The sequence below is a fragment of the Marinobacter sp. MBR-105 genome, from assembly GCF_053628895.1.
On sequence record NZ_JBRJHG010000012.1, the window covers coordinates 112,124 to 161,192 of the forward strand.

The 49,069-nt window shown below is 56.9% G+C and carries 47 protein-coding genes and 1 rRNA gene (1 of these 48 only partly in view); 38 read left to right on the top strand and 10 right to left on the bottom strand.

Going from position 1 to position 49,069, the window contains the following annotated elements; genetic code table 11:
• From glyA to ACSSVV_RS14625, 8 genes are all read left to right on the top strand, one after another.
• Positions 1-551: the 3' portion of a serine hydroxymethyltransferase gene (gene glyA, locus ACSSVV_RS14590; protein ID WP_023011677.1), read on the top strand. It extends 703 nt beyond the left edge of the window; only the last 551 of its 1,254 coding nucleotides appear in the window; its start codon lies off the left edge, out of view; its stop codon occupies positions 549-551.
• 72 nt (positions 552-623) lie between these two features.
• Positions 624-1,142 (top strand): transcriptional regulator NrdR, encoded by a 519-nt coding sequence (gene nrdR, locus ACSSVV_RS14595; protein WP_023011678.1) that lies wholly within the window; start codon positions 624-626, stop codon positions 1,140-1,142.
• Entirely contained in the window at positions 1,139-2,254 is a 1,116-nt protein-coding gene (gene ribD, locus ACSSVV_RS14600; RefSeq protein ID WP_023011679.1) for a bifunctional diaminohydroxyphosphoribosylaminopyrimidine deaminase/5-amino-6-(5-phosphoribosylamino)uracil reductase RibD, read from the top strand. Before nrdR ends, ribD begins: the two co-directional genes overlap by 4 nt.
• Before the next feature lie 64 nt (positions 2,255-2,318).
• Positions 2,319-3,434 carry a bifunctional 3,4-dihydroxy-2-butanone-4-phosphate synthase/GTP cyclohydrolase II gene (ribBA, locus tag ACSSVV_RS14605; protein WP_011784362.1) on the top strand — a complete coding sequence of 372 codons (1,116 nt, stop codon included), beginning with the start codon at positions 2,319-2,321 and terminating at the stop codon, positions 3,432-3,434.
• A gap of 48 nt (positions 3,435-3,482) precedes the next feature.
• Positions 3,483-3,959 carry a 6,7-dimethyl-8-ribityllumazine synthase gene (ribH, locus tag ACSSVV_RS14610; protein WP_011784363.1) on the top strand — a complete coding sequence of 159 codons (477 nt, stop codon included), beginning with the start codon at positions 3,483-3,485 and terminating at the stop codon, positions 3,957-3,959.
• Positions 3,959-4,435 carry a transcription antitermination factor NusB gene (nusB, locus tag ACSSVV_RS14615; RefSeq protein WP_014420583.1) on the top strand — a complete coding sequence of 159 codons (477 nt, stop codon included), beginning with the start codon at positions 3,959-3,961 and terminating at the stop codon, positions 4,433-4,435. The genes ribH and nusB overlap by 1 nt, the downstream gene beginning before the upstream one ends.
• A gap of 3 nt (positions 4,436-4,438) precedes the next feature.
• Positions 4,439-5,386, top strand: a complete 948-nt coding sequence (gene thiL / locus ACSSVV_RS14620) for a thiamine-phosphate kinase (RefSeq protein WP_023011680.1) — start codon at positions 4,439-4,441, stop codon at positions 5,384-5,386.
• Positions 5,383-5,907 carry a phosphatidylglycerophosphatase A family protein gene (locus ACSSVV_RS14625; protein ID WP_023011681.1) on the top strand — a complete coding sequence of 175 codons (525 nt, stop codon included), beginning with the start codon at positions 5,383-5,385 and terminating at the stop codon, positions 5,905-5,907. The genes thiL and ACSSVV_RS14625 overlap by 4 nt, the downstream gene beginning before the upstream one ends.
• Positions 5,908-5,939: 32 nt before the next feature.
• Here the strand turns inward: ACSSVV_RS14625 and ACSSVV_RS14630 are convergent, their stop codons facing one another.
• Positions 5,940-6,143: a DUF6316 family protein gene (locus ACSSVV_RS14630; RefSeq protein ID WP_011784367.1), complete on the bottom strand. Its 204-nt coding sequence runs from the start codon at positions 6,141-6,143 to the stop codon at positions 5,940-5,942.
• Positions 6,144-6,412: 269 nt separating this feature from the next.
• Between ACSSVV_RS14630 and ACSSVV_RS14635 the strand changes: the two genes are divergently transcribed.
• Complete coding sequence (locus ACSSVV_RS14635; protein WP_454106451.1) at positions 6,413-7,060, top strand: DUF2057 family protein; 648 nt, start codon at positions 6,413-6,415, stop codon at positions 7,058-7,060.
• A 25-nt stretch (positions 7,061-7,085) separates the two neighbouring features.
• Here the strand turns inward: ACSSVV_RS14635 and ACSSVV_RS14640 are convergent, their stop codons facing one another.
• Both ACSSVV_RS14640 and ACSSVV_RS14645 read right to left on the bottom strand, forming a co-directional pair.
• Positions 7,086-8,612 carry a WS/DGAT/MGAT family O-acyltransferase gene (locus ACSSVV_RS14640; RefSeq protein WP_113880387.1) on the bottom strand — a complete coding sequence of 509 codons (1,527 nt, stop codon included), beginning with the start codon at positions 8,610-8,612 and terminating at the stop codon, positions 7,086-7,088.
• 82 nt (positions 8,613-8,694) lie between these two features.
• Positions 8,695-9,615 (bottom strand): LysR substrate-binding domain-containing protein, encoded by a 921-nt coding sequence (locus tag ACSSVV_RS14645; protein ID WP_454106452.1) that lies wholly within the window; start codon positions 9,613-9,615, stop codon positions 8,695-8,697.
• A gap of 152 nt (positions 9,616-9,767) precedes the next feature.
• Here ACSSVV_RS14645 and ACSSVV_RS14650 point away from each other — a divergent pair, with 152 nt between their 5' ends.
• Positions 9,768-10,754 (top strand): glutathione S-transferase family protein, encoded by a 987-nt coding sequence (locus tag ACSSVV_RS14650; protein WP_454106453.1) that lies wholly within the window; start codon positions 9,768-9,770, stop codon positions 10,752-10,754.
• A gap of 14 nt (positions 10,755-10,768) precedes the next feature.
• On the opposite strand, the gene ispB is transcribed toward ACSSVV_RS14650, so the two are convergent.
• Entirely contained in the window at positions 10,769-11,737 is a 969-nt protein-coding gene (gene ispB / locus ACSSVV_RS14655) for an octaprenyl diphosphate synthase (RefSeq protein ID WP_114434779.1), read from the bottom strand.
• 241 nt (positions 11,738-11,978) lie between these two features.
• Here ispB and rplU point away from each other — a divergent pair, with 241 nt between their 5' ends.
• The 4 genes from rplU to proB all read left to right on the top strand — a co-directional run bounded on the left by rplU (position 11,979) and on the right by proB (position 15,071).
• On the top strand, positions 11,979-12,290 hold the full coding sequence (gene rplU / locus ACSSVV_RS14660) for a 50S ribosomal protein L21 (protein ID WP_011784373.1): 312 nt from the start codon (positions 11,979-11,981) through the stop codon (positions 12,288-12,290).
• 35 nt (positions 12,291-12,325) lie between these two features.
• On the top strand, positions 12,326-12,586 hold the full coding sequence (rpmA, locus tag ACSSVV_RS14665) for a 50S ribosomal protein L27 (protein WP_011784374.1): 261 nt from the start codon (positions 12,326-12,328) through the stop codon (positions 12,584-12,586).
• Between the two features lie 136 nt (positions 12,587-12,722).
• Positions 12,723-13,916, top strand: coding sequence for an Obg family GTPase CgtA (gene cgtA, locus ACSSVV_RS14670; protein ID WP_011784375.1), 1,194 nt, complete (start codon positions 12,723-12,725; stop codon positions 13,914-13,916).
• Positions 13,917-13,946: 30 nt separating this feature from the next.
• A complete protein-coding gene (gene proB / locus ACSSVV_RS14675) occupies positions 13,947-15,071 on the top strand; it encodes a glutamate 5-kinase (RefSeq protein WP_222534806.1) in 1,125 nt (374 codons plus the stop codon).
• Positions 15,072-15,138: 67 nt separating this feature from the next.
• Here proB and rpsT read toward each other — a convergent pair whose 3' ends face one another.
• Positions 15,139-15,408, bottom strand: a complete 270-nt coding sequence (gene rpsT, locus ACSSVV_RS14680; protein ID WP_011784377.1) for a 30S ribosomal protein S20 — start codon at positions 15,406-15,408, stop codon at positions 15,139-15,141.
• A gap of 266 nt (positions 15,409-15,674) precedes the next feature.
• On the opposite strand from rpsT, the gene murJ reads away from it, so the two are divergent.
• The 13 genes from murJ (at position 15,675) to ACSSVV_RS14745 (ending at position 30,228) form a co-directional block, all read left to right on the top strand.
• Complete coding sequence (murJ, locus tag ACSSVV_RS14685; RefSeq protein WP_454106454.1) at positions 15,675-17,261, top strand: murein biosynthesis integral membrane protein MurJ; 1,587 nt, start codon at positions 15,675-15,677, stop codon at positions 17,259-17,261.
• Between the two features lie 118 nt (positions 17,262-17,379).
• Complete coding sequence (gene ribF / locus ACSSVV_RS14690; protein WP_011784379.1) at positions 17,380-18,348, top strand: bifunctional riboflavin kinase/FAD synthetase; 969 nt, start codon at positions 17,380-17,382, stop codon at positions 18,346-18,348.
• 33 nt (positions 18,349-18,381) lie between these two features.
• Complete coding sequence (ileS, locus tag ACSSVV_RS14695) at positions 18,382-21,201, top strand: isoleucine--tRNA ligase (protein WP_454106455.1); 2,820 nt, start codon at positions 18,382-18,384, stop codon at positions 21,199-21,201.
• Positions 21,201-21,722, top strand: coding sequence for a signal peptidase II (gene lspA, locus ACSSVV_RS14700; protein ID WP_278350803.1), 522 nt, complete (start codon positions 21,201-21,203; stop codon positions 21,720-21,722). The genes ileS and lspA overlap by 1 nt, the downstream gene beginning before the upstream one ends.
• Positions 21,723-21,727: 5 nt before the next feature.
• Positions 21,728-22,180 (top strand): FKBP-type peptidyl-prolyl cis-trans isomerase, encoded by a 453-nt coding sequence (gene fkpB, locus ACSSVV_RS14705; protein WP_445481990.1) that lies wholly within the window; start codon positions 21,728-21,730, stop codon positions 22,178-22,180.
• Positions 22,181-22,182: 2 nt separating this feature from the next.
• Positions 22,183-23,133: a 4-hydroxy-3-methylbut-2-enyl diphosphate reductase gene (gene ispH, locus ACSSVV_RS14710; RefSeq protein WP_454106456.1), complete on the top strand. Its 951-nt coding sequence runs from the start codon at positions 22,183-22,185 to the stop codon at positions 23,131-23,133.
• 128 nt (positions 23,134-23,261) lie between these two features.
• Positions 23,262-23,846, top strand: a complete 585-nt coding sequence (locus tag ACSSVV_RS14715) for a GspH/FimT family pseudopilin (protein ID WP_454106457.1) — start codon at positions 23,262-23,264, stop codon at positions 23,844-23,846.
• Positions 23,803-24,402, top strand: coding sequence for a type IV pilus modification protein PilV (pilV, locus tag ACSSVV_RS14720; RefSeq protein WP_454106458.1), 600 nt, complete (start codon positions 23,803-23,805; stop codon positions 24,400-24,402). Before ACSSVV_RS14715 ends, pilV begins: the two co-directional genes overlap by 44 nt.
• Positions 24,399-25,688 (top strand): PilW family protein, encoded by a 1,290-nt coding sequence (locus ACSSVV_RS14725; RefSeq protein ID WP_454106459.1) that lies wholly within the window; start codon positions 24,399-24,401, stop codon positions 25,686-25,688. Before pilV ends, ACSSVV_RS14725 begins: the two co-directional genes overlap by 4 nt.
• Positions 25,679-26,212 (top strand): pilus assembly PilX family protein, encoded by a 534-nt coding sequence (locus ACSSVV_RS14730; protein ID WP_454106460.1) that lies wholly within the window; start codon positions 25,679-25,681, stop codon positions 26,210-26,212. Before ACSSVV_RS14725 ends, ACSSVV_RS14730 begins: the two co-directional genes overlap by 10 nt.
• Positions 26,213-26,240: 28 nt before the next feature.
• Positions 26,241-26,615 carry a hypothetical protein gene (locus ACSSVV_RS14735; RefSeq protein ID WP_106763318.1) on the top strand — a complete coding sequence of 125 codons (375 nt, stop codon included), beginning with the start codon at positions 26,241-26,243 and terminating at the stop codon, positions 26,613-26,615.
• Positions 26,612-29,773, top strand: coding sequence for a pilus assembly protein (locus ACSSVV_RS14740; RefSeq protein WP_454106461.1), 3,162 nt, complete (start codon positions 26,612-26,614; stop codon positions 29,771-29,773). The genes ACSSVV_RS14735 and ACSSVV_RS14740 overlap by 4 nt, the downstream gene beginning before the upstream one ends.
• Positions 29,770-30,228: a type IV pilin protein gene (locus tag ACSSVV_RS14745; RefSeq protein WP_011784390.1), complete on the top strand. Its 459-nt coding sequence runs from the start codon at positions 29,770-29,772 to the stop codon at positions 30,226-30,228. The genes ACSSVV_RS14740 and ACSSVV_RS14745 overlap by 4 nt, the downstream gene beginning before the upstream one ends.
• A gap of 12 nt (positions 30,229-30,240) precedes the next feature.
• Here the strand turns inward: ACSSVV_RS14745 and ACSSVV_RS14750 are convergent, their stop codons facing one another.
• Genes ACSSVV_RS14750 through ACSSVV_RS14760 form a run of 3 tightly spaced genes read right to left on the bottom strand, consistent with a single transcriptional unit; the run spans position 30,241 to position 33,937 of the window.
• The gene (locus tag ACSSVV_RS14750) at positions 30,241-30,795 is read right to left on the bottom strand and encodes a GspH/FimT family pseudopilin (RefSeq protein WP_454106462.1); all 555 of its coding nucleotides are present in this window, start codon (positions 30,793-30,795) and stop codon (positions 30,241-30,243) included.
• Positions 30,796-30,849: 54 nt separating this feature from the next.
• On the bottom strand, positions 30,850-32,241 hold the full coding sequence (locus tag ACSSVV_RS14755; protein WP_454106463.1) for a sigma-54-dependent transcriptional regulator: 1,392 nt from the start codon (positions 32,239-32,241) through the stop codon (positions 30,850-30,852).
• Positions 32,242-32,290: 49 nt separating this feature from the next.
• Positions 32,291-33,937 (bottom strand): sensor histidine kinase, encoded by a 1,647-nt coding sequence (locus ACSSVV_RS14760; protein ID WP_454106464.1) that lies wholly within the window; start codon positions 33,935-33,937, stop codon positions 32,291-32,293.
• A gap of 92 nt (positions 33,938-34,029) precedes the next feature.
• On the opposite strand from ACSSVV_RS14760, the gene ACSSVV_RS14765 reads away from it, so the two are divergent.
• Positions 34,030-35,694, top strand: a complete 1,665-nt coding sequence (locus tag ACSSVV_RS14765; RefSeq protein ID WP_454106465.1) for an NAD+ synthase — start codon at positions 34,030-34,032, stop codon at positions 35,692-35,694.
• A gap of 8 nt (positions 35,695-35,702) precedes the next feature.
• Here the strand turns inward: ACSSVV_RS14765 and ACSSVV_RS14770 are convergent, their stop codons facing one another.
• Positions 35,703-36,536, bottom strand: a complete 834-nt coding sequence (locus tag ACSSVV_RS14770; protein ID WP_011784395.1) for an outer membrane protein assembly factor BamD — start codon at positions 36,534-36,536, stop codon at positions 35,703-35,705.
• Between the two features lie 172 nt (positions 36,537-36,708).
• On the opposite strand from ACSSVV_RS14770, the gene rluD reads away from it, so the two are divergent.
• From rluD to clpB, 3 genes are all read left to right on the top strand, one after another.
• A complete protein-coding gene (rluD, locus tag ACSSVV_RS14775) occupies positions 36,709-37,686 on the top strand; it encodes a 23S rRNA pseudouridine(1911/1915/1917) synthase RluD (RefSeq protein ID WP_014420609.1) in 978 nt (325 codons plus the stop codon).
• 49 nt (positions 37,687-37,735) lie between these two features.
• The gene (gene pgeF / locus ACSSVV_RS14780; protein ID WP_454106466.1) at positions 37,736-38,434 is read left to right on the top strand and encodes a peptidoglycan editing factor PgeF; all 699 of its coding nucleotides are present in this window, start codon (positions 37,736-37,738) and stop codon (positions 38,432-38,434) included.
• 174 nt (positions 38,435-38,608) lie between these two features.
• Positions 38,609-41,188 carry an ATP-dependent chaperone ClpB gene (gene clpB / locus ACSSVV_RS14785; protein ID WP_022992226.1) on the top strand — a complete coding sequence of 860 codons (2,580 nt, stop codon included), beginning with the start codon at positions 38,609-38,611 and terminating at the stop codon, positions 41,186-41,188.
• Positions 41,189-41,269: 81 nt separating this feature from the next.
• On the opposite strand, the gene ACSSVV_RS14790 is transcribed toward clpB, so the two are convergent.
• The gene (locus ACSSVV_RS14790) at positions 41,270-41,746 is read right to left on the bottom strand and encodes a DUF4124 domain-containing protein (RefSeq protein WP_141067872.1); all 477 of its coding nucleotides are present in this window, start codon (positions 41,744-41,746) and stop codon (positions 41,270-41,272) included.
• Between the two features lie 470 nt (positions 41,747-42,216).
• Here ACSSVV_RS14790 and ACSSVV_RS14795 point away from each other — a divergent pair, with 470 nt between their 5' ends.
• From ACSSVV_RS14795 to ACSSVV_RS14825, 7 genes are all read left to right on the top strand, one after another.
• Entirely contained in the window at positions 42,217-43,935 is a 1,719-nt protein-coding gene (locus ACSSVV_RS14795) for an acetolactate synthase 3 large subunit (RefSeq protein ID WP_011784400.1), read from the top strand.
• Positions 43,936-43,937: 2 nt separating this feature from the next.
• Positions 43,938-44,429, top strand: a complete 492-nt coding sequence (gene ilvN, locus ACSSVV_RS14800) for an acetolactate synthase small subunit (protein ID WP_011784401.1) — start codon at positions 43,938-43,940, stop codon at positions 44,427-44,429.
• Positions 44,430-44,493: 64 nt separating this feature from the next.
• Positions 44,494-45,510 carry a ketol-acid reductoisomerase gene (gene ilvC, locus ACSSVV_RS14805; protein WP_011784402.1) on the top strand — a complete coding sequence of 339 codons (1,017 nt, stop codon included), beginning with the start codon at positions 44,494-44,496 and terminating at the stop codon, positions 45,508-45,510.
• Positions 45,511-45,600: 90 nt separating this feature from the next.
• Positions 45,601-46,416, top strand: a complete 816-nt coding sequence (gene pssA / locus ACSSVV_RS14810) for a CDP-diacylglycerol--serine O-phosphatidyltransferase (protein ID WP_114434757.1) — start codon at positions 45,601-45,603, stop codon at positions 46,414-46,416.
• Positions 46,417-46,503: 87 nt separating this feature from the next.
• Positions 46,504-47,478: a protein-methionine-sulfoxide reductase catalytic subunit MsrP gene (gene msrP, locus ACSSVV_RS14815; RefSeq protein WP_454106467.1), complete on the top strand. Its 975-nt coding sequence runs from the start codon at positions 46,504-46,506 to the stop codon at positions 47,476-47,478.
• Positions 47,478-48,095 carry a protein-methionine-sulfoxide reductase heme-binding subunit MsrQ gene (locus ACSSVV_RS14820; RefSeq protein ID WP_022992231.1) on the top strand — a complete coding sequence of 206 codons (618 nt, stop codon included), beginning with the start codon at positions 47,478-47,480 and terminating at the stop codon, positions 48,093-48,095. Before msrP ends, ACSSVV_RS14820 begins: the two co-directional genes overlap by 1 nt.
• A 418-nt stretch (positions 48,096-48,513) precedes the next feature.
• A 16S ribosomal RNA gene (locus ACSSVV_RS14825) occupies positions 48,514-49,069 on the top strand; the annotation flags it as partial.

Below are 49,069 nucleotides of genomic sequence, written 5' to 3' on the forward strand. Positions count from 1 at the left end.
CCCGTGGCGGTCTGATCCTGGCCTGTGACGACGAAGATCTGCAGAAGAAGCTGAACTCTGCTGTGTTCCCGGGCGGTCAGGGCGGCCCGTTGATGCACGTGATTGCGGCCAAGGCCGTGTGCTTCAAGGAAGCCATGAGCGACGAGTTCAAGGCCTACCAGCAGCAGGTCGTGAAGAACGCCGCCGCCATGGCAGAGGTGTTCATCGAGCGCGGCTTTGACGTGGTTTCCGGTGGTACCAAGAACCACCTGTTCCTGGTGAGCCTGATCAAACAGGACATTACCGGTAAAGACGCGGATGCCGCACTGGGCAAAGCGCACATTACCGTGAACAAGAACGCCGTGCCGAACGATCCTCGTTCACCGTTCGTAACGTCCGGACTGCGCATTGGTACTCCGGCGGTGACCACACGCGGCTTCAAGGAAGCCGAGTGTCGGAATCTGGCGGGCTGGATGTGTGACATCCTTGATAACCTTGAAGACGAAGCGGTTAATAGCCGTGTGCGGGAGCAGGTGGAAGCTGTCTGCGCGCGGTTCCCGGTCTACGGCTAACAGGCTTAGAGACAGGTCAGCCCGGGCGCTCCGGTGAGTGCCCGGGTTCTTTCTTTCCGGAGCAGGTGATTTATGCATTGTCCTTTCTGTGGTGAAGCCGATACCAAGGTGATTGATTCGCGCCTGGTGGCCGAGGGTGACCAGGTTCGCCGCCGCAGGGAGTGTCTGTCCTGCCGTGAGCGATTTACCACCTTTGAAACTGCCGAGTTGGTGATGCCCCGGGTCGTTAAGCAGGACGGTACCCGGCAGCCATTTGATGAAGAAAAGCTGCGGGCCGGCATCATGAAAGCTCTGGAAAAACGTCCGGTCAGCATTGAGGAAATCGATGCCGCCCTGAACCGTATCAAGTATCGTCTCCGCTCCACTGGTGAGCGCGAGGTCAAGTCGATGCAGTTGGGTGAGGAGGTAATGACCGAGCTGCGCCAACTGGACAAGGTTGCCTACGTGCGTTTTGCGTCGGTTTACCGCAGTTTTCAGGACATCAACGAGTTCAAGGAAGAGATCGAGCGGCTGTCCCAGGGCAATGGTGATGCCGCGGTGGATGTTGCCAGGGCATTGGTGGATAACGGTACAGACAAAGGCAAGGCATGATTTCGGACCGTGATCGGGCAATGATGGCCCGGGCCGTTCAACTGGCCTGGCGCGGTCGCTATTCCACCCATCCCAATCCCCGTGTTGGTTGTGTTATTGCCAAAGGCGATCTGATTGTGGGCGAGGGCTGGCACGAGCGTGCCGGTGAAGCCCATGCGGAAGTGCGTGCTTTGAGCCAGGCAGGCCATGAGGCTCGGGGAGCCACCGCCTACGTTACGCTGGAGCCGTGCAGCCACTACGGGCGCACGCCGCCCTGCGCACGGGCACTGATAGATGCCGGTGTGGCCCATGTGTTTGCCGCCACCAAAGACCCCAATCCGTCTGTGTCCGGTCGGGGGCTGGATATGCTCAGGGAGGCTGGCATACGGGTGACCGAAGGCGTGATGGCCGATGAGGCTGCGCGTCTGAATCCTGGCTTCATGAAGCGTATGAATACCGGCCGCCCCTGGGTTCGGCTGAAGATGGCGGCCAGTCTCGATGGCCGGACCGCCATGGCCAGTGGTGAAAGCCAGTGGATAACCGGCCCGGAGGCGCGCGCGGATGTGCAGCGTTTGCGGGCGATCAGCGACGCCATCCTCACCGGGGTAGGTACGGTACTGGCGGATGACCCCTCGTTGACCGTTCGGCGGGACGAGATGGGCGATATCGGCGATGCCACGGATCCGTCCCGGCAGCCGTTGCGGGTGATCGCCGACCGGGATGCCCGTACGCCGGCCACCGCCAGGATTCTTCAGGGTGGTAATGTGCAGGTATTCTGCGCCAGTTCGACACTGGCCTCCGGCCCGGCCCAGGATCTGGCTGCGCTGGGCGTCAGCCTGACCGGGGTTGCCTGGAAAGATAACGGTGTTGATGTCGCCGAGTTGCTGGACGCGCTGGGAGAGCTTGGTATTAACGAGTTGCTGGTTGAAGCCGGCCCTACGCTGGCCGGTACGTTCATCGGTGAAAATCTTGTGGACGAGCTCTGGCTCTACCAGGCCCCGGTTTTCCTGGGTAGTACCGGCAGGCCGACAGCGCATTTGCCGCTGGAGACCATGGCCGACAAAGTGCAATGGAAGGTGCTGGATCGTCGTCAGGTGGGTGAGGATCAGCGTCTGATCCTGGCTCGCCACTAATCATTCAATCCATTCCCCGTGAACCGGCTAGACTGTCGGGAGGGGTGAAAGGGTGCAGAACCGTATGGCACTGAACAGCATTGAAGAAATCATTGAAGACATTCGCCAGGGCAAAATGGTCATCCTGATGGATGATGAGGATCGCGAGAATGAGGGCGACCTGGTGATGGCGGCGGAGCACTGCACGGCAGAGGCCATCAACTTCATGGCACGCTTTGGCCGCGGACTCATCTGTATGCCCATGACCCGTGATCGCTGCGAACAGCTGGGTCTGCCGTTGATGGTTCAGCAGAATGCTTCTGGCTTCGGAACCAAATTTACCCTGTCTATCGAAGCCCGTGAGGGTGTTACCACGGGAATTTCTGCAGCGGACCGGGCTCGTACCGTGCAGGCAGCGGTTGCCCGGGATGCCAAGGCTTCTGACCTCGTTCAACCGGGACATATTTTCCCGTTGATGTCCGATCCTGGTGGCGTTCTCAGCCGTGCCGGTCACACCGAAGCGTCGTGCGATCTGGCGGCCCTGGCTGGCTGTGAGCCTGCCGGTGTGATCTGTGAAATCATGAATGATGACGGCTCCATGGCACGGCGCCCGGATTTGGAGAAGTTCGCAGAAGAGCATGATCTGAAGATCGGCACCATCGCAGACCTGATTCATTACCGCACTATGAACGAGCGCACGGTGGAGTGCGTGGAACAGAACGAACTGGATACCGAGTACGGCCTGTTCAAACTGCACACCTACCGGGACAATATCCAGGGTGCTACCCATCTGGCTATGGTAATGGGCGATATCCAGCCGGAGGAGCCGGTGTTTGTGCGTGTGCACATTACCGATACCCTGCGCGATCTGCTGGGTGCACGCCGCAAAGATTCCCGGAGCTGGCCGCTGCATCACGCACTGGAGAAGGTTGCGGAAGAAGGCAAAGGCGTGGTGGTGCTGCTTAACAGTGCTGAAGACAGCTACAACCTGGAAGACCGGATTCAGGAGTTCTTTGACAAAGGGCAGGGATCCTCAGGCAAGGGCAGTTCCGGCGTGTATTTCACCGTCGGTACCGGTTCCCAGATTCTCCGGGATCTTGGAGTCGGTAAAATGCGCTTGCTCAGTCCGCCGGTTAAATTCTCCGCCATCTCCGGTTTCGACCTGGAAGTGGTGGAATACGTACCTTACGCCCCCGAATGATAAACCCGGTTATCGCCAATAAGGCGATGACCCGTGAAGGAGCCCGAGATGGCAGATATCAAAGTAATTGAAGGTGATTTTACCCAGTGCAGCGGCCGCTATGCGCTGGTGGTTGGCCGGTTTAACGGCTTTGTGGTGGAAAGTCTGGTGGAAGGTGCAGTGGATACCTTGCGTCGTCACGGCATTTCCAATGATGACATTGCCATTATCCGTGTGCCGGGTGCCTATGAAATGCCACTGGCGGTCAAGCGTGTTGCCGAAACCTCGGACTACGACGCCATTATCGCCCTTGGCGCGGTAATTCGTGGTGGTACTCCGCACTTTGAATACGTGGCGGGCGAGGCCTCCAGCGGCCTGGGCGCTGTCAGCCTGGAAACCGATGTCCCGGTTACCTTCGGCGTATTGACCGTAGATTCCATTGAGCAGGCCATCGAACGCTCCGGCACGAAGGCCGGCAACAAGGGCGCGGAAGCCGCCATTACTGCCCTGGAAATGGTCAGTCTGTTCAAAAAGTTGGGTGAGTAATGAGCGAAGCGGGTGACACTTCTCCCCAGCCGGGGAAAACCGGCCAGCCCAAGGCAGGCGATCGCCGCCGGGCACGGGCGCTGGCCATGCAGGGTTTGTATCAGCGGCACTTCAGCAAAACGCCGATTTCTGATATCGAAGCCGAGTTCATGGTCGACAACGACATGAGCAAGGTCGATATCATGTATTTTCGGGATCTTCTGCGTGGCGTTTACCGCGAGCAGGCAGAGCTCGACAAACTGCTGGAGCCGTTTCTGGATCGTCCCCTCAAGGAGGTCGACCCGGTTGAACTGGCGATCGTTCGCCTGGGCGCCTATGAGCTGAAACACCGCATCGATGTGCCCTATAAAGTGGTCATCAACGAGGGTATTGAAATGGCCAAGCGCTTTGGTGGCACCGAAGGGCACAAGTTCGTGAACAGCATTCTGGACAAACTCAGCCGCCGGCTTCGCCTGGCCGAGACCCGCCCGCGTTGATTCATGGGTGAATTTGAGCTGATCCGGAAGTATTTCCAGCCGCTGGCCGATGGTGCCGGGCAGGATCAGCTCCTTCTCGGTCCCGGCGACGACTGTGCGATCCAGCGGGTATCGCCGGGGCTGGATCTGGTGTTTTCTGTGGACACCCTGGTAGAGGGCGTTCATTTTCCTTCCGATTATTCGCCAGATTATCTCGGATGGCGAGCTCTGTCGGTTGCGGTAAGTGATTTGGCCGCGATGGGCGCAAGCCCGGTCTGTTTTACTCTGGCTTTAACCTTGCCAGACGCCAATCAGGGCTGGCTGAAGCCGTTTTCAGAGGGGCTGGCCCGGGCCAGCAAAGCCTTTGGTATCGCCCTGGCGGGCGGAGATACTACCCGTGGCCCCCTGACAATCAGCATCCAGGTGCACGGAACTGTTGAGAGTGGGCGTGCGCTGTATCGATCCGGCGCGAAGCCCGGCGACCTGATATGTGTCAGCGGCACGCTCGGGGCGGCCGGTGCCGCTCTTGATTACCTTGCTGCCCCCGCGCCCTCACCGGCCCAGCTCGCCTTGTTGTCACGTTATCATTTCCCGCAGCCTCGTCTGTCACTGGGTCAGCAGCTGGCGGGCTGCGCCTCCTCTGCCATAGATATTTCTGACGGGCTCCTGGCGGATCTCGGCCATATCCTTGATGCCTCGGGGGCCGGAGCGCGAATCGACACGGAACGTATACCGATGATGGCAGAGTTGGTTGCATTAAAGGGTGAGAACGCCCGGGATCTGGCGTTGGGAGCAGGAGATGACTATGAGCTTTGCATCACCATCCCGCCAGAAACCTTCGGCACTCTTGACGACTCTGTGGCCCGTGAGCTGACGGTCATTGGAGAGATTACTTCGGAGCCTGGCCTTCAGCTGAGCGGGCCGGTCTCTGGCGTCATTCAAGGATATGAGCACTTTGGGAGACCCGCATGAGTGATGAGCTGATGCCTGAACCGGACGCCGCCCAGGTCATCTTGCCCCCTGGCTTTCTGAAAAACCCGGTCCACCTGTTGGCCTTCGGTTTTGGCAGCGGTGCAGCGCCCAGAGCGCCGGGAACCTGGGGTAGCCTCGCCGCTATTCCGGTTTGGTATGCCTTTTCCTGGATGCCTCCGTTGGCCTACTGGCTCGTGGTTCTGGCGGCGTTTCTGGTGGGTATCTGGTTGTGTGGCAAAACCGCGACAGACCTGAAAGTGCATGATCACGGCGGTATTGTATGGGATGAATTTGTGGGGATGTGGATTGCCCTGGGCCTGTTTCCGGATCAGCTTTACGGGGTGCTCATGGCGTTCATGCTGTTCCGGCTGTTTGACGTGTGGAAGCCCTGGCCCATTAACTGGCTGGATGAGCGCTTGCCCGGCGGGCTCGGGATTATGGTGGACGATGTCGTCGCCGGGGCCATGGCGCTGGGTTGCCTTTGGGCGATTGACGTCTGGGTGATGCCCTATATTATCTAGCTGGGCATCACCCATTCGGTCTGTCGGGTAGGTTAGTGCACCTGCTGCTCTTCTGGCAGCATGCGAACAACATGCAGAAAGCGTTTAAGGCCGACTTCTGCCCGCTCTCTTGAGGCAAAAGGCCCGCTATCGAAGCCCTCGCGGGTTGTAAAGTACCATTTGCTCCCTACGCAGAAAAAACGACTGCTGCGAAACGGGACGGGGCCTTGCTCTCCTGTCCTGCGCTGAGTGTCCATGGTTTCTCCTGAGCCCACTTGTTCTTTTCTTCTCGGGCTGTGCGTTGTGTAAGCCGACTTGTTTAAAATTAATCCAATTGCAGCCGAATTCAACAATTTTTTACATTCTTACGTTGGGCGTCACATTCCGGACCTTCCTGCAGTGAAAGTGAATTCCGTTGCGTGCCTTGCTCTGATCCGCCCGGATGGTCAGAATGCTTGGCAGAGTTGTCCTCAACATTGCAGGCCGTGCCAACGGCCATCCCTATGGATAAGGAGATGAAGTGAGTATGTGTCACGTTCCAAGGCTTTTCAAGTTGCTGGCTGTTCTGGCGAGCGTTGTCATGGCGGGCTGTGCATCGAGTGTGGCCAGAGTGGATACCTGGGAAGGCCAGTTGCCGGCGACGACAAAACCGGCTGTGCTGCAGGCGCCCGGTGAGATACAGGTGATCAGTGTGAATGGTCGGAACATGACCAACTTCCTGATTGAGGATCTGGCACTGGACTACGGTTTGTTGCCGGGAGAGAACGAGGTGGTGTTCCGCTACAAAACCATCTGGGCGAAGAGTGGTGTGGTACGCAACGGCGAATCCAAAGTGCATGTTATCGAGAGCAGCACTCAGGTGGCGCGTTTCACGGCGAGCCCGGACGCAGTCTATGGTTTCGAGTTTGATAAGCCGGCAAGTCGCCAGGAAGCCGAAACCATGATGGAGAGCTTTTCAGCAAAGATCGTGGCCGGCAATGGCACTGTCGTGGCGGTATCTGAGGAGTGGGACGGACAGTCCCGGCTGACGGACAACCGCACTCCGGTTCCGGCTTCCGGGGGCGAGAGCACCAGCCGGCCCCAGGAAGGCAGCACTCTGGAGCAGCTCAAAGCCATTTGGGCCGATGCTTCTGATGAAGACAAGAAAGCCTTTTTGCGTTGGGCATTCGAATAACCCGGCGCCGGGCCTGCGGGCCCGGCTATCTTCTGAATCTGCCCAGCCCGCCTTTCAGCAGTTTTTCCACGTAGGCAAGGACATCGTCGGTCAGGTTGTGTTGTGGTTCCGGAAACTGCTCATGGCCCTGATCGGGGCCCAGCTCCGCTGCAGCTTTCTCTATCGCTTCCAGACTGTCGTGTACCAGTTCCGGTAGCTGGTCGCTGTCGGCGACCACGTCCGGGCAAAGAGTAAAGTTCAGGGTGAGCTGGCCCTGGTAGCTGACCGCAACAATCACCAACCCAAGGCTGTCGAATAATGGGGCACTGTTGTACTGGCGCACCAGTCGGGCACCTTGCAGGTACAGCGGTACCTGCGGGCCCGGTACGTTGGTAATCGGCACGTTGAACAGTGGCTGGTAGCGCTGTGCGACCTGCAGCTCGGAATACAGGCGGGCGGACAGTGCCAGCAGCGTTGACGGAAGTAGCTCGGTCAGCCGGTCTGCGGCTATGGCTTCACGGTAGGGCTCGGATTCAACCGCATTGCGGTGAATTCGCCGGATCCGGGCTGCCGGGTTGGGTTCTGCGGTGGCCAGGTCCAGCAACATGGCTGACATCTGATTGCCGGTGGCCTTGCGAAGACTGCTGGAACGAACCGAGATCGGCGTCATAGCGACCAGCGAGGATTTCGTTTCTATGTTCTGGTTGGCGAGGTATCGGGCCAGGGATTCGGCACACAGGCCGAGGACCACATCATTCAGGGTGACGTCGACCAATGAGCCCTTGATGGCTTTGAGCCGGGACAAGTCCACGCTGGTTGAGACAATTCGCCGGTTGGCGGTAATCTGCCGGTTGAAGGGGCTGTGGGGCGCGGTGAACAAGGGCAGTGGCAATGGCAGCTTGTGTAATTGCTTCTGGATCAGCCCACGGGTGGTGGCTTCGGCGGCGTTATAGGCCAGAGAGGCCAGCTGCATCGGCGTTTTCAGCATGTTGGCGCCGGCCTGCAGGAAAACCCGCTCTTCTGAAGGTTCCTGCCTTGGCAGCCAGGGACGTGGTGGCGTGATGGTTCTCGGGCTGGGTGTGTACTCCAGTAGCTTGCCCATGATTTCCTCACCGCTAAACGCGTCAATGGCGGCATGGTGCAGCTTCACGATCAGTGCAAACCCTTCTTTTTCACCCTCCGGATCGTCGATCCGGAAACCATCGACAAAGGTGATGTGCCAGAGTGGTCGGTCCCGTTTCAGCGGCTCTTCAAGAATCTTCGAGGCCAGGGATATCAGGCTGGCCTGCTTGCCGTGTTCGCCAAGGTTTACGTAGGCCAGGTGCCGCTCGATGCTGAAATCGGCGTCGTCCACCCAATAGGGGCGGCCAAGCCGGAGAGGGATTTCTTTCAGCTTCTGGCGGAACAGAGGTACCACGTGGAGCCGGCTGCGCAGATAGGCGACGAAGGTGCTGAATGCCAGTGGGTTGGACAGCCCGCTGGCATCGAACAGATAAATGCCGCCGATGTGCATCGGTGTGGTGTCCGATTCCAGATACAGGAACGAGGCATCCAGTTCCGACAGCTGACGCATGGAACGCACTCCTTGTGTTTCTCGTTGTATTCGGCTGGTCAGTATACTTCAGGTCGTGAATTCGCCGGTTGGCCCCTTTGCCTCAGGAATCGGCAGGCTTGAGCCACTGGCTGAGGTTCTGGTCTTCGCTCAGCCTATTCCAGAACCACATCAGTGCCTTGCCTTTGTCTTCACTGTGGCGGGCCAGGTGAATGGCGATCGGGGGGCGTGGTTCGTGCACGGCTTTCGCCACCAGCCGGCCTGAAGCCAGTGCCTCCCGGATGCGTGGCAAGGGCAGCCAGCCAACGCCAAGGCCTGCTTCCTGTATGGCAATTTTCTGGTCGATGTTGGTGACGGTCAAGGTTCGTTGGCGCAGGAAGATGCCGGCATGGCCGGGTGGCAGCGCGCGGGAGGTGTCGGCGGCAACGGCAGCGGGAAATGGGGCGATGTCGCTTTCTGTCAGGGGTTCTTCTGCCTGGGCCAAAGGGTGGTTGGCCGCCACGGCAAAGACGAAAGGTATCTCGCCCAGTGGCTTGGTGGTAAAGCTTCCGGCGGGCTTGCTGAGCTGATCTGCGCCGATCACCATGTCGACGCGCCGGCTTTGCAGGGCGTCCCAGGCGCCTGCAAAGACCTCCTCCACCACCTGTACATCCACTGGAACGCCCAATTGGTAAAAAGCGTCAATCGCCGGAAACAGGCATTGTGCCGGCAGCAGCGAGTTGAATCCTATTCTAAGCCTGGTTTCCCAGCCCTGAGCTACCTGGCGGGTAGAGTGAGCCAGGTTCTCGGCGGCTTCAAGCAGCGAGCGGCCTTCCTCCAGCAGGTAACGACCGGCGGGCGTGAGCACGGCTTTGTGGCCGGTTCGGTCAAAGACACTGACGCTGAGGTCTTCCTCAAGCTTCTGAACGGTGTAACTGATGGCCGAGGGAACCCGGAACAGTTCGCTGGCGGCACCGGCAAAACTGCCCTTGCGGTCGATAGCGTCCAGTACTTTGAGTGCGTCGATGGTAATGGCTGTATGCATGTTCGAATAATCTGAAAGTGTTTGCCAGAAATGCTTGCTATCAGCCTAGCAGCACAGTCGTTAGCCTGTCTCTATTAATTCAGAACCGGGTCGGCCCCATCACACTTCATCAGGGCAAATGTCATGGTGGCTGACCTCGCAGGAGGGTAGTTATGGGCTTGTTGGTTGACGGCTGTTGGCACGATCAGTGGTATGACACGGGCAGAACCGGCGGCAAGTTTGAGCGCGAAGCGGCGCGGTTCCGGAACTGGGTAACCGCTGACGGCTCCGCCGGGCCGGCCGGAGAGGGTGGTTTTCCTGTAGTGAGTGGCCGGTATCACTTGTATGTTTCCATGGCCTGCCCCTGGGCCCACCGCACCCTGATTTTCCGGAAGCTCAAAGGTCTGGAGAGCCATATTTCGGTGTCTGTCGTGCACCCGGACATGGTGGAAAACGGCTGGGAGTTCCGGCCCGGTCGCAAAGAACATCAAGACGACTTGTATAATTTTGACTTCATGCACCAGATCTATACCCGTGCCGCCCCGCATTATTCTGGCCGGGTCACGGTGCCGGTGTTGTGGGACAAAGAGCGCGAAACCATTGTCAGTAATGAATCCGCAGATATTATCCGGATGTTCAATTCCGCCTTTGATGGCCTTGAGGGCGTGAATAACGACCGGGATTTCTACCCGGAAAGCCTGCGTGGTGACATCGAGGCGGTGAATGAGCGGGTTTACCACACGGTGAACAACGGTGTTTACAAAGCAGGGTTCGCGACTGCGCAGGACAAGTATGAGGAGGCCTATCAGGCCCTGTTCGACTCCCTGGACTGGCTGGAAGAAAGGCTGGCGGGGAAGCGCTATCTCACCGGTAACCGGCTAACCGAGGCCGATTGGCGGCTGTTCACCACGTTGATCCGATTTGATGCGGTGTATTACAGCCACTTCAAATGCAACCGCCAGCAGATCCGCGACTATCCGAATCTGTCCGGCTATGTGCGGGAGCTATATCAGGTGCCGGGCGTGGCTGAAACCGTGGATCTGGGCCAGATCAAGCGTCACTACTACGTAAGTCAGCGCACCATTAACCCAACGCAGATTGTGCCGGTGGGGCCAGAGCTGGAATTCGAAGCACCCCACGGGCGTGAACATCTCGGCTGAAAGGGCCTGGTCGACTAGCTGACCCGGGCTACCGCCACTTCGGTCAATAGTTCCAGCGCCTGCCGGTGCTCAGAGCCCGGCAGGCAGGCCAGCAGGTCTCTCGCGATCTGCGCCTGCTCTTTTGCCTTTGTCATGGTGTATTCGATGGCACCGGACGCCTTCACGATATCCAGTACTTTCGGCAGGTCGTCCAGCCCTCCCTTCCGGATGGCCTGGCGGATCAGCTGCCTTTCGGCTTCGCTACCATTGGCCATGGCGTAGATCAGCGGCAGGGTGGTTTTGCCTTCCGCCAGGTCGTCTCCCACGTTCTTGCCCATGGTTTCGGCATCGCCCTGATAATCGAGAACGTCATCAACCAGCTGGAATGCCAGCCCGAGGTGTTTGCCATAGTCTTTCAGGGCATTTTCCTGTTCCGCGCTGGCTCCGGCCAGCAGGGCGCCCGTGTGGGACGCGGCTTCAAACAGCATGGCGGTCTTGTTGTGGATAACGACCATATACTGGTCTTCGCTCAAGTCCGGGTTCTTCACATTCATCAGCTGCATGACCTCGCCCTCGGCAATAACGGCCGTGGCGTGCGACAGCACGTTCATGATCGGCAGGCTCTGCAGCTCGACCATCATTTCGAAGGCCCGGGCATAGAGGAAATCGCCGACCAGCACGCTGGGCGCGTTGCCCCATTTTGCGTTGGCTGTGCTGCGGCCGCGGCGCATATCGGAGGTGTCTACCACATCGTCGTGCAGCAGGGTGGCGGTATGCAGGAATTCAATCACGGCAGCCAGCTTCAGATGATCGTCTTTCTGGTAGCCGGCGGCCTGGCTGGCCAGGAGAACCAGCAAAGGTCGCAGGCGTTTGCCGCCGCTTTCGATAATGTACTGGGCGATTTTCTCAACCAGCGGGACATCGGAAGCGAGCCGCTTGATGATAAGGTCGTTAACGCGGCTGAAATCATCCGCTACGGTGTCGTAGATGCGCTGGGCTGTCATCGGGCCGGTAAGTCCCTTGCTGGTGTTTTCGTTGAGTTTTCGGGCAGGTCGCGGCAATGCTAGGTATTGCTGCTTACAGTGTCAACTTGAGCCGGAATCCGGCTTGTATTGGTCGACGGGTTTTCGTACAATCACGCGCCCAACTCATCCCAACCTGCGCTCCCTGCAATAGGGTCGCCAGAGCGCTTCCCTTAGAACCAGGTGGATAAGAGCAGGGATGGGTCAATCGCGGAGACTATGAATGTACGCAGTTATTGTTAGCGGTGGTAAGCAGCACCGTGTAAAAGAAGGCGAAACTCTGAAGCTGGAAAAGCTGGAAGTTGAAACCGGCGGTTCCGTTGAGTTTGATCGTGTTCTTCTGGTTGCCAATGGCGACGACGTAAAAGTTGGCGCTCCGGTTGTTGAAGGTGCCAAGGTGACCGCAGAAGTGGTTAGCCACGGTCGTCACGACAAAGTGAACATCATCAAGTTCCGTCGTCGTAAGCATCACATGAAGCGTCAGGGCCACCGTCAGTGGTTTACTGAAGTCAAGATCACGGGTATCCAGGGCTAAGCCCTCGAATAACCCCTTAATGAAGGAGGCTGGTAATGGCTCATAAAAAGGCAGCAGGTAGTACCCGTAACGGTCGCGATTCCGAGTCGAAACGACTTGGTGTCAAGCGCTACGGTGGCGAGTCTGTATCTGCAGGCAGCATCATCGTTCGTCAGCGTGGCACCCGTTTCCACGCTGGCAGCAACGTAGGCATTGGCAAGGACCACACCCTGTTCGCGAAAGCGGAAGGTCAGGTGAAGTTCGAAACCAAAGGCCCGCAGAACCGCAAGTTCGTAAGCATCGTTCCGGCTGCGTAAGCAGCGGCGATCCGGTTCTGTTGAACCTTGGGTTTGCCTGATATGCTGATTTAGTCAGTTCTCAGGTGAATCCGGAGCCCCGCAAAGCTTCCTTGAGGCTGCGGGGCTTTTTAGTTTATGCAAAGGCATTTGGCGTATGAAATTTGTAGACGAAGCCACCATCATTGTTGAAGCCGGTAAAGGCGGGCATGGTTGCCTGAGCTTCCGGCGGGAAAAGTACGTGCCAAAGGGTGGTCCCGACGGCGGTGACGGTGGGGATGGCGGTTCCGTCTATCTGGAGGCGGACAGCGCACTCAATACCCTGATTGATTACCGCTTCCAGCGTAAATACAAGGCCCAGAATGGTGAGCCGGGCGCTGGCCGTAACTGCACCGGTACTAAAGGCGAAGATCTGGTGCTACCGGTGCCGGTTGGCACGACAGTGGTGGATATGGATACCCATGAAGTGCTGGGAGATCTCACCAAAGAAGGTCAGCGTCTGAAAGTGGCTCAGGGTGGTTTTCACGGCCTTGGCAATACCCGTTTCAAGTCGTCCGTTAATCGTGCTCCGCGCCAGACCTCCAAAGGGTCTGAGGGTGAGGCGCGTAATCTGCGTCTGGAACTGAAGGTTCTGGCCGATGTCGGTTTGCTGGGTTTGCCCAATGCCGGCAAGTCTACGTTCATCCGGTCGGTTTCCGCCGCGCGCCCGAAGGTAGCGGATTATCCCTTCACCACCCTGGTACCAAATCTTGGTGTGGTCAGTGTGCAGGCTCATCAAAGCTTTGTTATTGCCGATATTCCTGGTTTGATTGAGGGGGCAGCCGAGGGTGCGGGGCTTGGTATTCGTTTCCTGAAGCACCTGGTCCGGACGCGCTTGTTGCTGCACCTGGTGGATGTTGCTCCATATGACGGCTCGTCCCCGGCCGACGCGGTCAGGGCGATTGCCCACGAGCTCGAAAAGTTCAGTGAAACGCTGGCCAGCCGTCCTCGTTGGCTGGTGCTGAACAAGGTCGATATGGTCGCCGAGGAAGATCGTGAGGCCCATTGTCAGGCTATTGTTGATGAGCTTGGCTGGGAGGGGCCTGTGTTCCGCATTTCGGCGCTGAGTGGTGAGGGCACCAAACCTCTGGTGCAGGCCGTGATGCGCTGGATTGAGGAACAGGCCGAGCAGGAAGCCGACAATCCCGATTTCGCTGAGCAGGAAGCCGCGCGCAGGCGTCGCATGGACGAAGAGGCCCGTCAGAAAATTGAGGCGGATCGTCAGGCCCGTAGAGCGGCCCGTAACGCGGATGATGACGACGACTTTGACGACGATGATTACGACGTTGAAGTGGTTTACGCACCGGAATAACTCACTAACGGAAGAGACTGTAGCGCTATCATGAGTGAACGCCTTCAGCTTCGACAGGCCCGCCGTCTGGTGGTCAAGATCGGTAGTGCCTTGCTGACCAATGATGGCAAAGGTCTGGATGTGGCCGCGTTGGGGTTGTGGGTAGATCAGATCGCCGAGCTGATTGCCGAAGGGGTGGAGGTGGTGGTGGTGTCCTCCGGCTCGGTCGCCGAAGGCATGAGTCGCCTTGGTTGGACAGTTCGCCCCCAGCACTTGCACGAGTTGCAGGCTGCGGCTGCTGTGGGGCAGATGGGGCTTGTGCAGACCTGGGAGGCCCAGTTCAAGCGCCATGATATCCATACGGCGCAGATTCTGCTGACCCACGACGACCTCTCCGACCGCAAGCGTTACCTGAACGGCCGCAGTACCCTGCGTACGTTGCTGGATTACGGTGTGGTGCCGATCGTGAACGAGAACGATACGGTGGTGACCGACGAGATCCGCTTTGGTGATAACGACACCCTGGGTGCGCTGGTGGCCAACCTGATTGAGGCGGATGGTCTGATTATTCTGACCGATCAGGTGGGGTTGTTTAATAAAGACCCCCGCAAGCACGGCGATGCCGTGCTTGTGACCGAGCGCAGGGCGGAAGATCGCGAGCTGGATGCCATGGCCGGCGGTGGTGCCGGAGCGCTCGGGCGTGGTGGTATGCAGACCAAGCTGAGGGCGGCCCGGTTAGCGGCCCGCTCAGGCGCGTTTACGGTGATTGTTGGTGGCCGGATTGAGCATGTGATTGCCCGATTACGCCAGGGTGATGTGATTGGTACCTTGCTGTTGCCGGAGCAGGGGCGGCTGGCGGCCAGAAAGCAGTGGATTGCCAGTCACTTGCAAACCCGGGGCAAGCTCACGCTGGATGATGGTGCGGTGAAGGTATTGCGCCAGGGTGGGCGGAGTCTGTTGCCGGTGGGTGTGAAAGCGGTGTCCGGGCAGTTCCGGAGGGGGGAGATGGTCTCCTGTGTCGATCTGACTGGCAAAGAAATCGCGCGGGGGCTGGTTAACTATGATGCTGATGAGGCCAGGGCTATCGCGGGCCGGTCCAGTGATCGCATTAATGATGTTCTGGGTTATGTGTCCGATGAGGAGATGATCCATCGGGACAATCTGGTGGTGGTTTGACCATTTGCGCTTGATTCAGGCACAAAAAAACCGGCTGGCTAGCCGGTTTTTTTAATTCTGAACAAAATCAGGCGCTTTTCAGGGCCTTGATTTTGGCGTTCAGGCGGCTCTTGTGGCGAGCAATCTTGTTCTTGGCGAAGATGCCTTTGTTGACCATGCTGTCCATGATCGGCTGAGCTTCTTTCAGAGCAGCCTGGGCTTCATCGTGGTTGCCGGCCTTGATCTTGGCGTCGACCTTTTTCATGTAGGTGCGTGCCATGGAACGCAGGCTGGCGTTATGCTTGCGGTTTTTCTCGTTCTGACGAGCGCGCTTCTTGGCTTGCGGGGAATTTGCCACCGTAAAACTCCTGAAAATTCGTTGCTATAAAAAAGAAATTTTTACATCGCGGGCGCGCCAAAACCAGCGCGTCGAAATAAATGACGCGGAACTATGCCGCTGAATGCCCGAAATGTCAAGGCCGCCGCACGGTTCGTGCCTCGCCTGCAAAGCCCTGTGATACACTCCGGCATCGCAGCGCTGGGGCTGGCCGGGGGGCGTTACTCCGCCTTGTGGATTACCGAGATGGCCCGTAGCTTCCACTCAGGATTCTGGACGCCGAAATCATGTCTTCCGAACAACGAAAGCCACCCTCAACAGGGAAGTCAGAACCGTCCAGGGCGCCGGGATTGTTGAGATCGTCTGGCGTGGTCGGGATGATGACCATGCTGTCCCGGGTGTTGGGTCTGGTTCGGGATATGGTGATTGCCCGCTATTTTGGCGCGGGAGCGGGGGCTGACGCGTTTTTTGTGGCATTCAAGATTCCCAACTTCCTCCGGCGTCTGTTTGCCGAAGGTGCGTTTTCTCAGGCTTTTGTGCCGGTGTTGTCATCCTATCGGGAAACGCAGGATATTTCGCAAGTGAAACGCCTGGTAGACGCCGTGGCCGGTTCTCTGGGTTTGGTGCTTCTGGCGGTAACTCTTGTTGCGATGCTCGGCTCGCCGGTGCTGACCGCGGTGTTTGCGCCAGGATTTCTGGGTGACGACGTCAAGTTTGCGCTCACCAGCGAGATGCTGCGCATTACCTTTCCGTATCTGCTGTTGATATCCCTGACCGCCTTTGCGGGTGGCATTCTCAACAGTTATGACCGGTTTGCGGTGCCGGCCTTCACTCCGGTCTTACTGAACCTGGCGATGATTTCGGCGGCCATTTTCCTCACACCGGTGATGGATGAGCCGGTGATGGCCCTGGCCTGGGGTGTGTTCATTGCCGGGGCCTTGCAGCTGTTTTTCCAGTTGCCGTTTCTGATGCGCCTGGGGCTTCTGCCCAAGCCTCGGATCGATTATCGGCACGAGGGCGTAAGCCGTATCCTGAAGCTGATGGCGCCGGCGCTGTTCGGGGTTTCGGTCAGCCAGATCAATCTGTTACTGGATACCGTGCTGGCCTCCTTCCTGCAAACCGGGAGCGTGTCCTGGCTGTACTATTCCGACCGTTTGTCGGAGTTGCCATTGGGGGTGTTCGGTATTGCGATCGCCACGGTGATTCTGCCAAGTCTGTCGCGCAAGCATGCGGCAGCATCTGCGGACCAGTTTGCAGCGACCCTGGACTGGGCTGTGCGGGCCGTTCTGCTGATCGGCGTGCCGGCCGCCCTGGCGTTGGCTTTGCTGGCCGAACCCTTGATCGCAACCCTGTTCCACTACGGCGAAGTGACCGATCGCGATGTCGCGATGTCAGCACAAAGTCTGCGGGCCTATTCGGCGGGTTTGCTGGCGTTCATGTTGATCAAGGTGCTGGCACCGGGTTTTTTCGCCCGGGAAGATACCAAAACCCCGGTAAAGATTGGTGTGATCGCCATGGTCGCCAATATGGTGTTTAACCTGGCGCTGATCGTGCCGCTGGCGCATGCCGGGCTTGCGCTGGCGACATCGCTTTCTGCCTGGCTCAACGGTTATCTGCTCTGGCGCGGACTTCGCAAGGAAGGCGCCTGGAAAAGCCAGTCGGGCTGGCCGAAGTTCCTGATGCAGCTGGCGTTTGCGAACAGCGCGCTGGCAGCGGTGATCCTCTGGCTGAATGTGCCGGTTGGCCAATGGCTGGCCTTTACTGGCCTGCAGAGGGCTTCGGCAATGACGATTCTGGTTGTGGCTGGGGTTCTCGCCTATTTTGTTGCGCTGGCCCTTGCAGGTGTTCGCGTGCGGCAATTCCGCCAGAAGTAAGGCGTCGTCATTTCTACCACGCCCGCTCCTGGGGTATAATCGCGCGTTTTCTCACCAGTGCGTCGCGCGTTCGCGCCGGCGCGCCGAAAGCCATTGGCAGCATTAGGGTTCGCAGTACATGCGTCTGATTCGAGGCCTGACCAATCTCAAGCGTATCGCGGGAAGTGCGGATTCTCCGCTGGCCGATGGGTGCGTGGCCACTATCGGCAACTTTGACGGCGTTCATCGGGGCCACAAAACCATCATCGATCAGGTCAGAGGCAAGGCTCAGGCACTTAACCTGCCGTCTGTGGTGATGATTTTCGAGCCTCAGCCCCAGGAATTTTTCAAGGGGGCGGAAGCGCCTCCCCGGTTGATGCCGTTTCGCCAGAAATTTGAAGCTCTGCTTGGCGAAGGCGTTGATGTGGTGCTGTGTATCCGCTTTGACGAAACCTTCCGCAGCTATTCCGGCATGGGCTTTATCGAGGATGTGCTGATCCATGGCCTTGGGGTTCGTCACCTGGTGGTGGGCGACGACTTCCGCTTCGGCTGCGACCGGGCCGGCGACTTCAGGCTGTTGCAAAGCGTGGGGCAGGAACGGGGCTTTACAGTTGAGAATACCCGCACCGTTGTCGTGGACGGAGAGCGGGTGAGTAGCACCCGGGTGCGCAACGCCCTGAATGTGAACGGACTTGAGGAAGCCGAGCGACTCTTGGGGCACCCTTACCGGATCCATGGGCGGGTGGTATATGGCCGGCAGCTGGGCCGGCAGATCGGCGCGCCCACCGCCAATATCCTGCTGCATCAGATGCCGGCGCTGAGAGGGGTTTACGTGGTGAGGGCCCGGCTCGATACCGGGGAATGGCGTGATGGCGTGGCGAACATCGGCCTGCGCCCCACGGTAGATGGCAAGCGACCATCGCTGGAAGTGCACCTGTTTGACTTTGCTGGCACACTTTATGGCCAGCACCTGGAAGTCGTGTTCCGCCATGGCCTGCGGGACGAAGTGAAATTCGACTCTGTTGACGAACTTCGGCAACAGATCGCCCGGGATTTTGAGCATGCCCGGGCCTGGTTGGCGGAGAACCCCGCCACCCCGGAAACCTGATTCAACTGACCAACCAAGAGTACGCACACAGACATGAGCGACTACAAGCATACCCTGAATCTGCCGGAAACCGCGTTCCCCATGCGCGGTAACCTGGCCAAGCGCGAGCCGGACATGCTCAAGCACTGGCAGGACCTGAACGTTTACGGCAATCTGCGCAAGCAGCGCCAAGGTCGTGAGAAGTTCATCCTGCACGATGGCCCTCCCTACGCTAACGGCAGCATTCACATCGGGCATGCGGTCAACAAGATCCTGAAAGACATGATCGTGAAATCCCGCAGTTTCATGGGCTACGATGCACCCTACGTGCCGGGCTGGGATTGCCACGGTCTGCCCATCGAGCACAAGGTTGAGCAGGAAATCGGCAAGGCCGGCGTGAAGGTGGACTACAAAACCTTCCGCCAGGCCTGCCGAGACTACGCCACCAAACAGATCGAAGGCCAGAAGGCCGACTTTATCCGCCTGGGCGTGATGGGTGAGTGGGACAAGCCCTATCTGACCATGGATCCAAAAGTGGAGGCGGGCATTGTCCGGGCGTTGGGTAAGATCGTCGCCAAGGGCCACCTGGTGCGGGGCTTCAAGCCGGTTTACTGGAGTGTGGTTGGTCAGTCCGCACTGGCAGAAGCCGAAGTTGAATACCAGGACAAAACCTCTACCCAGATCGACGTGCGTTTTACCGCCGTCGACCAGGACGCCGTGCTGAACACCTTCGGAACCAGCGAAGGTGAGGGCGATGTATCCCTGGTGATCTGGACCACGACTCCCTGGACGATTCCCGCCAACCAGGCGGTGTCCATCGGTGCCGATATTGAATACGCACTGGTACAGTTAGATGTCGGCCACGGTGCTGAGCGCATGATTCTGGCCACGGACATGGTGCAGGGCATCATGGCTCGCTGGGGTGTGGAAGACTACAAAGTGCTGGCCAACGTCGCCGGTTCCGCACTGGAAAACCAGTTGCTGCACCATCCGGTGTACGACAAGCAAGTGCCTGTGCTGCTGGGTGACCACGTTTCCCTGGAAGCCGGTACCGGTGCAGTACACACAGCGCCTGACCATGGTATGGAAGACTTCGTGGTGGGTAAGGAATACGGCATTGGCACCCTCAACCTGGTGAAAGCCGACGGCACCTATACCGACGCAGCCGGCGAATTCGCTGGTGTGCACGTATACAAGGCCGATGAGCCGGTATGCGCCGCGCTGGAACGCGAAGGCAAGCTGGTACGCTCGGAAAAATTCCGCCACAGCTACCCGCACTGCTGGCGCACCAAGACCCCGCTGATCTACAGGGCTACCCCCCAGTGGTTCATCAGCATGGACAAGCTCAACCTGCGCGCCGATGCCCTGGAAGCCATCAAAGGCGTGCGCTGGGTGCCGGCCTGGGGCCAGAATCGCATCGAGGCCATGTTCGAGCAGAGCCCGGACTGGTGTATTTCTCGTCAGCGCACGTGGGGCGTGCCGATCACCCTGTTTATCCATAAGGAGACTCAGGAGCTGCACCCGAACACCCAGGAACTGATCGAGAAAGTCGCCCAGGCGGTGGAAACCGGCGGCATCGATGCCTGGTACGACATTGACCAGAACGAACTGCTGGGTGCTGACGCCGACCAGTACGAAAAAGTGCTGGATACCCTGGACGTCTGGTTTGACTCGGGTGTCACCCATGACTCTGTATTACGGGTACGTGAAGAATTGGGCCAGTTCCCGGCCGATATGTACCTGGAAGGCTCTGACCAGCATCGTGGCTGGTTCCAGTCATCCCTGAAAACCTCCATTGCCATGAATGGCGTGGCGCCGTACAAGCAAGTGCTCACTCACGGCTTCACTGTGGATGCCAAGGGCTACAAGATGTCCAAGTCCCTGGGTAACGTTATCGCCCCACAGGAAGTCATGAACGAGCTGGGTGCAGACATCCTGCGTTTGTGGGTCTCTGCCACCGACTACAGCGGTGAGATGAGCGTTTCCAAGGATATCCTGCGCCAGACTGCAGACGGCTATCGCCGTATCCGCAACACTGCACGCTTCCTGCTAAGCAACCTGACCGGGTTTGATCCGGACCAGCATATGGTCGCGCCGGAAGACATGATTGCCCTGGACCGCTGGATGGTCGACCGCGCCCTGCAGCTCCAGAACGAACTGCACGAAGACTACGGCAACTATGCCTTCCTTCGGATCTACCAGAAGGTGTACAACTTCTGTGAAGCCACCCTGGGTGGCTTCTACCTGGACATCATCAAGGACCGCCAGTACACCACCCAGGCCGACAGCCTGGCGCGACGTTCCTGCCAGACCGCGCTCTATCATGTAGCTGAAGCCCTGGTGCGCTGGATTGCGCCAATCCTGAGCTTCACCGCTGATGAAATCTGGCAGCACCTGCCGGGTAAGCGCGGCGACACTGTGTTCTACGAAACCTGGTACCAAGGCCTGACTGCGCTTCCGGACGACTTCGAGCTGGGTCGCGACTACTGGCGTGAAATCTACGCTGTGAAAGAGGCGGTCAACAAGTGCCTGGAAGAAGTCCGTGCCCGAGGTGAAATCAAAGGCTCATTGAGCGCGGAAGTGACTCTTTACTGCGAAGGTAGCCTGGCCGAGCGACTGAACTATCTTGGTGAAGAGCTGCGCTTTGTGCTGATTACCTCTGAAGCCACCGTTAAGCCGGTGAGCGAAGCGGCCGGCGTAGAGCAAACCAACCTGGAAGGTCTGCTGGTGAAAGTGACCCCGGCGACTCACGCCAAGTGCGAACGCTGCTGGCACCACCGTGAAGACGTGGGGCAGAACGAGCAGTACAGCGATCTGTGTGGCCGTTGCGTGACCAATGTGGAAGGCCCGGGTGAAACCCGTGCATACGCCTGATGGATGCGGTCATGACTGAAAGCACTGGCAGTAAACTGAAATGGCTGTGGCTGGCGGTGCTGGTCATCGCCATTGACCTGGGCACCAAAGCCATAGCCACGGCTATGCTGACCTACGGTGACCCGGTACCGGTACTGCCCAGTTTCAACCTGACGCTACTGCACAACACTGGCGCGGCATTCAGCTTCCTGGCCGATGCCGCCGGGTGGCAGCGCTGGTTCTTTGTCACCCTGGCGGTCGTGGTCAGTGTGGTGCTGGTGGGATGGCTGAGAAAACTCAAAGCCGATGAAACCTGGACCGCGATTGCCATCGTATTGATCCTCGGTGGTGCCATCGGCAACGTATACGACCGGGTGGTGCATGGTTACGTGGTGGACTTCCTGCATTTCTACTGGCAGGACTGGCATTTCCCGGCCTTCAACCTGGCCGACACCGCCATCACCATTGGTGCTGCCATGATGATCATCGATGCATTCCGCAAACCCGCTGGTGCCAGCGGCGATGCTGACAGGAGCAACTGAACCCCATGAAAGAACTGCCCATCGATAAGGGAACCCGAGTAAAACTGCATTTCGCCCTGAAGTTTGAGGACGGCGAAACTGTGGATTCCACCTTCGACAAAGAGCCGGCTACCCTGGAAATCGGTGATGAAAACCTGCCGGAAAATTTCGAAGCCTACCTGATGGGCCTGAAAGCCGGCGACCACAAAACCTTTGAAGTGCCGCCGGAAAAAGCCTTCGGCCAGCACAACCCCAGCAATATCCAGACCTTCAAGCGCCACGAATTCAGTGCTGACATGGTTCTGGAGCCGGGTGTGGTGATTTCCTTCGCCGACGCGCGCCAGCAGGAACTGCCCGGTGTGATCAAGCGGGTAGAAGGTGACCAGGTGGAAGTGGACTTTAATCACCCGCTGGCAGGGCATACACTGAGCTTTGAAGTTCAGATTATCGACGTTGAACCAGCAGGGCCGACACACTGATTATGCACATTCGACTCGCTAACCCCCGTGGCTTCTGTGCCGGCGTAGACCGTGCCATAGAAATTGTAAACCGCGCGCTGGACGTGTTCGGAGCGCCCATCTACGTGCGCCACGAAGTGGTCCACAACAAATTCGTGGTAGACAACCTGCGCAACCGGGGCGCGATCTTTGTTGACGAGTTGGACGAAGTGCCCGACGACAAACTGGTGATCTTCAGTGCCCACGGCGTATCCCAGGCGGTACAGAACGAAGCCGCCCGGCGCGGCCTGAAAGTGTTCGACGCTACCTGCCCGTTGGTCACCAAAGTGCATATGGAAGTGATGCGCTACAGCCGCGACGGCCGCGAGTGCATCCTGATCGGCCACCATGGACACCCGGAAGTGGAAGGCACCATGGGCCAGTACGATCACAGCAACGGCGGCGACATCTATCTGGTGGAAGACGAAGCCGACGTGCAGAAGCTGGAAGTGAAAGACCCCAGCCGTTTGTCCTTCGTTACCCAAACCACGCTGTCCATGGACGATACCGCACGGGTAATCGACGCCCTGCGCGCCAAATTCCCGGAAATCGAAGGCCCTCGCAAAGACGACATCTGCTATGCCACCCAGAATCGGCAGGACGCAGTCAAGCAGTTGGCCGGTGACTGTGATCTGATGCTGGTGGTGGGCTCCCCCAATAGCTCCAACTCCAATCGCCTGCGGGAACTGGCTGAACGCATGGGCACGCCGGCCTATCTGATCGATGAAGCCGCCCAGATAGACCCCGCATGGCTGGACGGTAAAAAGGCAATCGGCGTAACGGCCGGAGCGTCTGCCCCTGAGGTGCTGGTCGCCGATGTGATCAAGCGCCTGAAAGCCTTGGGGGGCGAAGAGCCGGTGGAAGTGTCGGGCCGTGAAGAAAACATCGTCTTTTCCATGCCCAAAGAGCTTCGTATCGACGCGGTGGAATTGTGATCTACATCATACTTTAATGGGCCAACGTCCATTGATCGGTGATAAACCGCCACTTGTCGACGACATCTGGCGGTTTTTTTATGGGGTTGTAATCTATGAACATGAAAAAATCTTTAGGGAGCTGGCTTATGCGCAGTATCCAGGCGCAGCGCGGATTTACGTTGATTGAGTTGATGGTGACTCTTGCTGTTGTAGCGATTGTTGCGACAATCGCGATTCCGGCGATGGGAGATATGATTACTAGACACCGGACAACCGCGGCCTTCAATGAGCTTCAAGGCCTGATCGGCTTTGCTCGAAGTGAGTCCGCAAAGCGGCCCGCAGAACCGGTACTGCTGTGCGCTTCCAACGACTCGGCAAAATGTACCGGCGAGACAGACTGGAGCGTTGGATGGATCATTGCCCGGGATGCCAACGGCAACGGAAGTGTGGATGCGGGCGAAACCATATTGAAGGTAATCGGGCCATTGCCCAGCGGCATCAAGCTGGAGGTGAAAACCGGTACCAGTGCCAGCTTTAATTCTTCCAGCCTGGCTCTCGTTCGCACTGGAGCGCCTGCTGGCGGCAACCAGGTAACGTTCAAGATGTGTGATTCTTTCGGAGCGAGCGAAGCTCGGGGTGTGGTGCTGTCGGTGTCAGGGCAGACACGGTCTGCAGCAAGAGATAGCAGTGGAAACCGCGAAGACCACAACAACATTGATTTCAAGTGTTGACCAAGAAGCGGAGCGGCAACAGATGAACGGGTTTAATACGATGGTTAACGGAGCAAAGGCCCAGCGGGGGATGACCTTGATTGAAATACTGGTCACCGTGTTGGTTTTGGCCGTAGGCCTGCTTGGAATGGCAAGCCTGACTGTGGGAAGTCTCAAGAATAACCAAGGTGCGTTTTTGCGCACGCAGGGCACGGTTCTGGCGTACGACATGGCAGATCGTATGCGTGCGAATGTTGCCGAGGCTCTGAACGACAGCTACAACGGCACATATGATAAGAGTTCAAGTATCACAGATCCTGCATGTGAAGCGTCTGGTTGCAAAGGCAGCGAGCGAGTCAATGCAGATCTGTTTGCCTGGAAAAAGCAGATGGAGGGCGCCGACGGGAAAATGGCCCTGTTGCCCGACTGGAAATTGACCATTGCAGGCGGTGGCGGCCCCAAAACCGCTGGCAACGTCTACACCATTACCGTTACCTGGAAAGAAGACCAGTGGAGTGAGGCTAAAGGTTCCATGTCTACTGAAGATCAGCAAACTGTTATCGAGTTTACCCTATGATTAGTCCCAGCAAGCAATTTTTGAATGTTGAGAGTGTGGCATGGGTGCGGCAGGCAGGCCTTTCACTGGTCGAACTGATGATAGCTCTCGCACTCAGTGGTGCGATTATTCTCGGCATTTTCACTGTCTACATGGACTCCAATCAGACCACTCGGCTGGGGGATTCTCTGGCCCGTATTCAGGAATCAGGCCGCATAGGGCTGGAATTGATGTCCCGGGAAGTGCGGATGGCTGGATACCAGGGGTGTTCAGACGGATATTCTGTGCCCCTGCGCGTGGTTGCGAGTAATCCTCCGCCGTCGATAACACCGGCAGCAGGCGAGGACAGTGTTTACTTGTACAACACCGGTGTTCAGGGCTGGCAGGTTACCGCAGCCACGCAGACAACCTGGGATGCCGGTACAGACTTTGAGGATTTGAACACTATTGAGGGCGATGCTCTGCCAGGCAGCGATGTGCTGATGGTTCAGCGCGCACGGCCTTTGACTGCGATCATCAGCGATGGTGCTACGCCACCGAAAGGCATGGCAGTGCGTGCTTCTGACATTCCCATTGTCGATCCGGATGGCCTGTTTGGGGCGGGAGCAGAGTTTAGCTCCGGCGCACTTCTCATGATTGCCAACTGCGAGTTTGCCGATGTCTTCCGGATGACCAATGATCCGTCGGGGGCGTCAAAAGTGATTAAGCACGGAGTGGCAGCCAATACCAACGACAACTTGTCAGTGGCTTATGCCGCGGACTCTGATGCTGCACTGTTTGCCTTTGAAAGCACCGTGTTTTTTGTGGCCGATACCGGCCGGGTGGATGACCAGGGCAACAACATACAGGCACTCTACCGAGCCACCAATAACCTGCCCAACTCTGCCACACCGGACTTTCAACGCGAAGAACTGGTTGAAGGTGTCGAAGCCATGAAAGTTCAGTACGGCCTGCGCACCGACCCAGACAACAACACCATCAGTTTCGTTGATGCTTCGGGCGTTACCGCCAGCGATTGGAAAGACGTTGTGGTCATTCGCGTAGGCTTGCTAGTCAGTGCGTCCGGGAACGTGCTGCAGCAGGATGACAGCCAATCCTATGAATTGCCGGGAACAGTGTTTGTTGCCGGTACACCCAGCACTGGTGAACAGGCGCACGCAGCCGACAGGCGGTTGAGGAAAGCTTTTGTGACAACGCTGGATCTTCGGAATCGTAGATGTGGTGAGTTCAAGCAACTTGTAGGTACGGATTTGTGGGAATGGGAAGATGCAGACAACAACGGGGGGGATGGCGACCCATGCAATTAAGTAACGGTTTACTGTTTATTGCCGAAAAGAATGGCTCGGTGTCGCCCCCTCAGCTGCCAGCCAGTCAGCGAGGGGCGGCTCTGATTATCAGCCTGGTGATTCTTCTGGTGATTACTATGATTGGCCTCGCCAGTATGAATTCATCGATTCTGCAAGAACGTATGTCGGCCAATGCTCAGAATGCCCGGCAGGCTTTTTTCTCTGCGGAGTCCGCCGGACAGGATCTGTTTAAACGTCTGGAGCCTATGAACGTGAACTCGACCGAGTGGAAACGTGCCTTGAATGCCCTGGACGCGGGTATTGGAGTCTCTACAACACCCGTTAACTACTCAGGAGCCGGTACGGGAAAGAAAGCGACGTCGGAAATTCGCTACCTGGGAGAGGCCAACCTGATGGAAGGCCATTCTTTCGGTGAAGATATTGAGACGTTCCGGCACAGATTCGAAATTATTGGTGATGCTGAAATCACGGGCTCCGGAGCAACCGGGCGGGTTGTTCGTGGTGTCAGTGTGGTTTTCTTTTAATGGCAAGTGAACACTGAGGGTCGAACCTATGAACTACGTGAAGTTTGGAATCACGTGTATTTTCGCAGTTATGGCACAGCTAGTTTGGGCTCAGCAGGAGCTTCCGTATGCAAATACCGCAATGACCTCCAGTGAGATTGCTGTTGAATCTCCATCTGTCATGCTGGCTTACTCCCGGTCCTCTGGCGTGGTTGAGATACGTTTCAAAGAATGTGACGGGTGTGAGTTCCGAGCCTTGCTACCTGCTGAGAATTTGAGGTTTTCTGCTGCCGGCGTTTCTATATCAGCCGGGGATGCTTTTAGGGAGTTGCAGGGAAGTGCTGGGACTGTATTCATCGATAGTGAGACTTCGAAAGTAAAAAGGGTTCAGTATTTTGATGCCAGCAATGGAGGTGGAAAATGAAAACTCAGATGAACCGACTGGCTGCTTTTAGTCTTGGATTTTTGTTGGCATCTGGTACGACAAGTGCCTTGGCAGATGATACTGAGATCTTCTTTAATACACAGGACAGTACGAGTATTCGCCCCAATCTTCTTTTTATACTTGATAACTCGGGCAGCATGGACGCAATGGTTGATGTGAAAGTGTCGTCTGACCCGGTTTATGATCCGGATAAATCGTATTCCGGGGATTTCAATTCAAACTATATTTACTATAAGCAAGATGGTGACTGGTATACCGTAAAAAGGTCTGTGATTGAGTGCTCTGACCTGAATGGACGCATTGACACAGTAGGTGAGTTGAAGCAATACAGAATGGCGTACTTCTATAACGGGAAGTGGCGGAGTTTTGATGAAGACGATGTGAACTACAGTACGACTGACTGTGAGGCTGACAAAGATCGGAGTGTTAATTGGAAGAATTTTAGTAGACGCACATACTTTTCGCCAAATTATCTGAACTGGCAAAGTGCGAAATCCGGAACGATAAAAATGACCCGGCTGGATGTCATGAAAGGTGTTGCCAAGCACCTGGCTGACACCACGACGGGTGTCAATATCGGACTAATGGCCTTCAATACTGTCAACAACACTGAAGGTGGGCATCTTATGAACCCGATTGGTGATGTGTCCACTAATAGGGGGAATTTCAAGGCGGCTGTTGATACACTTGATCATGAAACCTGGACGCCGCTTTCAGAAACTTTATTTGAAGCCATGAGGTATTACCAGGGTGAAAATCAGTTCCTCGATCGCTACCCAATAAAAAGCCAAGAGGATGGCTATATATCTCCTATCGAGTATGAGTGTCAGTCGAATAATATCATTCTAATGACTGATGGTGCTCCGACAAAGGATGATAATCATGTTTCTACTATGGAAAAAGAAATCGGGGCATCTTGTTCGGGCAATTGCCTTGATGAAATAGCGGGCTACATTCGCACAAATGATATGACAGAGGCGTACGACGGAGATCAAACGATAACCACCTACACGGTGGGCTTCAACATCAATGACCCCCTGTTGGCGAAGACGGCGACTGCTGGAGGTGGAAAATACTATTTGGCGAATGATGCCGAGGAGCTGGCGAACGCTTTCAACGACATCGTAAGGGCCGTACTTGATACCAGCAGTACCTTTGTCGCCCCTGGCGTTGCGGTAAACTCGTTCAATCGCTTAAGTCATTTTGACGCTCTCTATTACTCTGTTTTCGAACCGGACACCCGGCCTTTGTGGCAAGGTAATCTGAAGCGCTACAAAATCTCCGCTGGCGGTAAGATCGTCGATGTCAACGGCAAAGTAGCAATTGATTCCGCCACGGGGTTCTTTAAGGATGACACGCAAAGCTGGTGGTCGGCATCTGCCGATGGTAAAGAGGTGAAGGCAGGCGGCGCACGTAGCCAGCTGCCCAATGTGCCGAGCAATCGCAAAGTGTACACATGGCTCAAAGGCAAGGCCCTGAGCGCCAGTGATAACCTGGTATCTACGTCGAACAAGGCCAACCTGACGAAAAGTGTGCTGGGAGACTCCAGCATGAGCGACACCGAGCACACCAACCTGATTCGCTGGATTCGGGGAGAAGATGTTAAAGACGAAAATGAAAACGGGTCCACGAGCGATGCCAGAAAGTTTATTGCCGATCCTTTGCACTCTGAACCGAAACTGATTGTTTATGGCGGTACCGAGGCTTCTCCGGACACTACGATTTATTTCGGTGACAACCAGGGCTATTTGCATGCCATTGATGGTGAAACAGGCGAGTCCTACTTTGCCTTTATGCCGGAGGAAATGCTGAACAAGCAGAAAGCCTTGATGGAGAACAAAGAAACGGAGTCTGGTCGCATCTATGGAATGGACGGTTCTGTCGTCAGCTGGGTTAAAAATCCCAGCGGCGGAATCAAGGCGGCGGATGGTGATCATGTGTACCTTTACACAGGTATGCGTCGCGGCGGGCGTAGCTACTACGCTTTGGATGCAACCGACAGGAATGCTCCAAAGGCGTTGTGGAAAATCAATGGTGGATCCGGTGATTTTTCAGAGCTCGGCCAAACCTGGTCTACGCCGGTCAAAACCAAGCTGAATATCGGCGGTACCGAGACAGATGTCCTGTTTTTCGCCGGTGGCTATGATGAAGACCAGGACGATGTGGCGACGATTACCGAAGATGACATGGGCCGGGCGTTGTATGTGGTTGATGCGAAAACGGGCAGCCGCTTGTGGTGGGCCGGTCCAAAAGGCTCCGGTGCGAATCTCGAACTTTCTCAGATGAAGTACAGCATGCCTGCATCGCCGAAGGTTCTGGATATCGATGGTGATGGGTTGGCAGATCAGGCTTATATCGGTGATATGGGTGGTCAGATCTGGCGCTTCGATTTCAACAATGGTAACTCTGCCGGTACACTCGGATTTGGTGGTCGCATCGCCAACCTTTCCGGAGGCGACCATGCGTCGGCGCGGCGCTTCTATCATACACCGGACCTTTCCGTGAGCACCTTCTGGGGGAAACGCTACCTTAACCTGGTTATTGGTTCCGGTTTTCACGCCCATCCCCTGAACAAGGTTATCGAGGATCGCGCCTATATGATTCGCATTCCGGAGCTGTTTAGTGCGCCTGTCGATGCTTCGACTGGATACGTAACCTATACCACTCTCACAGAAAGTGACCTTCTTGATATCACGGATAACAAGATTGGAGAGGGTACGGATAGCGAAAAACTGGCTGCCGAGAAAGCCTTGCAGAGCGCAAATGGCTGGATGCTCAAGCTTGAGAATAAAGGTGAAAAGGTATTGTCCCAGAGCCTGGTGGTGGATGGTGTGGTTACCTTCACAACCTATCAGCCAGCGCCGGCACTTTCTGCATGTGCGCCGTCGACAGGTCGCTCACGACTCTACTCAATCGCGTTGCGTGATGGTCAGCCTGTTCGCAATTATGACGGCATTGGTGATCCGGATGAGCTGACCAAGCCAGATCGGGTGAAAGATATTCCGGTTCCAGGGATTCCACCTGCACCGAAACTTCTCAGAACGGAAAAAGACGGTTTCATTTGTGTTGGTACAAACTGTGAGATGGTTGAAGATAGCAACACCTTTACTCAAACGTTCTGGAGGGAAGAGGAGTGATCCGGGGCAAGACCGCGAGTAACAAGGGCTTTACGTTAATTGAAGTCATGATTGTGGTAGCTATCGTCGGCATTCTTGCCGCGGTAGCCTATCCGTCGTATCAGGATCATGTTCGGAAATCCCGAAGAGCAGAGGCTCAGTCTGCTTTGATGGGGCTGGCGGCGGCAATGGAGCGACATTTCACGGCCACCAACAGCTACACCGGGGCAGGCGCAGGGGGCGGTGATACCGGCGCCCCCGGAATTTACTATGACAAGGTGCCCAAGGATGGAGGCACAGCCTACTACAATCTCACCATCGACAGTGCATCGGCCTCAGCGTTTGTAGTAAGGGCCACCCCGGTAAATGGGCAGGTGGGTGATGGTTTTCTGGATTTGAACAACCAGGGCATCAGGCGCTGGGATCGCGACAACAGTGGCAGTATCGGCACTGGCGAGGATAAATGGACAAATTAGTCGCACAAGGGGTTAACACCTGATGACCCCGCCCCAGGATAGACGAATGATGTTGTCCAGATCATCGTCGTGGACCGCGCGGAAGCGGCCCCCCCGGTTCACAGCCAGATAGCTCATCGGCTGTTTGTTGCCTGCGGTGGGGCAGGCAACAAGAGAGCCGCTGGCGCCAAGCATCAGGCCATTGGGCCCGAAGGCGAAGTAGCCTCGCCGACCCGTTCTGGAGTGTATGCGGTAGTGTTCGGGTGGCTGGATGTAGCGCCAGACGATGTCGTCATCCGGCCTTCGATCCCGGTCGCTGTCGGAAAAAATCGCCACAGGCAAGCCCCAGTTGTCAACGCAATTCAAGCTTGGCGAGAGTGGACAGAGGATAACGGGAGCGCCTGTATGTACCGCCTGCGACCTGGCGTAGGAAAAGGCGCCATGAAAGGTTGCAATGAGTTGCCTTTGGTGGCCGTTGGCGATTTCCTGGTGTAGTGCCGGTATCGCCATCCCTGCAATAATTGCAAACACGGCGATTGTGATAAGAAGCTCCACGAGCGTGAAGCCCCACGGTATTCGTTTTTTCATGTTGCCTCCCTGGCACAATGGTTTGGCTTTCTTCCTGAAAGCCAGTCTGATTATCTACTCCATTCCCAACTTCTTCAACCGGTACCGCAATGCCCGAAAGCTGATTCCCAGGCGCTTGGCCGCTGCGGTTTTGTTCCAGCGGGTTGCCTCGAGCGCCTTTTCAATGGCTTGCCGCTCCAGGCCTTCCAGATAATCTTCCAGATCAATTTCGCCTTCCGGCACAGCGACGGGTTGCGCTTCCGCTGTCTGGCCGGGTAGAGCTGGCTCCGGTGCAGCCCGGGCAGGCAGGCAGGCGCCGCCTCCAAGATGCAGGTCGCTGGCGTCTATCAGGTCTTCGTCGCACAGTGTAAATGCCCGCTCCAGGATATTCTCCAGTTCCCGCACGTTACCGGGAAACTCGTAGCCTTTGAGTCGCTCGATGGCGGCAGGGGTGAGTCTGGCCGGGTCGCATTCGTATTCCCGGGCTATGCGTTGGAGAATGTGCTCGGCCAGCAGGGGAATGTCGTCGGCGCGCTTGCGCAGAGGCGGAACGGCAAGTTCAATCACGTTGATCCGATAAAACAGATCTTGGCGGAAGTCGCCTTCCTGCACCAGTTCCGGGAGATTTTTATGGGTGGCGCTGAGCACCCGGATATCCACCGGCACTTCTTTGGTGTCACCGACCGGACGAACGGCTTTCTCCTGGATAGCCCGCAGCAGTTTTACTTGCATGGCCAGGGGCAGGTCGGCCACTTCGTCCAGAAACAGGGTGCCACCATCGGCAGAGCGGAACAGGCCCTGCTTGTTCTCGACGGCGCCGGTGAAGCTGCCCTTCTTGTGGCCAAAGAACTCGCTTTCCATCAATTCCGAGGGGATTGCGCCACAGTTCACTGCGATAAAGGGGCCGTCACTTCTGGGGCCTTGCAGGTGAATCATGCGGGCGACCAGCTCCTTGCCGCTGCCGGATTCGCCGCTGATAAACACCGGTGCCTGGCTTCTGGCGAGCTTTTTCGTCTGTGTGCGCAGTTTCCGGATTTGCGGCGAGTCGCCCAGAAGCAGGCCGGGCTCATCGGACTCGGCGGTTTCGCCGGTCTGGGGTTCTGACAGCTTCAGAGCGCTGTTGACCAGTTCCCGCAGGCGGGGCAGCTCCACGGGCTTGGATACGAAGTCAAAAGCGCCGGCTTTGAGCGATTCGATAGCCGTGTCCATGCTGCCATAGGCGGTGATCACTGCAACGGGGGTGCAGGGCGTGTGTTGCTGAATCCAGTGAACAAGGTCTATACCATTGCCGTCGGGCAGGTTCATGTCTGTCAGGCAGAGCTGGGGATTGTGCTGCTGCAGTAGTTCCCTGGCGCTGGCCAGATCGGGGGCGGTGTAGGTGGTAATGCCCATCCGGGTGAGGGTGATTTCCAGTAGATCCCGGATATCCGGCTCGTCGTCAACAATCAGCGCTGTCTGTGTAGTCATTCTTTGTCTTCGGTTCCCTGTTGAATTCAAACGCCCGATGGCCAGCTGGTCAGATCATTCGCCCGGGGTGAGCAAACGTTATGCGGAATCGGCACCCCGGCTGTCCGTCATCGACCAGCGAGAGGTGTGCCTGGTTGGCTTCGCATAACTCCCTGGCCAGGTAAAGGCCAAGCCCGGTTCCGCTTTTATCCGTGGTGAAAAAGGGCTCGAATACGGAATGCCGATGCTCGGCACTGATGCCCGGGCCAAAATCCCGAACGTCCACGTAAGCCCGTTTGCCATCGGCCGTGGCGCCCGCAATTAATTGTATCCTGTTTTGCCCGGTCTGCTGTTTGCTGTACCGCAAACCATTGTCGCACAGATTCACCATCACCTGCTCAATCTGGCTCTTGTCGAAACGAGCCTGTGGAATCTGCTCGCTGATATTTAATTCGATCGTGGTGGCCGTTTCCCCATTCACCGTCTGCACGAAATCATCCCGGAACTCGTGAAGCCATCGGCCGACATCTATCAGCTCGGAATTTGCGGCCCGGCGGCGAGAGAGGTCCAGTACATTCTCGATGATTCCATTCACCCGTCGGGAGTGACGGCGAATGATATCGAGCATGCGAAGATCCCCCTCATCCAGACTGGGGGATTCTTCCATTAGCTGGGCAGCGTGGCTTATGGCGCCGAGAGGATTCCGGATTTCGTGAGCGATGCCAGCCGTTAAGCGTCCGAGTGAGGCCAGCTTCATCTGTTGGGCCTGCTGGGTCACTTTGCTCATGTCTTCAATAAACACCAGAATCTGGTCGCCCCGCTCCTGGTCCAACTGGGTGAAGTTCGCCTGCAAAAGCGGTGAGGTAGGGGACGCCTGGAAGGGTTCAATCCGCATGTTCGGGTTCTTCAGCCAGCTTTCCAGTCCTTGCCTGAGCGGTTTGGGCAGTAGCCTTGCTCGGGGCTCCAGATCTTCTCCATCGGCGCTCACACCGAACAGCAGTTCTTCGGCGGCGGCGTTGGCCAGCCGAATCTGGCCGAAACGATCAAGCACCAGGATGCCGGTGCGCATGCGCTGGATGATCTGCTGGTTGATCTGCTCCAGTTCCTGAATGCTCCTTGCCCGGCTGCTCGCCAGAGCTTCACTGCGGATCATCCGTTTTGAGATGCCTTGCAGGACGAAGGCAGCGGCAAAGTAGAGTATGCCCAGGGTGCCCGCCCGGACGATGTCGTCGGCGGTTTCATCGATGGCCAGAACGGCCCAGCCGGAAATGCCCAGCGAACAGATGGCAGCCAGTGCTGCGTAGAACGTGCCGACCCGGCTGGGTGTAAGAATATTGCCCGCCGCTACAGACACTATTACCAGGTTGGCCAGGCCATTGGTGATTCCGGTGCTGGCGAATAGAAGCCCATGCATCACCAGTATGTCGATCAGAATGGAGAGCGTGATATGCCTCTGCCGTGGCTGAAAGCCGGCAAGCAGGAGCAGTGCGGTAAAGCCATTGATTGCCACGTAGGTAACCACACCCGCCTGGTAGTACTCCAGCCAGCGGAACTTGCTGTCGGTGGTGAATGGATCGAAGAACAGCAAGCCCAGCAGCATCAGGCTGATGACCACGCGATAGTGGTTGTATACACGGAACAGCCTTGCCTGTTGCTGCTTGGCCGGTGGCCCGAAAGCAGAGCGCTTGCTGTCATTGTGGGCAGTGTCTTGAGCCATGGAGCGGTTCATCTGTCTGTGTGCGGGAGAAATCTTTGTTGTTGACGGGTTATAATAGCCTTTTAACGGCAACAAGTTACAGGAGCCAGTCCATGCCGGAAGCCGGTCAAACATCCCAGAGCCAGAACGCCGCCAGAAAACTCCGCGTTGTTATGGCGCAACTGGATTTCCTGGTTGGAGATATTCCGGGCAATACCGATCTGATTCTGGAGGCAACCCAGCGGGCCTGGGCGGAGCATCAGGCCGATATCGTTGTCTTTCCGGAGCTGTGCCTGACCGGTTACCCGCCGGAGGATCTCCTGTTGCGCCCGAGTCTGGACCTTCGCGTGCGCGAAGCACTGGAAAAGCTGCAAAGTGCGGCACTGCCTCCGGCGATGGTCATCGGGGCTCCTATTCGCTCTGGAGGGTTGCTATATAACGCGGCGCTGGTGATTGAAGCCGGTCAGATTCGCGGTCGCTACTTCAAACGCTTCCCGCCGAACTACCAGGTTTTTGACGAAAAGCGCTATTTCGCCGAAGGTTCCGACACGCTGGTGCTCGACATTAAAGGCCAGCCCGTCGGTATTACCGTGTGTGAGGATCTCTGGAAAGATGGCCCGCTCGAGGATGCCGCCGCCGCGGGTGCCCGGCTTATCCTTAATCTCAATGCCTCGCCCTACGATATCGATAAACAGGCCCGTCGCAAGGCTTTGCTCGAGCGCAAGTCCCGGGAGAACCGGGTCAGCATCGTCTACGTGAACCTGGTGGGTGGTCAGGATGAGCTGGTGTTTGATGGCGGCTCCATGGTGTACGACCATTCGGGTGGGCTGTCTGCGGAGGTGCCTCAGTTCGAGGAGGGGCTGTACCCGGTGGATTTCCTGTGCGAGCACCATTGTCAGCCCATTTCCAGGCCGTTACCGCCAGAACCGCAGCTGGAAGCCAATGTTTACAGTGCCCTGGTGACCGGCGTACGGGATTACGTGAACAAGAATGGTTTCAGGTCGGTAGTACTGGGCCTGTCCGGCGGCATCGATTCGGCAGTTACACTGGCGGTTGCGGTGGATGCCCTGGGCAAGGAGCGTGTGCGCGCGGTGATGATGCCGTTCCGGTATACCTCCAGCATCAGCCTGGAAGATGCCGAAGCCGAGGCCACCGCTCTGGGTGTGCAGTATGACGTGTTCTCCATTGAGCCCATGTACGATGCCTTCATGGCGGCGCTGGCAGAACCGTTTGCGGGCACAAAGCCGGATACCACTGAGGAAAACCTTCAGGCTCGTCTGAGGGGGGTGCTGCTCATGTCGCTGTCCAACAAGTTTGGCTCGTTGGTGCTCACGACTGGCAACAAGAGTGAAATGGCGGTTGGCTATTCCACGCTATACGGTGACATGGCCGGTGGCTTTGATGTTCTGAAGGATGTGCCGAAAACGCTGGTTTTCCGGCTGGCGCGCTACCGCAATACCCTGTCACCAGTGATTCCGGAGCGGGTGATTACCCGCCCGCCCTCAGCCGAGCTGGCGCCAGACCAGAAAGACGAGGACAGCTTGCCGGGCTATGACGTGCTGGATCAGATTCTGAACCTATACGTGGAGCGTGATTACAGTGCTGATGCTATCGTCGCGGAAGGGTTTGAGCGCGAGGATGTGGACAGGGTGGTCAGGCTGGTTGATATCAATGAATACAAGCGGCGCCAGGCCCCCATCGGTGTTCGTATTACCGAACGGGGCTTTGGCAAAGACAGACGCTATCCCATTACCAATGGCTGGAAGAGCGGGAAGTAATCCCGCTCTTACTCATCCCCCATCAGACCGAAGGTCACCACGTTGGTCAATGACCGGTTCTGGCGGCGAAGAAGATCTGATTCGTACTCACCGTTGTCATTGAAGGCGTCGCTGTTCGGGAAGTTTTTTCTCAGCGTGGCAATGGCATCGTTGGCGCCCTTTTTCAGCTCCAGAAAGCGGAAGGTATCCGCCATGATCATCAGAGCCTCTTCCACTGAAGGCGAAGACGGGTAGTTCTCCACTACGTAGCGAGCACGGTTGTTGGCGGCCACGTAGGCTTCACGTTTGATGTAGTAACGGGCAGCGTGCAGTTCCAGTTCGGCCATTCGATTGCGGATGGCGATCATACGCTGGCGGGCGTCCAGAGCGTAGTCACTGTCCGGAAACCGGTTGAGCAACTGTGAGAAATCGCGGAACGCCTGCAATTGCTCGCCGGGATTGCGTGCGGCCGCATCAACAGGGAAATAGCGTGTGGCCAGTCCCAGGTCCAGATTATAGGAGGCGAGCCCTCTCATGTAGAGCGCGTAGTCCAGATGCTCACTCTGCGGATTCAGGCGAATGAAGCGGTCGGCGGCAGCCCGGGAACCTTCAAGGTCGAGGTTCTGGTAACGGGCAAAGATCAGATCGAGCTGGGCCTGTTCGGCATAACGGCCGAATGGATAATAGGTTTCCAGGGCATCCAGGTTCTGTTCGGCTTCGTTGAAGTTGCCCGAGTTCATGGCCTCACGGGCATTCTCGTAATAGGTTTGTTCCGGCAGGACTTCCACCTCCTTCTGGGACGCACAGCCGGCGGCCAGCGCAAAAAGTGTGGAAAGTAGCAGTAATCGAACGACTGATCTCATGCCGGAATCCCGTATAATGTTCAGAACTTGTGGTTGGATTGGTCATTGTAACGGGGAAGGCTGTCTGTGTGCAGTGTTTCCCGATATTGGCACCAGAATCTGACCGAAACGTAACATCGCCGCCTGTCCGGCGGCCGTCTGCGCCAGAAACCAACGGCGAAAACGAGGCTGAATGACTTCCGAAAACCGAATTACCGGCCAATTTACCGTACCGCCGGAGCTCAGCGATAAACGGCTGGACCAGGCGGCGGCGGAACTGATGCCCGAGCATTCCCGCTCCCGCCTGCAGTCCTGGATCAAGAGCGGAGCCCTGACGGTGAATGGAAAATCCCGTAAGCCGCGAGACAAGGTAATGATGGGCGATTCCCTGGCTCTCGATGCTGAGCCGGAAGTGCAGGTGACCTGGGAAGCCGAACCTATCAGCCTGGATATCGTCTACGAAGATGAGCACTTGCTGGTGATCAACAAGCCGGCCGGGTTGGTGGTGCACCCAGCGGCCGGCCATGCCGATGGCACGCTGGTGAACGCCCTGCTGAACTACGCGCCGGAAGTGGAAAACCTGCCGAGGGCAGGTATTGTTCATCGCCTGGACAAGGATACCTCCGGCATCATGGTGGTGGCCCGCAGCCTGATTGCACATACCTCCCTGGTAGACCAGTTGCAAACGCGCACGATGGGGCGGGAGTATGAGGCCGTGGTGGTGGGCGCGCTGACCGGTGGTGCAACAGTTGACGCACCTATTGGCCGTCATCCGCAGGATCGTAAACGCATGGCCGTGGTTTCCAGTGGCAAACCGGCGGTCACCCATTACCGTCTGCTGGAGCGTTTTGCCGCGCATACCCTGGTTCGTTGCAAGCTGGAAAGTGGCCGCACCCATCAGATCCGTGTGCACATGGCGCATGTGCGCCACCCGCTGGTTGGTGATCCTGCCTACGGTGGGCGTCTGCGGTTGCCCAAAGGCACTACAGAGGAGCTTCGGGATGTACTGGCTGCGTTCACCCGGCAGGCCCTGCATGCGAGACAGTTGACCCTTGAGCATCCGGAAACGGGTGAGATTCTGAGCTGGGAGGTGCCGCTACCAGAGGATATGGTTCACCTGATCGAAGCTCTGCGCAAACACGCCCGGGAGCTGGAAGAACGTGATTTCTGACAACTACATCCTGAGGCCGAGTTGGTCCGCACCGGGGGCGGTGCAAGCCATGTGCACGACTCGCAAGGGAGGCGTCAGTGAGGCGCCGTGGAGCTCGCTCAACCTAGGGGATCATGTCGGGGATAGCCCTGAATCTGTCGCCGAAAACCGGCAGCGCCTGGCCCGCTTCACGGGGTTAGAGGTGGATCGGATTGGCTGGTTGAATCAGGTGCATGGTGCGAGGGTGGTCGAGCTTACACCCGACAACGCCAAGCTGGTTCCGGAAGCGGATGCCAGTTTCACCCGATTTCCCGGCCTTGGTTGTGCCATTCTGACTGCTGACTGCCTGCCCGTGGTGATTGCTGATTCCGATGGAACCGTAGTGGGGGCTGCTCACGCCGGCTGGCGCAGCCTCAGCGGAGGCGTGCTGGAAAACCTGGTCAGTGCGATGGCGGTTGAGCCTGACAAGCTTTCGGCCTGGCTGGGTCCCGCCATTGGCCCCGACAGTTTCGAAGTTGGTCCTGAAGTGCGCGAAGCGTTTGTTCGCCATAGCTCGCGGGCTGCGAATGCCTTTAAAGCCAAGGGTGCCCGCCCGGGCCATTTCATGGCCGATATCTACAGCCTGGCAGCCCTGCGCCTGCATCAGGTTGGTGTCTCGGCGGTCGCTGGCGGTAGCCTGTGCACCGTTCAGGATCGGGAATGGTTCTTTTCCTATCGCCGGGATGGTCAAACCGGCCGTATGGCGACCCTGGTCTGGTTAAAATCCTGAACTCCTGATTGCTCTCCCTGATGTGTTAACTGACAGCCGTCAAATTTCTGACGAATTGCGGCCTGCCCAACTTGAACTCCCCCCACTTGCCCCTACATTAAGTTTCAAAGCAATCGGAATATCCGCACCACAGGGTTGATCGGTATTCACTACGAATTTTGGGGATAAGAACACATGAGAATCGACAAGCTCACCAGCAAACTGCAAACCGCGTTGGCGGATGCGCAGTCCATCGCGGTTGGCAAAGACCATAACTTCATCGAGCCCGTGCATCTGATGCAGGCCCTGCTGGACCAGCAGGGAGGCTCCATTAAACCGCTGCTCAAACAAGTGGGGGTCGAGCCCGGCCGGGTACGGCAGGCCGTGGCGAAGGAAATTGAGAACCTGCCGGAAGTGCAGGGCAATGCCGGCGATGTGTCCATGTCGAACGACATGGGTCGACTGTTCAACATTTCCGACAAGCTGGCCCAAAAGCGGGGTGACCAGTTCATATCCAGTGAGCTGGTTCTGCTGGCGGCGGTTGAAGACCGCGGTTCGCTGGGTCGCATTCTGCGAGAGCAAGGCGTTGACAAGGCGGCGCTGGAAAAGGCCATTGACGAAGTGCGTGGGGGAGAGTCGGTGAATGATGCGGGCGCTGAGGAAAACCGCCAGGCGCTTTCAAAGTACACCATTGATCTTACCGAGCGGGCTGAAGCCGGTAAGCTGGACCCGGTAATCGGTCGCGACGACGAAATACGTCGCACCATTCAGGTACTGCAGCGCCGGCGCAAGAATAATCCGGTGCTGATTGGTGAGCCCGGTGTGGGGAAAACGGCCATCGTCGAGGGGCTGGCCCAGCGTATCGTCAACGGCGAGGTGCCTGATGGTCTGAAAGACAAGAAGGTGCTGTCGCTGGATATGGGGGCATTGATTGCCGGCGCCAAATTTCGCGGCGAATTTGAGGAGCGCCTGAAGGCGGTGCTTAACGAGCTGTCCAAGCAGGAAGGCCAGATCATCCTGTTCATTGACGAAATCCACACCATGGTGGGGGCCGGTAAAGCCGAAGGGTCCATGGATGCCGGCAATATGCTGAAGCCGGCGCTGGCCCGGGGAGAGTTGCATTGTGTCGGCGCCACCACGCTGAATGAGTACCGGGAAAATATTGAAAAAGACGCAGCACTGGAGCGCCGTTTCCAGAAAGTGCTGGTCAGCGAGCCCAGTGAGGAAGATACCATCGCCATCCTGCGTGGGCTGAAAGAGCGCTATGAGGTTCACCATGGGGTTGAGGTAACGGATGGCGCCATCATCGCGGCCGCCAAGCTGTCTCATCGATATATTACCGATCGTCAGTTGCCGGATAAGGCCATTGACCTGGTGGATGAAGCGGCCAGCCAGATCCGTATGGAAATGGACTCCAAGCCTGAGGCTCTGGATCGCCTGGAGCGCCGGCTGATTCAGCTCAAGATTGAGCGGGAAGCCCTGAAAAAGGAAACCGACGCAGCCTCTAAGAAGCGGCTGGAAGAGTTGTCTGCCGTTATCGGCAACGTTGAGCGCGAATACGCCGACCTTGAGGAAGTCTGGAACACTGAAAAGGCGGCTCTGCATGGCTCCCAGAAGATCAAGAGCCAACTGGAGCAGGCCAGGATTGACCTGGAGAATGCCCGCCGTGCAGGGGATCTGGGCAAGATGTCCGAGCTGCAGTACGGCAAGATCCCGGAGCTGGAGCGCCAACTGGATATGGCCAGCCAGGCGGAAATGATGGAAATGAAGCTGTTGCGCAACCGGGTCACGGATGAAGAAATTGCGGAAATCGTTTCAAAGTGGACCGGGATTCCGGTATCCAAGATGCTGGAGGGGGAGCGCGACAAGCTGATGCGCATGGAGGAAGCCCTCCACGATCGGGTCATTGGCCAGGATGAGGCCGTGGAAGCGGTATCCAATGCGGTGCGCCGGTCCCGGGCTGGACTGTCGGATCCGAATCGTCCCAATGGTTCTTTCCTGTTCCTTGGGCCGACCGGGGTGGGGAAGACCGAGTTGTGCAAGGCGCTGGCAAACTTCCTGTTCGATACCGAAGAGGCCATGGTTCGCATCGATATGTCGGAATTCATGGAGAAGCACTCGGTCGCCCGTTTGATTGGTGCGCCTCCCGGATATGTGGGGTATGAAGAGGGTGGCTACCTGACTGAGGCCGTGCGTCGCAGGCCCTACTCGGTTCTGCTTCTGGATGAGGTTGAAAAGGCGCACCCGGATGTCTTCAACATCCTGCTTCAGGTGCTGGATGATGGGCGTCTGACCGATGGTCAGGGCCGCACGGTCGACTTCCGCAACACAGTGGTGGTGATGACCTCAAACCTGGGTTCCCACATCATTCAGGAGAAGGCCGGAGAAGAGAACTACGAAGATATGAAGTCGGCGGTGATGGAAGTGGTTGGCACTCATTTCCGGCCGGAGTTCATTAACCGTGTGGATGAAGTGGTGGTGTTCCATCCGCTGGCGGAGTCCCAGATTCAGGGCATCGCCCGCATCCAGATCGAGAATCTGGCTCGTCGCCTGAAGGATCAGGATATGAAACTGGAACTCGGAGACGACGTCATGCAGTTGCTGGCGGAAGTCGGGTACGACCCGGTTTATGGTGCCCGGCCGCTGAAGCGGGCGATTCAGCGCATGATCGAAAATCCGCTGGCGCAAAAGCTGCTTCAGGGTGCGTTTGTGCCCGGCGATATCATTCGCGCAACGGTGCAGGAAGACCGGTTGGTGTTCAGCAAGAACGGCTGACGAGGGAACTACAGTTGCTTATTTAAAAAAGGGCGGAAGACACGAGTCTCCGCCCTTTTCTGTTATCCGAACCTCTAGGGTTTAACGCGCGCTGCTGCCACCTTGTTCCGGGCCGCAGTTTTCGTCTGCGATTTCCTGGAATTTCTGGCGCTGCTGCGCAATTTCCTCGGGACTCAGGTATCGGGTTTCACCGTTCTCCTCCACCCGGATACGAGCGTTGTTATTGATCACCTCAAGATTGGAGCGAGCTGTGCCGCAGTTGGCCTCGCGCTGCTTCCGGCGAGCTTCTTCAACCGCGGATTCTTCTCGTTGCTGCTGCTCTGCCGCTTGTTGTTCCTGCAGTTCGTCCAGCTGTTCCTGTGCGCTTCGGCGCTGAACACCAGCGCCCTGACTGGTGCCGGAACGAACGTTGACCTGTTCGGCGTTACGGCCGGTTGGCTGTCGGTCGCCAAAGTGTGTTACGCCGTTCTCGTCTGTCCACTTATAGACCGAAGCGCTGGTTGCAAGGCCGGGTGCGGCCGCCATCAATACCGTCAGCAATAATATTTTTCGGTTCATGTCTCTGCTCGTCACTTGGTTACTGCCTGTGGCTATCATGCCATCGGATGGCTGGATTTTCCTGTCTCTGGTTCAAAATCTTGCTCGCAGTTTTGCACAGTATGGCAGAGAGAGGCGAATTCGGCGGTAATTAAGCCACAGCGCCTATTGACAGCGAGTTTCCCGCTGTCAGAATTACCGATTGCCTGAAGACTGGGGTCAATACGGCAGGCAATCCCGAGCGAGTATCCCCCGTTAATCACCACACTGCGTTCGCCAGCGTCTGGCGGGCCTTGGTTGTTGCTTACGTGCAACCCGTTGATTGGCCGTTCTCCGCAACCCTCAGGAGGGCGGCTGGCCAGGAGACAACCTCTTTAGTTTTGGTGTGGAGGAGTACGCCGGTTCCGCTTTCACAAGAAGCAGGGAAACCGAGAATCCAGGCAACCGGGGCGTAACCCGGCTCATTCACTCGTAGAAGAGGGTAGAAAATCGTGGAGTTATTGTCTGGCGCCGATATGCTGATCCGCTCCCTGCAGGATGAAGGGATCGAATACATATACGGCTATCCGGGTGGTGCAGCCCTTCATATTTATGATGCGCTGTTCAGGCAGGACAAAGTCAAGCATATTCTGGTGCGGCACGAACAGGCGGCGGTCCACATGGCCGACGGCTATGCCCGTGCAACCGGAAAACCAGGTACCGTACTGGTGACCTCGGGTCCTGGAGCCACCAACACCATTACCGGCATTGCCACCGCGTTCATGGATTCCATCCCCATGGTGGTTCTGTGCGGCCAGGTTGCATCCACCCTTATTGGTGAGGATGCCTTCCAGGAAACCGATATGATCGGTGTTTCCCGTCCGGTGGTTAAGCACAATCTGAGCGTTCGTCACCCCGAGGAAATCCCTGAGGTAATCCGCAAGGCATACTACATCGCTGCTACCGGTCGTCCCGGTCCGGTTGTGGTTGATATCCCGAAGGATATGACCACACCGAATGAGCGCTATGAGTACTCCTATCCCAAGAAGGTCAAGCTGCGCTCCTATAACCCGGCGGTTCGTGGCCATGCCGGTCAGATCAAAAAAGCCGTCGACATGCTGATGGCGGCCAAACGCCCGGTCATCTATGCCGGCGGCGGTGTGATCCTGGGCAAGGCTTCCAGCCAGTTGACCGAGCTGACCCGGACCCTGGGCTTCCCTATCACCAACACCCTGATGGGCATTGGTTGCTATCCGGCGACTGACAAACAGCACCTGGGCTGGCTGGGTATGCACGGTACCTATGAAGCCAACATGGCGATGCACCATTCAGATCTGATTCTCTGTGTGGGCGCGCGCTTTGATGATCGCGTGACCAACGCCACCGAGAAGTTCTGCCCGGGCGCGCGCATTATTCATATCGATATCGACCCGGCATCTATCTCAAAGACCATAGATGCAGACGTGCCCATTGTCGGCCCGGTGGATGCGGTACTGAAAGAAATGCTGTCGCTGGTAAAAGAATCCAGGGACAAGCCGGATGCCGAGGCGCTGGCATCGTGGTGGAAGCAGATTGAAGAGTGGCGCGCGTTCCACGGCATGCGTTACGAGACCAGCCCGGATGTAATCAAGCCCCAGGAAGTGGTCGAGATGCTCTGGAAGCTCACCAATGGTGATGCCTTCGTAACCACCGATGTAGGTCAGCACCAGATGTTTGCTGCCCAGTACTACAAGTTCGACAAGCCGAACCGATGGATCAACTCCGGTGGCCTCGGCACCATGGGCTTCGGCCTGCCGGCCGCCATGGGCATCAAACTGACCCATCCGGAAGATGAAGTGCTGTGCTTTACTGGTGAAGGCAGTATCCAGATGAATATCCAGGAACTGTCCACCTGCAAGCAGTACGATCTGCCGGTGAAGATCATCAACCTGAATAACCAGGCTCTGGGCATGGTCAAGCAGTGGCAGGACATGAATTACGAGTCCCGCCATTCCCAGTCTTACATGGAGTCTTTGCCGGACTTCATCAAGCTGGCGGAAGCGTATGGTCATGTGGGTGTGCGCATTGATCGCAAGGAAGACCTGGAGCCCAAGCTCAAGGAAGTCCTGGCCATGAAAGACAAACTGGTGTTTGTCGATATCTATGTGGACCGCTTTGAGCATGTCTATCCCATGCAGGTCGCTCGAGGATCCATGAAAGACATGTGGCTCAGCAAAACGGAGAGGGTGTGATCATGCGTCGAATCATTTCTGTTTTGCTGGAAAACGAACCCGGCGCACTGTCTCGTGTGGTTGGCCTGTTTTCGCAGCGCAACTACAACATCGAAACCCTGACCGTGGCGCCCACGGAAGACGAAACCCTGTCTCGCCTGACTGTCACCACGACAGGTTCCGACAAGGTTATCGAGCAGATCACCAAGCAGCTGAACAAGCTGATCGAAGTGGTCAAGCTGGTGGATCTGACCGAGGGCGCTCACATCGAGCGGGAGCTGATGCTGGTCAAGCTCAAGGCAACCGGATCCCAGCGTGCCGAGATCAAGCGCACGGTGGATATCTTCCGTGGCCAGATTGTGGATGTCACCAGTTCTGTCTACACCGTGCAGCTTGCCGGCGACAGTGAAAAGCTGGACGGCTTCATTCAGGCGGTGGGCACTTCGGGTGTTCTGGAAGTTGTTCGCACTGGTGTATCTGGCATTGCCCGGGGCGAAAAGGTGCTCAGCCTGTAAGGGCTGCCGAAACAAATCGAAAATCATGGCCCCGAGGGGTCAGTACATATAATAGAGGTTTCTCATGCAGGTTTATTACGATAAGGATTGCGATCTTTCCATCATCCAGGGCAAGAAAGTTGCCATTCTCGGCTTCGGCTCCCAGGGTCACGCTCATGCGTGTAACCTGAAGGACTCCGGTGTAGACGTGGTTGTTGGTCTGCGTGCCGGTTCATCCTCCATCGCCAAGGCTGAAGCCTATGGACTGAAGACCAGCGATGTGGCTTCTGCCGTTGCATCTGCAGACGTGGTCATGGTTCTGACGCCGGACGAGTTCCAGGCCCAGCTGTACCGTGAGGAAATCGAGCCGAACCTGAAGCAGGGCGCTACCCTGGCCTTCGCTCACGGTTTTGCGATTCACTACAACCAGATCGTTCCGCGCAAAGATCTGGACGTGATCATGGTTGCTCCGAAAGCTCCGGGCCACACTGTGCGCACCGAGTTCACCAAGGGCGGTGGTATCCCTGACCTGATTGCGATCTTCCAGGACGCGTCCGGCAACGCCAAGAATGTAGCTCTGTCCTACGCCAGCGGCATCGGCGGCGGCCGTACCGGTATCATCGAAACCACCTTCAAGGACGAAACCGAAACCGATCTGTTCGGTGAGCAGGCGGTTCTGTGCGGTGGTGCGGTTGAGCTGGTTAAAGCCGGCTTCGAAACCCTGACCGAAGCGGGCTACGCTCCGGAAATGGCGTACTTCGAGTGTCTGCACGAGCTGAAGCTGATCGTTGACCTGATGTACGAAGGCGGCATCGCCAACATGAATTACTCCATCTCCAACAACGCCGAGTACGGTGAGTACGTAACCGGTCCGGAGGTGATCAACGAGCAGTCCCGCGAAGCCATGCGCAACGCACTGAAGCGCATCCAGAGCGGCGAATACGCCAAGATGTTCATCTCTGAAGGTGCCCTGAACTATCCGTCCATGACCGCTCGCCGTCGCCAGAATGCGGCTCACGAGATCGAGACCGTGGGCGAGAAGCTGCGTTCCATGATGCCGTGGATTTCCGCGAACAAGATCGTGGACAAAGACAAGAACTGATCCGGATTTTCGGTAAGGTTTGGAAACGCGGCCCCTTGTGGCCGCGTTTTTCGTTTATACTCCGCCCAAATGCTTTCCGGAGTTTATGGAATGACTGAAGAAAAGAATACCGTGGAAAAATCAGAAACCAGGAAAGCCGCAGATCCGGAAATTGAGCCCGGTGAAGTGGTTGAAGAGGAGCTTGTTGAGGGGACCAAGGTTCGTCGCAAAGGCATTTACCTGCTTCCCAACGCGCTGACGACTGCCTCTCTGTTCTCTGGATTCTATGCGATTGTTTCTGCCGCCAATGGTGTCTTCGACAATGCTGCTATTGCCATTTTTGTGTCCATGATTCTGGATGGGCTGGATGGCCGTGTCGCCCGGATGACAAATACCCAGAGCAAATTCGGTGAGGAATACGACAGCCTTGCCGACATGGTGGCCTTCGGTGTTGCGCCCGGCCTGGTGGCCTTTTTCTGGTCCCTCAACGGATTGGACAAAGTGGGCTGGGTGGTTACGTTCATCTACGTGGCTGGCGCAGCATTGCGGTTGGCTCGGTTCAATACCCAGATCGGCTCCGTGGACAAAAAATACTTTGTGGGCCTGCCCAGTCCATCGGCAGCTGCCTGTGTTGCGGGGCTGGTGTGGTGTTTCCACAGTTTCGAGCCATCGTCCTGGCTGACGTTGCTGACAATTATCGTTGTGGCCGGAACCGGTGTGCTGATGGTCAGCAATATTCTTTACCGCAGCTTCAAGGATCTCGATCTTCGAGGTCGGGTGCCTTTCGCGGCAATACTTCTGGTGGTGCTGGTGTTTGTGGTGATCGCCCTTGATCCCGCCACCGTACTCTTCACCGGGTTCCTGATTTACGCACTTTCCGGCCCGGTCCGGGCTCTGTTCCGTCGCAAGCCGGCCCGCGCTCGGTAGGACTTACCCCTCGGCCGAGTGAATCGGCCGGGAATTTTCTCGGGAACCTCCGGTCAGTTACCTCAAGTAATGAATTGGAGGTTCCCGATGCTTATCAAGCGCCGCCCGTCGTGGGCTCTGTCAGAATCTGAAGTGACGCCTGAATCCGTCTACCTGAACCGGCGGAAATTCATGGCCGGGACGATGGCATCCGCTGCGGCGCTGACCATGCCGGCCCTTCTCAAGGCGGAGGAGGGCGGAATTCCTGGCGACGCCCTGCAGTATAAGGCCATGCCGGCGTTTTCTACCGACGAAAAGAAAGCGCCTTACCCCGCGATTACTTCCTACAACAACTTTTATGAGTTTGGTACGGACAAAGGCGACCCTGCGCGATATGCAGGCGCCATGTCGGTCGACCCCTGGTCTGTATCTGTCGAAGGTGAATGTGCAAAGACAGGCGCCTATGCGCTGGAAGATCTGCTGAAGCCTCACCAGTACCAGGAGCGTATTTACCGGTTGCGTTGCGTGGAAGCCTGGTCGATGGTGATTCCGTGGGTCGGTGTGCCGTTGGCCGAAGTGCTCGCTAGTCTGGAGCCGACATCAAAAGCCAAATACGTCTACTTCGAAACCCGTCATGATCCGGACCAGATGCGTGGGCAGCGCTCCATGTTCAGCGTGATTGACTGGCCCTACCGGGAGGGGCTCCGGATGGACGAGGCCATGAACGAGTTGTCGTTTCTGGCCATTGGTTTGTACGGCAAGACCCTGCCAAACCAGAATGGTGCGCCGATCCGCCTGGTTGTGCCATGGAAATATGGCTTCAAGAGCATCAAGTCGATCGTCCGTATCCGCTTCATGGAGCAGCGACCCAAGACCAGCTGGGAGATGATCGCGCCTGAAGAGTATGGCTTTTATGCCAACGTGAATCCGGAAGTGGATCATCCGCGCTGGAGTCAGAAGCGTGAGCGTCGCCTGCCCTCTGGTTTGTTGAGCCCGAACTGGATCGAGACGGTGAAGTTTAACGGCTATGGTGAGCACGTCGCCCATTTATATAAGGGCATGGATTTGTCCAGGTATTATTGATGGCATCCAAGGCTTCTCGTCAATTTCCCTATGCTCCGGTTAAAGTTCTGGTTTTTCTGATCTGCCTGATTCCGCTCGCGTTGATCGGGTGGGACATCCAGAACGGTAATCTGGGGCCTGATCCAGGCCAGACCATTACGGAAGCACTGGGTATCGCGGCGTTCCAGTTTCTGCTGATAACCCTGTTGATCTCACCATTGCGAAAAATCACAGGTTGGGCTGGTTGGCTCCGCTTTCGCAGGATGGTGGGGTTATATGCTTTTTTCTACGCGGCTTTGCATGTGCTCGCCTTCCTCCAGTTCATTCTTGGATGGTTTGATTTATGGGCAGCCTTTACCAAGCGCCCCTATATCATCGCGGGTGGCTTGGCGTTCCTGTTAATGGCGCCGCTGGCGGCGACCTCGACCAGGGGCATGATGAAAAGGGTGGGGCGCGGCTGGAAACCATTACATCGTCTTATCTACAGCTCGGCACTCCTGGCCTGGGTTCATTTTCTGTGGCAGGCGCGCAGCGACGTGACCGAAATGATGATCTATGGCCTGGTGCTGGCTGTTTTATTGGGGGCTCGCGTGTACTGGTCAGGTTTTTCCACGCTCATTCCTCTGAGAAGAGCGTGATTTTGATCAACGTCTGAGCGTTTTGGTGGGTATTTGATCGTTGGCGTAGGTGGAAACCGAAGCCCGGTAAAATAAATTGAAAATGGGCGTTGACAGTTTTCCTGAGGGCTGTAGAATGCGCACCACTTCTGAGGGACACGGCAGACAACGCCGGTTCACGAGGAACGCAACTACTTGAAAGTGTTCGAAAATTTGCTTCAAAAATTCTTCGAAAAAAGTGGTTGACAGGGCAGCGAAACGATGTAGAATACGCGGCCTTGATTGAGCAACAGCTCAAACGCTCTTTAAAAAGTTAACCAAGTAATTCGTGTGGGCGCTGGCCGAGGTATTTCGGACACGAAATATCAGGACAGTGACTCGTCGAAATTGAGTTTTGTCTTGAGCAAGAATTAAGAACTTTCGGGTTCTTGTATGATTTAAACTGAAGAGTTTGATCATGGCTCAGATTGAACGCTGGCGGCAGGCTTAACACATGCAAGTCGAGCGGTAACAGGGGAAGCTTGCTTCCCGCTGACGAGCGGCGGACGGGTGAGTAATGCTTAGGAATCTGCCCAGTAGTGGGGGATAGCCCGGGGAAACCCGGATTAATACCGCATACGTCCTACGGGAGAAAGCAGGGGATCTTCGGACCTTGCGCTATTGGATGAGCCTAAGTCGGATTAGCTAGTTGGTGGGGTAAAGGCCTACCAAGGCGACGATCCGTAGCTGGTCTGAGAGGATGATCAGCCACATCGGGACTGAGACACGGCCCGAACTCCTACGGGAGGCAGCAGTGGGGAATATTGGACAATGGGGGCAACCCTGATCCAGCCATGCCGCGTGTGTGAAGAAGGCTTTCGGGTTGTAAAGCACTTTCAGTAGGGAGGAAAACCTTATGGCTAATACCCATGAGGCTTGACGTTACCTACAGAAGAAGCACCGGCTAACTCCGTGCCAGCAGCCGCGGTAATACGGAGGGTGCAAGCGTTAATCGG

Coding starts and splice junctions, on each gene's coding strand:
- ileS (WP_454106455.1), top strand. CDS start 18,382: ATGAGCGACTACAAGCATACCCTGAATCTGCCGGAAACCGCGTTCCCC.
- ribF (WP_011784379.1), top strand. CDS start 17,380: ATGCGTCTGATTCGAGGCCTGACCAATCTCAAGCGTATCGCGGGAAGT.
- ACSSVV_RS14630 (WP_011784367.1), bottom strand. CDS start 6,143: ATGGACACTCAGCGCAGGACAGGAGAGCAAGGCCCCGTCCCGTTTCGC.
- ilvN (WP_011784401.1), top strand. CDS start 43,938: ATGCGTCGAATCATTTCTGTTTTGCTGGAAAACGAACCCGGCGCACTG.
- ACSSVV_RS14650 (WP_454106453.1), top strand. CDS start 9,768: ATGGGCTTGTTGGTTGACGGCTGTTGGCACGATCAGTGGTATGACACG.
- msrP (WP_454106467.1), top strand. CDS start 46,504: ATGCTTATCAAGCGCCGCCCGTCGTGGGCTCTGTCAGAATCTGAAGTG.
- rluD (WP_014420609.1), top strand. CDS start 36,709: ATGACTTCCGAAAACCGAATTACCGGCCAATTTACCGTACCGCCGGAG.
- ACSSVV_RS14770 (WP_011784395.1), bottom strand. CDS start 36,536: ATGAGATCAGTCGTTCGATTACTGCTACTTTCCACACTTTTTGCGCTG.
- clpB (WP_022992226.1), top strand. CDS start 38,609: ATGAGAATCGACAAGCTCACCAGCAAACTGCAAACCGCGTTGGCGGAT.
- ACSSVV_RS14820 (WP_022992231.1), top strand. CDS start 47,478: ATGGCATCCAAGGCTTCTCGTCAATTTCCCTATGCTCCGGTTAAAGTT.
- ACSSVV_RS14765 (WP_454106465.1), top strand. CDS start 34,030: ATGCCGGAAGCCGGTCAAACATCCCAGAGCCAGAACGCCGCCAGAAAA.
- ACSSVV_RS14715 (WP_454106457.1), top strand. CDS start 23,262: ATGCGCAGTATCCAGGCGCAGCGCGGATTTACGTTGATTGAGTTGATG.
- ACSSVV_RS14645 (WP_454106452.1), bottom strand. CDS start 9,615: ATGCATACAGCCATTACCATCGACGCACTCAAAGTACTGGACGCTATC.
- lspA (WP_278350803.1), top strand. CDS start 21,201: ATGGATGCGGTCATGACTGAAAGCACTGGCAGTAAACTGAAATGGCTG.
- rpmA (WP_011784374.1), top strand. CDS start 12,326: ATGGCTCATAAAAAGGCAGCAGGTAGTACCCGTAACGGTCGCGATTCC.
- fkpB (WP_445481990.1), top strand. CDS start 21,728: ATGAAAGAACTGCCCATCGATAAGGGAACCCGAGTAAAACTGCATTTC.
- pssA (WP_114434757.1), top strand. CDS start 45,601: ATGACTGAAGAAAAGAATACCGTGGAAAAATCAGAAACCAGGAAAGCC.
- ACSSVV_RS14760 (WP_454106464.1), bottom strand. CDS start 33,937: ATGGCTCAAGACACTGCCCACAATGACAGCAAGCGCTCTGCTTTCGGG.
- murJ (WP_454106454.1), top strand. CDS start 15,675: ATGTCTTCCGAACAACGAAAGCCACCCTCAACAGGGAAGTCAGAACCG.
- ribH (WP_011784363.1), top strand. CDS start 3,483: ATGGCAGATATCAAAGTAATTGAAGGTGATTTTACCCAGTGCAGCGGC.
- ACSSVV_RS14740 (WP_454106461.1), top strand. CDS start 26,612: ATGAAAACTCAGATGAACCGACTGGCTGCTTTTAGTCTTGGATTTTTG.
- rplU (WP_011784373.1), top strand. CDS start 11,979: ATGTACGCAGTTATTGTTAGCGGTGGTAAGCAGCACCGTGTAAAAGAA.
- pgeF (WP_454106466.1), top strand. CDS start 37,736: ATGTGCACGACTCGCAAGGGAGGCGTCAGTGAGGCGCCGTGGAGCTCG.
- ilvC (WP_011784402.1), top strand. CDS start 44,494: ATGCAGGTTTATTACGATAAGGATTGCGATCTTTCCATCATCCAGGGC.
- ispB (WP_114434779.1), bottom strand. CDS start 11,737: ATGACAGCCCAGCGCATCTACGACACCGTAGCGGATGATTTCAGCCGC.
- cgtA (WP_011784375.1), top strand. CDS start 12,723: ATGAAATTTGTAGACGAAGCCACCATCATTGTTGAAGCCGGTAAAGGC.
- ACSSVV_RS14730 (WP_454106460.1), top strand. CDS start 25,679: ATGCAATTAAGTAACGGTTTACTGTTTATTGCCGAAAAGAATGGCTCG.
- ACSSVV_RS14755 (WP_454106463.1), bottom strand. CDS start 32,241: ATGACTACACAGACAGCGCTGATTGTTGACGACGAGCCGGATATCCGG.
- nrdR (WP_023011678.1), top strand. CDS start 624: ATGCATTGTCCTTTCTGTGGTGAAGCCGATACCAAGGTGATTGATTCG.
- ACSSVV_RS14725 (WP_454106459.1), top strand. CDS start 24,399: ATGATTAGTCCCAGCAAGCAATTTTTGAATGTTGAGAGTGTGGCATGG.
- ACSSVV_RS14635 (WP_454106451.1), top strand. CDS start 6,413: ATGTGTCACGTTCCAAGGCTTTTCAAGTTGCTGGCTGTTCTGGCGAGC.
- thiL (WP_023011680.1), top strand. CDS start 4,439: ATGGGTGAATTTGAGCTGATCCGGAAGTATTTCCAGCCGCTGGCCGAT.
- ACSSVV_RS14735 (WP_106763318.1), top strand. CDS start 26,241: ATGAACTACGTGAAGTTTGGAATCACGTGTATTTTCGCAGTTATGGCA.
- ribBA (WP_011784362.1), top strand. CDS start 2,319: ATGGCACTGAACAGCATTGAAGAAATCATTGAAGACATTCGCCAGGGC.
- nusB (WP_014420583.1), top strand. CDS start 3,959: ATGAGCGAAGCGGGTGACACTTCTCCCCAGCCGGGGAAAACCGGCCAG.
- ispH (WP_454106456.1), top strand. CDS start 22,183: ATGCACATTCGACTCGCTAACCCCCGTGGCTTCTGTGCCGGCGTAGAC.
- proB (WP_222534806.1), top strand. CDS start 13,947: ATGAGTGAACGCCTTCAGCTTCGACAGGCCCGCCGTCTGGTGGTCAAG.
- ribD (WP_023011679.1), top strand. CDS start 1,139: ATGATTTCGGACCGTGATCGGGCAATGATGGCCCGGGCCGTTCAACTG.
- ACSSVV_RS14625 (WP_023011681.1), top strand. CDS start 5,383: ATGAGTGATGAGCTGATGCCTGAACCGGACGCCGCCCAGGTCATCTTG.
- ACSSVV_RS14750 (WP_454106462.1), bottom strand. CDS start 30,795: ATGAAAAAACGAATACCGTGGGGCTTCACGCTCGTGGAGCTTCTTATC.
- ACSSVV_RS14790 (WP_141067872.1), bottom strand. CDS start 41,746: ATGAACCGAAAAATATTATTGCTGACGGTATTGATGGCGGCCGCACCC.
- ACSSVV_RS14640 (WP_113880387.1), bottom strand. CDS start 8,612: ATGCGTCAGCTGTCGGAACTGGATGCCTCGTTCCTGTATCTGGAATCG.